Annotated in this window: 55 protein-coding genes, 4 tRNA genes and 2 rRNA genes (2 of these 61 cut by a window edge); 1 reads left to right on the top strand and 60 read right to left on the bottom strand. The window is 36.6% G+C overall.

Annotated elements, in window-relative coordinates; all coding sequences use genetic code 11:
* The 45 genes from HWV59_RS01930 to metG all read right to left on the bottom strand — a co-directional run.
* Positions 1-184, bottom strand: the 5' portion of a protein-coding gene (locus HWV59_RS01930) for a helix-turn-helix domain-containing protein (RefSeq protein WP_102232856.1). Its footprint begins 32 nt before the window's first position; 184 of the gene's 216 nt are visible here — the first part of the coding sequence; the start codon lies at positions 182-184; its stop codon lies beyond the left edge, outside the window.
* Positions 136-663: a 2-amino-4-hydroxy-6-hydroxymethyldihydropteridine diphosphokinase gene (gene folK, locus HWV59_RS01925; RefSeq protein ID WP_175637987.1), complete on the bottom strand. Its 528-nt coding sequence runs from the start codon at positions 661-663 to the stop codon at positions 136-138. The genes HWV59_RS01930 and folK overlap by 49 nt, the downstream gene beginning before the upstream one ends.
* Positions 660-1022 (bottom strand): dihydroneopterin aldolase, encoded by a 363-nt coding sequence (folB, locus tag HWV59_RS01920; RefSeq protein WP_175639961.1) that lies wholly within the window; start codon positions 1020-1022, stop codon positions 660-662. Before folB ends, folK begins: the two co-directional genes overlap by 4 nt.
* Positions 1015-1869 (bottom strand): dihydropteroate synthase, encoded by an 855-nt coding sequence (gene folP, locus HWV59_RS01915; protein ID WP_175637986.1) that lies wholly within the window; start codon positions 1867-1869, stop codon positions 1015-1017. Before folP ends, folB begins: the two co-directional genes overlap by 8 nt.
* 13 nt (positions 1870-1882) lie before the next feature.
* On the bottom strand, positions 1883-2743 hold the full coding sequence (pabC, locus tag HWV59_RS01910) for an aminodeoxychorismate lyase (protein ID WP_175637985.1): 861 nt from the start codon (positions 2741-2743) through the stop codon (positions 1883-1885).
* Positions 2744-2747: 4 nt separating this feature from the next.
* Positions 2748-3332, bottom strand: a complete 585-nt coding sequence (gene pabA / locus HWV59_RS01905; protein ID WP_102232852.1) for an aminodeoxychorismate/anthranilate synthase component II — start codon at positions 3330-3332, stop codon at positions 2748-2750.
* A gap of 10 nt (positions 3333-3342) precedes the next feature.
* Positions 3343-4755: an anthranilate synthase component I family protein gene (locus tag HWV59_RS01900; protein WP_175637984.1), complete on the bottom strand. Its 1413-nt coding sequence runs from the start codon at positions 4753-4755 to the stop codon at positions 3343-3345.
* 211 nt (positions 4756-4966) lie between these two features.
* The gene (gene cysK, locus HWV59_RS01895) at positions 4967-5890 is read right to left on the bottom strand and encodes a cysteine synthase A (protein ID WP_102232850.1); all 924 of its coding nucleotides are present in this window, start codon (positions 5888-5890) and stop codon (positions 4967-4969) included.
* Positions 5891-5995: 105 nt separating this feature from the next.
* Positions 5996-6892, bottom strand: a complete 897-nt coding sequence (locus HWV59_RS01890) for a peptidyl-prolyl cis-trans isomerase (RefSeq protein ID WP_175637983.1) — start codon at positions 6890-6892, stop codon at positions 5996-5998.
* A 200-nt stretch (positions 6893-7092) separates the two neighbouring features.
* Positions 7093-7974 carry an Hsp33 family molecular chaperone HslO gene (gene hslO / locus HWV59_RS01885; protein ID WP_102232848.1) on the bottom strand — a complete coding sequence of 294 codons (882 nt, stop codon included), beginning with the start codon at positions 7972-7974 and terminating at the stop codon, positions 7093-7095.
* 43 nt (positions 7975-8017) lie between these two features.
* Entirely contained in the window at positions 8018-8788 is a 771-nt protein-coding gene (locus HWV59_RS01880) for a type III pantothenate kinase (RefSeq protein WP_175637982.1), read from the bottom strand.
* Positions 8789-8974: 186 nt separating this feature from the next.
* Positions 8975-10906 (bottom strand): ATP-dependent zinc metalloprotease FtsH, encoded by a 1932-nt coding sequence (ftsH, locus tag HWV59_RS01875; RefSeq protein ID WP_175637981.1) that lies wholly within the window; start codon positions 10904-10906, stop codon positions 8975-8977.
* An 84-nt stretch (positions 10907-10990) separates the two neighbouring features.
* On the bottom strand, positions 10991-11530 hold the full coding sequence (hpt, locus tag HWV59_RS01870) for a hypoxanthine phosphoribosyltransferase (RefSeq protein WP_175637980.1): 540 nt from the start codon (positions 11528-11530) through the stop codon (positions 10991-10993).
* 21 nt (positions 11531-11551) lie between these two features.
* Positions 11552-12934: a tRNA lysidine(34) synthetase TilS gene (tilS, locus tag HWV59_RS01865; protein ID WP_175637979.1), complete on the bottom strand. Its 1383-nt coding sequence runs from the start codon at positions 12932-12934 to the stop codon at positions 11552-11554.
* A gap of 140 nt (positions 12935-13074) precedes the next feature.
* Entirely contained in the window at positions 13075-14085 is a 1011-nt protein-coding gene (locus tag HWV59_RS01860; protein ID WP_235991649.1) for a serine/threonine-protein kinase, read from the bottom strand.
* Complete coding sequence (locus tag HWV59_RS01855; protein ID WP_175637977.1) at positions 14069-14833, bottom strand: VWA domain-containing protein; 765 nt, start codon at positions 14831-14833, stop codon at positions 14069-14071. Before HWV59_RS01855 ends, HWV59_RS01860 begins: the two co-directional genes overlap by 17 nt.
* Before the next feature lie 100 nt (positions 14834-14933).
* Positions 14934-17384, bottom strand: a complete 2451-nt coding sequence (gene spoIIE / locus HWV59_RS01850) for a stage II sporulation protein E (RefSeq protein ID WP_407941609.1) — start codon at positions 17382-17384, stop codon at positions 14934-14936.
* 507 nt (positions 17385-17891) lie between these two features.
* Positions 17892-17963, bottom strand: a tRNA-Glu gene (locus tag HWV59_RS01845).
* A gap of 18 nt (positions 17964-17981) precedes the next feature.
* A tRNA-Met gene (locus tag HWV59_RS01840) sits at positions 17982-18058 on the bottom strand.
* Positions 18059-18357: 299 nt separating this feature from the next.
* Positions 18358-18807: a S1 domain-containing RNA-binding protein gene (locus HWV59_RS01835; RefSeq protein WP_175637975.1), complete on the bottom strand. Its 450-nt coding sequence runs from the start codon at positions 18805-18807 to the stop codon at positions 18358-18360.
* Between the two features lie 87 nt (positions 18808-18894).
* Positions 18895-19263, bottom strand: coding sequence for an FtsB family cell division protein (locus HWV59_RS01830; RefSeq protein WP_175637974.1), 369 nt, complete (start codon positions 19261-19263; stop codon positions 18895-18897).
* An 11-nt stretch (positions 19264-19274) separates the two neighbouring features.
* The gene (gene yabQ / locus HWV59_RS01825) at positions 19275-19910 is read right to left on the bottom strand and encodes a spore cortex biosynthesis protein YabQ (protein WP_175637973.1); all 636 of its coding nucleotides are present in this window, start codon (positions 19908-19910) and stop codon (positions 19275-19277) included.
* Complete coding sequence (yabP, locus tag HWV59_RS01820; protein ID WP_102232837.1) at positions 19907-20218, bottom strand: sporulation protein YabP; 312 nt, start codon at positions 20216-20218, stop codon at positions 19907-19909. The genes yabQ and yabP overlap by 4 nt, the downstream gene beginning before the upstream one ends.
* Positions 20219-20502: 284 nt before the next feature.
* Positions 20503-20772, bottom strand: coding sequence for an RNA-binding S4 domain-containing protein (locus HWV59_RS01815; protein WP_102232836.1), 270 nt, complete (start codon positions 20770-20772; stop codon positions 20503-20505).
* A 10-nt stretch (positions 20773-20782) separates the two neighbouring features.
* Positions 20783-22249 (bottom strand): bifunctional methyltransferase/pyrophosphohydrolase YabN, encoded by a 1467-nt coding sequence (yabN, locus tag HWV59_RS01810; RefSeq protein ID WP_175637972.1) that lies wholly within the window; start codon positions 22247-22249, stop codon positions 20783-20785.
* Positions 22250-23833 carry a putative polysaccharide biosynthesis protein gene (locus HWV59_RS01805; protein ID WP_175637971.1) on the bottom strand — a complete coding sequence of 528 codons (1584 nt, stop codon included), beginning with the start codon at positions 23831-23833 and terminating at the stop codon, positions 22250-22252.
* Positions 23834-23988: 155 nt separating this feature from the next.
* Positions 23989-24525, bottom strand: a complete 537-nt coding sequence (gene spoVT / locus HWV59_RS01800) for a stage V sporulation protein T (RefSeq protein ID WP_175637970.1) — start codon at positions 24523-24525, stop codon at positions 23989-23991.
* Between the two features lie 237 nt (positions 24526-24762).
* Positions 24763-28293 (bottom strand): transcription-repair coupling factor, encoded by a 3531-nt coding sequence (mfd, locus tag HWV59_RS01795; RefSeq protein WP_175637969.1) that lies wholly within the window; start codon positions 28291-28293, stop codon positions 24763-24765.
* Positions 28294-28463: 170 nt separating this feature from the next.
* Complete coding sequence (locus tag HWV59_RS01790) at positions 28464-28694, bottom strand: anti-sigma-F factor Fin family protein (protein ID WP_102232831.1); 231 nt, start codon at positions 28692-28694, stop codon at positions 28464-28466.
* Between the two features lie 103 nt (positions 28695-28797).
* Positions 28798-29355, bottom strand: coding sequence for an aminoacyl-tRNA hydrolase (gene pth / locus HWV59_RS01785; RefSeq protein ID WP_175637968.1), 558 nt, complete (start codon positions 29353-29355; stop codon positions 28798-28800).
* A 199-nt stretch (positions 29356-29554) separates the two neighbouring features.
* A complete protein-coding gene (locus HWV59_RS01780; RefSeq protein WP_175637967.1) occupies positions 29555-30181 on the bottom strand; it encodes a 50S ribosomal protein L25/general stress protein Ctc in 627 nt (208 codons plus the stop codon).
* A 196-nt stretch (positions 30182-30377) separates the two neighbouring features.
* Positions 30378-31331, bottom strand: coding sequence for a ribose-phosphate diphosphokinase (locus HWV59_RS01775; protein WP_102232828.1), 954 nt, complete (start codon positions 31329-31331; stop codon positions 30378-30380).
* Between the two features lie 18 nt (positions 31332-31349).
* Positions 31350-32726 (bottom strand): bifunctional UDP-N-acetylglucosamine diphosphorylase/glucosamine-1-phosphate N-acetyltransferase GlmU, encoded by a 1377-nt coding sequence (glmU, locus tag HWV59_RS01770; protein WP_175637966.1) that lies wholly within the window; start codon positions 32724-32726, stop codon positions 31350-31352.
* A 322-nt stretch (positions 32727-33048) separates the two neighbouring features.
* A complete protein-coding gene (gene spoVG / locus HWV59_RS01765; RefSeq protein WP_026562422.1) occupies positions 33049-33339 on the bottom strand; it encodes a septation regulator SpoVG in 291 nt (96 codons plus the stop codon).
* Positions 33340-33515: 176 nt separating this feature from the next.
* Entirely contained in the window at positions 33516-33890 is a 375-nt protein-coding gene (gene ridA, locus HWV59_RS01760) for a 2-iminobutanoate/2-iminopropanoate deaminase (protein WP_175637965.1), read from the bottom strand.
* Positions 33887-34738: a pur operon repressor gene (gene purR, locus HWV59_RS01755; RefSeq protein ID WP_175637964.1), complete on the bottom strand. Its 852-nt coding sequence runs from the start codon at positions 34736-34738 to the stop codon at positions 33887-33889. The genes ridA and purR overlap by 4 nt, the downstream gene beginning before the upstream one ends.
* Positions 34739-34797: 59 nt before the next feature.
* Positions 34798-35667 carry a 4-(cytidine 5'-diphospho)-2-C-methyl-D-erythritol kinase gene (gene ispE / locus HWV59_RS01750; protein ID WP_175637963.1) on the bottom strand — a complete coding sequence of 290 codons (870 nt, stop codon included), beginning with the start codon at positions 35665-35667 and terminating at the stop codon, positions 34798-34800.
* 344 nt (positions 35668-36011) lie between these two features.
* Complete coding sequence (locus tag HWV59_RS01745) at positions 36012-36191, bottom strand: small, acid-soluble spore protein, alpha/beta type (protein WP_175637962.1); 180 nt, start codon at positions 36189-36191, stop codon at positions 36012-36014.
* A gap of 150 nt (positions 36192-36341) precedes the next feature.
* On the bottom strand, positions 36342-36611 hold the full coding sequence (veg, locus tag HWV59_RS01740) for a biofilm formation stimulator Veg (protein ID WP_026562427.1): 270 nt from the start codon (positions 36609-36611) through the stop codon (positions 36342-36344).
* Positions 36612-37018: 407 nt separating this feature from the next.
* Positions 37019-37900, bottom strand: a complete 882-nt coding sequence (gene yabG, locus HWV59_RS01735) for a sporulation peptidase YabG (protein ID WP_175637961.1) — start codon at positions 37898-37900, stop codon at positions 37019-37021.
* A 255-nt stretch (positions 37901-38155) separates the two neighbouring features.
* Entirely contained in the window at positions 38156-39037 is an 882-nt protein-coding gene (rsmA, locus tag HWV59_RS01730; protein ID WP_175639960.1) for a 16S rRNA (adenine(1518)-N(6)/adenine(1519)-N(6))-dimethyltransferase RsmA, read from the bottom strand.
* Positions 39037-39594: a ribonuclease M5 gene (gene rnmV, locus HWV59_RS01725; RefSeq protein ID WP_175637960.1), complete on the bottom strand. Its 558-nt coding sequence runs from the start codon at positions 39592-39594 to the stop codon at positions 39037-39039. The genes rsmA and rnmV overlap by 1 nt, the downstream gene beginning before the upstream one ends.
* A 176-nt stretch (positions 39595-39770) precedes the next feature.
* The gene (locus HWV59_RS01720; RefSeq protein ID WP_175637959.1) at positions 39771-40964 is read right to left on the bottom strand and encodes a G5 and 3D domain-containing protein; all 1194 of its coding nucleotides are present in this window, start codon (positions 40962-40964) and stop codon (positions 39771-39773) included.
* Positions 40965-41206: 242 nt separating this feature from the next.
* Entirely contained in the window at positions 41207-41977 is a 771-nt protein-coding gene (locus HWV59_RS01715) for a TatD family hydrolase (RefSeq protein WP_175637958.1), read from the bottom strand.
* A 164-nt stretch (positions 41978-42141) separates the two neighbouring features.
* Complete coding sequence (metG, locus tag HWV59_RS01710) at positions 42142-44130, bottom strand: methionine--tRNA ligase (RefSeq protein WP_175637957.1); 1989 nt, start codon at positions 44128-44130, stop codon at positions 42142-42144.
* Positions 44131-44719: 589 nt separating this feature from the next.
* Between metG and HWV59_RS01705 the strand changes: the two genes are divergently transcribed.
* On the top strand, positions 44720-45001 hold the full coding sequence (locus HWV59_RS01705; RefSeq protein WP_102232816.1) for an AbrB/MazE/SpoVT family DNA-binding domain-containing protein: 282 nt from the start codon (positions 44720-44722) through the stop codon (positions 44999-45001).
* Positions 45002-45039: 38 nt separating this feature from the next.
* Here the strand turns inward: HWV59_RS01705 and rsmI are convergent, their stop codons facing one another.
* The 15 genes from rsmI to HWV59_RS01630 form a co-directional block, all read right to left on the bottom strand.
* Positions 45040-45918: a 16S rRNA (cytidine(1402)-2'-O)-methyltransferase gene (gene rsmI / locus HWV59_RS01700; protein WP_175637956.1), complete on the bottom strand. Its 879-nt coding sequence runs from the start codon at positions 45916-45918 to the stop codon at positions 45040-45042.
* A 7-nt stretch (positions 45919-45925) separates the two neighbouring features.
* Positions 45926-46180 carry a GIY-YIG nuclease family protein gene (locus tag HWV59_RS01695; protein ID WP_175637955.1) on the bottom strand — a complete coding sequence of 85 codons (255 nt, stop codon included), beginning with the start codon at positions 46178-46180 and terminating at the stop codon, positions 45926-45928.
* 27 nt (positions 46181-46207) lie between these two features.
* Positions 46208-46963: a tRNA1(Val) (adenine(37)-N6)-methyltransferase gene (locus tag HWV59_RS01690; protein WP_175637954.1), complete on the bottom strand. Its 756-nt coding sequence runs from the start codon at positions 46961-46963 to the stop codon at positions 46208-46210.
* Positions 46964-47115: 152 nt separating this feature from the next.
* Complete coding sequence (gene yabA, locus HWV59_RS01685) at positions 47116-47493, bottom strand: DNA replication initiation control protein YabA (RefSeq protein ID WP_175637953.1); 378 nt, start codon at positions 47491-47493, stop codon at positions 47116-47118.
* A 13-nt stretch (positions 47494-47506) separates the two neighbouring features.
* Positions 47507-48334 carry a PSP1 domain-containing protein gene (locus HWV59_RS01680; protein WP_102232811.1) on the bottom strand — a complete coding sequence of 276 codons (828 nt, stop codon included), beginning with the start codon at positions 48332-48334 and terminating at the stop codon, positions 47507-47509.
* Positions 48335-48336: 2 nt separating this feature from the next.
* On the bottom strand, positions 48337-49329 hold the full coding sequence (gene holB / locus HWV59_RS01675; RefSeq protein ID WP_175637952.1) for a DNA polymerase III subunit delta': 993 nt from the start codon (positions 49327-49329) through the stop codon (positions 48337-48339).
* 12 nt (positions 49330-49341) lie between these two features.
* Positions 49342-49782, bottom strand: coding sequence for a YaaR family protein (locus HWV59_RS01670; RefSeq protein WP_175637951.1), 441 nt, complete (start codon positions 49780-49782; stop codon positions 49342-49344).
* A 40-nt stretch (positions 49783-49822) separates the two neighbouring features.
* Positions 49823-50152, bottom strand: a complete 330-nt coding sequence (locus tag HWV59_RS01665; protein WP_175637950.1) for a cyclic-di-AMP receptor — start codon at positions 50150-50152, stop codon at positions 49823-49825.
* Between the two features lie 135 nt (positions 50153-50287).
* Positions 50288-50920, bottom strand: a complete 633-nt coding sequence (gene tmk / locus HWV59_RS01660; protein ID WP_175637949.1) for a dTMP kinase — start codon at positions 50918-50920, stop codon at positions 50288-50290.
* Positions 50921-50931: 11 nt separating this feature from the next.
* Positions 50932-52362 carry an aminotransferase class I/II-fold pyridoxal phosphate-dependent enzyme gene (locus HWV59_RS01655; protein WP_175637948.1) on the bottom strand — a complete coding sequence of 477 codons (1431 nt, stop codon included), beginning with the start codon at positions 52360-52362 and terminating at the stop codon, positions 50932-50934.
* 287 nt (positions 52363-52649) lie between these two features.
* The gene (locus tag HWV59_RS01650) at positions 52650-52862 is read right to left on the bottom strand and encodes a sigma factor G inhibitor Gin (RefSeq protein WP_407941608.1); all 213 of its coding nucleotides are present in this window, start codon (positions 52860-52862) and stop codon (positions 52650-52652) included.
* A 1313-nt stretch (positions 52863-54175) separates the two neighbouring features.
* Positions 54176-54291, bottom strand: a 5S ribosomal RNA gene (gene rrf, locus HWV59_RS01645).
* A gap of 78 nt (positions 54292-54369) precedes the next feature.
* Positions 54370-57298, bottom strand: a 23S ribosomal RNA gene (locus tag HWV59_RS01640).
* A 245-nt stretch (positions 57299-57543) separates the two neighbouring features.
* A tRNA-Ala gene (locus tag HWV59_RS01635) sits at positions 57544-57619 on the bottom strand.
* 16 nt (positions 57620-57635) lie between these two features.
* Positions 57636-57671 (bottom strand) — tRNA-Ile (locus HWV59_RS01630); it runs 41 nt beyond the window's last position.

Genomic DNA, 57671 nt, shown 5'->3' with positions numbered 1-57671 from the left:
CAATTGTTACATTAAGAGATTTAGCCACATCCTCTAAAAATTCCTTGCTGGGTTCACGATTGCCTCTTTCTATTTCCCCTAATACAGAAACAGAAACTCCAAGATCTTTCGCAAAGCTTTCTTGGGTATATCCTTTTAACTTTCTAAAAGCGCGAATACGTCTACCCCATTTTTCTGCTTCCATATTCGTACTCCTTCTTTATCGTGTAATTGATCTATGATAGTCGAGATTGGCTCATCTATACTTGGTATTCTTACATCTTGATTTAACTCAAATAATGGAATAAGAACAAAAGCTCGTTCATGCATTCTAGGATGAGGAACAATTAATTGTTCTGCTTCAATATTTTCATAATTAAATAACAAAATGTCAAGGTCTAAAGTTCGTGGCCCCCACCTAATATCTCGTTTTCGATTTAGGTGTTCCTCAATTTCCTGTAAAGCTGATAATAGTTGAAATGCTGTTAAATCAGTATTAATGGATATAACCATATTTAAAAATTCATCTTGATCTGTATAACCAACTGGATCAGTTTCATAAATGGAGGATATATTTACCACCTTAATATTTGGGTAATTATGAATCTTCTTTATCGCATCTATGAGATATTGTTCTCGGTCTCCTATATTTGAACCAAGAGCTATATAGGCATGATTTTTCATGATCTTCCCCTTTTAATTTCCACCGCTACCTCTTTATAATGTCCTGGAATAGGAGGATCCGGTTTTATAACCTTTACGGTACAATAGGATATCAAGGGAAAATCGACTAAGATTTTAGCAGCAATTTGCTCTGCAAGAGACTCAACAAGCTTTACCGGCTGACCTTCAACAATCTCCTGACAAACTTTATATAGCGAGGCATAGTTCACACTATATTCTAATTCATCCGTTTCTCCCGCTCTCTTCAAATCTAATTCTACCACTAAATCAACTCTAAATCGTTGTCCAAGTTTATTTTCCTCTGCAAACACACCATGGTATCCGTAAAACTCCATACCATTTACATAGATCTTATCGATTATGCTCCCCTCCCTTTCCAAGCATTGCATCCATCATCTTAGCCATTCTTGCTATTTCTAACACATCATGGACTCTAACCATATGACATCCCTTTTGAATACCAAGACAAACAGTTGCACCCGTACCTTCCATTCGTTCTGTAGGAGGTAAATCAAGAACGTGCCCTATAAACCTTTTACGAGAAGTCGCTAGTAATAGAGGATAACCTAATTGAACAAATGCTTCCAAGTTTCTCATAACCACTAAATTATCATCCATCGTTTTGGCAAAACCAATACCAGGATCCAGGATTATGTTTTCATCCTTAACTCCGGCATTCTTGGCTATCGTAACAGATTCCATCAAATCTGCAATCATATCTGGAATTAATTCATCATAATTTTGATTGTCTCGATTATGCATAAGAATAATTGGTACGTCATATGCAGCTGCTACATTCGCCATTTGTGGATCCGCTTTAGCTCCCCATACATCATTTATAATCGTTGCCCCTGCCTCAACGGCCTGCTTGGCTACTTCTGCTTTATACGTATCAATTGAAATAGGGACATCAATCTCTCTGGATAACCTTTCTATGACCGGTATGACACGTTTCACTTCTTCTTCAACTGTAACAATTGTTGACCCTGGTCTGGTTGACTCTCCGCCAATATCAATAATATCTGCACCTTGTTTAATCATTTCTTTTGCATGTTCTATAGCTTTTTCAATGTCAATATAACGTCCGCCATCTGAAAATGAATCAGGAGTTATATTTAAAATCCCCATGATCATTGTCTTATCCTGAATATTTAGTGTGTATTTCCCGCATTTAACTTGCCGATGTTTCTTCGTTATTTGTTCCATCATCTTCAATCCTTTACAACTCATCTATACTTAATAGTTTCGTCCTATTACTCTTATATAAGTCATATAACTTCTGAATAATTATTCCATTTTTTCCTCTAAATTCATATCCGTCAATATCTTTTATAGCTAAAAGTTCTTGCGATGAGTTCGTCATAATCACTTCTTCAGATTCGAACATTTGTTCTTTTCTGAAAAATCCTTCTCTTACTGGTATTTGAAGCTTCTGTAAACATCTGATAACAAATTTCCTCGTAATTCCATTTAATATACCTGTATCTAGTGATGGGGTATATACTTCATTCTCATCTCCCCAAAAAATGTTTGATACAATCCCTTCAGCTACAAAACCTTGCTCAGTTAAAAAAATGCCATCTATAGTAGGTGTATGGATAAGCTCCCTTTTTCCAAGAATATTATTTAAATAATGGTGGGACTTAAGACGATAATTACCTTCAGGTGTATTTCGCCTCAAATTTAAGATTGTAGCACTTTTTTCAGTCATGTTTAATGGTGGTGCTTTTCTTAAAAAACAGAGTACTGTTGGATAATCATATACTTGAAGAAGGTGACCGACTTCCCCATTCCCTGCAGAAATATTTAAGCGGACTGTAACATCTTCTGACTCATACTGATTGATCGTAATCAACTCTTGAATGATTTCAAAGATTTCGTGGCGATTTATTTTATACGATATTCCTACCTCGTCTATGGCTACTTGAAGGCGGTCCAAATGATCGTGCAATAGAAATGGGAAACCCTTATATACTCGAAACGTTTCAAATACACCTAAACCATAAAGAAAGCCATGATCAAATGGAGAAATCGTGGCTTCAGAATCTTTTATAAACTTTGAATTATGATATATATACACTTGTTTAACTCTTTTCTACAGGTTTATATTGAGAAATAAAGTTTTTTAATAAATCTTTTCCAAACGAGGTCATGATTGATTCCGGATGGAATTGAACACCTTCTATTGGTAATGTTTTATGTCTGATAGCCATAATTTCATCTTCTTCTGTCCAAGCTGTTACTTCAAGGCAATCAGGCAATGTCTCATTCTTCACAATTAATGAATGATAACGTGTAGCTGTAAAAGGATTTTCCATCCCTTTAAAGATAGTTTCTCCGTTATGGTGCATTTCAGATGTTTTCCCGTGCATTAATCGTTCTGCCCGAACAACATCACCACCGAAAACTTGTGCAATTGATTGATGTCCTAAACACACACCGAATATTGGAATTTTACCAGCAAAATGTTCGATAGCCTCCATGCTTATTCCAGCTTCATTTGGACTACATGGCCCTGGAGAAATCATTAAAAATTGTGGATTTAACTCTTCAATTTCAGAAATGGTGATTTCATCATTTCGTTTAACAACTAATTCCTCACCAAGCTCACCTAAATACTGCACAAGATTAAAAGTAAATGAATCATAATTATCGATCATTAAAATCACTATACTCACCTCAGCCTAATATTTTCTCTTCTTTGCTCAACTCTATTGCTTTTACTAAAGCTTTTGCTTTCTTTAAAGCTTCTTTATATTCATAATCCGGATTCGAATCAATGACAATTCCTGCTCCAGATTGAACATACCCATATCCGTCCTTCGCAACCATCGTACGAATAACAATATTAAGTTCCATATCTTCATCAAAACCTATCCAACCTATCGAGCCTGTATAAATTCCTCTTCTAGTCGGTTCAAGTTCTTCAATGATTTCCATAGTTCGAACCTTAGGTGCTCCTGTTATTGTACCACCCGGGAAGGTCGCTTTGATAATATCTGCATAATTTGCATCTTTTTTTAATGTTCCTTGTACATTTGAGACGATGTGCATGACATGTGAATATTTTTCAATCACCATAAATTCATTTACATGCACAGATCCATATTCGCACACACGACCTAGATCATTTCTCTCCAAATCAACAAGCATAACATGCTCAGCTCTTTCCTTTTCATTCTGAATGAGCTCGTTAGCGAGTCTCATATCTTCTTGTTCATTTTCCCCCCTGGACCGTGTTCCTGCAATCGGTCTTGTACTCACGAGGTTTTCTTTCTTTTTAACAAGTAATTCAGGCGAGCCGCTCACAATTTGCAGATCAGGAAAGTGCAAGTAAGCCATATAAGGTGAAGGGTTTACTTTACGTAATGTCTCATAAATTTTTAGAGGATGGTTTTCTAATAAAAAATGCTGTCTTAAAGACAAATTGACCTGAAATACATCACCTTGTCCGATATAATCTTTTATTGATTCCACCGCTCTTTTAAATGCGTCTTCTGAGAAAATGATAGGATCAGAAGGCGTCACTTGGTTCATGTCCTTTTTCACTGCTTCCTTCGGGACACTTGTCCAATTCCCCTTCATTTCCTCTAATTTTTTATGAGCTTGTTGGACTTGATCCTCCTGATAATAATGGGTCATTAACCATAATTTTGACGTCTGATGATCATACACAGCAATATCATCAAACAACAAAAAATACAAATCAGGAGTTTCTAAATCATCTACAGCAATTTCAGGCAATGTTTCAAAATGACGAACACAGTCATAACTAATAAAGCCAATAGCCCCTCCTTGAAAATCAGGGAGATTCGGATCAGAGCTTGTATTATATTGCTTAAACCACTCTCTAAATAGGTCAAGGGGTTTCCCATTCAAAACAACACTCTCATTATCTTTTGTAATAAATAGCTGTTCACCTTTTCCTTTTACTGTAGCAAATGGCTTAAATCCAGCAATGCTATACCTTCCACCTCTTCCGCTCTCTAAAAACGCATGTTTTTCTTCATCTTTTGAAAGGTATTGGTACTGACTGAAAAAATCGTGTGTATAGTCAAATTGTACACTTAACGTTGTCCTTCTTTGCTGCATATTTAAATCGCTCCTTTAAACTCTTACTTACCATTTTACATAATTCTAATTAAGAAATCATAATATTTTATTTTTTTCTAAAAAATATAAAGATAATTTTACATTATCTTTAGTATATGGCAGTCTCATTTATAATATAAAAATGCTGGGTAAAACCATTGAAAAAAGAGGCTGACTATATAGTCAACCTCTAAGCTTATATTCTAATGGATTAATCAAACTGATATAAAGGTGTGCTTAGGTAACGCTCACCGTTACTTGGAAGTACAGCTAATACTTTTTTACCTTTACCTAATTCTTTCGCAACTTTTAGCGCTGCAAAAATAGCTGCACCTGATGAAATACCACCTAGAATTCCCTCTTGACTTGCTACTTTTCTTGCAGTTTCAAATGCTTCTTCGTTTTTAACGGTGATAACTTCATCATACACATTTGTGTTAAGGATATCAGGAACAAATCCTGCTCCAATACCTTGAATTTTATGTGGACCCGGCTTTCCACCAGAAAGAACTGGTGAATCTGTTGGCTCAACAGCGTAAATTTTGATTGATGGATAGTTTTCTTTTAAAACTGATCCTGCACCGGTAATTGTTCCGCCAGTACCGATCCCTGATATAAACGCATCAAGTTGATCACCCATTTGCTCAACAATCTCTTTTCCTGTTGTTAAACGGTGAACTTCTGGATTTGCTTCGTTTTTAAATTGCTGTGGCATGAAGTAACCATGTTCCTTTGAAAGCTCTTCCGCTTTACGGATAGCTCCTCCCATACCTTCAGAACCTGGCGTTAATACTAGTTCAGCACCATAAGCACGAAGTAGGTTTCTACGTTCCATACTCATTGTTTCAGGCATTACTAAAATTGCTTTAAGACCTTTTGCGGCAGCTACCATCGCTAAACCAATTCCAGTGTTACCACTTGTAGGCTCAATGATTGTATCACCTGCTTTTAAATCGCCTTTCTTCTCAGCAGCTTCAATCATAGCAAGACCGATACGATCTTTTACACTACTGCCAGGGTTCATAAATTCTAATTTTAAATATACATCTGCACTATTATCATCAACAAGTCTATTTAACTTTACAATAGGTGTTTCACCAATTAATTCATGAATTGAATTTGCAACACGCGCCATTCTTATTCTCCCCTATCCCGAGTAAATTTATTGGATTTATAAGTAATATAGCAATTTAATTCAAAATTGTCAAAACCTTTTGTGCTATTTGTCCTATATTTTTCCTTATTGCTCACCATAAAACCATTTAACACCAATTTCTTCCCATAAAGGGTTCACTGAGACTGTACCCTCCATCTGTTCTAATGCAATTTGTCTTCGGATTTGATCTTTTACATCATCAAAACTAAAAGTTTGTCCTTTCATCTTTTCATGTAAAAGAAGGATTGCATACCCTGTATCTACTTCGACAGGTTCACTCCAATCTCCTTCCTTTAATTGTGAAGCAACTTTAAGATAAGACTGTGGTACATACGTATCATTTGTTGAAACAAACCCTAAATTGCCTCCGGAATTAGCTGTAAATTCATCAATTGAAGCCTCTAATGCAAGGGCTTCAAAACTTGAACCACCTTCTAATTCCTCAATAATGGCTTTGGCTTCTTTACTTGTTTTTACAACTATATGTGATAGATGATAAGATTCATCAATGTTATATAAATCCTTATTATCTTCATAAAACTTCTGGATATCTTCCTCTGCAACAGAAACATCACGTGTTAATAGTTCTTCTAATAAGATGCTGTAGCGAATTTGCATTTCCCAGTTTTCTTCGTTACCAAACTGTTCTTCATCCAATGAGTTATACATTGATTTATAAACAGCAAGTTCTCTATTAATTACTTCATCAGATACTGTAATGTCATATTTTTCAGCTAACTCTTCCACTACTTGAATATTAATCAACTCTTTTAATGTATCTTTACCATAACGGCTTTCCAACTCAGCCATCCATTGTTCTCTTGTAATTTTCTTATCACCGATAGTAGCAATTGTTTCATCAGTCATTTCATTACTAGCCACCGGGATTGCTTCGGTTTTCCCAGACACAAAGTAGGCTATGGTTAAGCAATTAATGATCACTAAGCCAAAAATAATGCTCCACAACACTTTACCACTCAAATTCTCAACTCCCGGTATATCTCAGTCTCTTTTTATAAAATCAGAATTTATATTTTTTCTTAACCTATCTTGCGTTTCTGAATCTAGCTCCAGGCGCCATCGGCTCGAGTCATAAGTCAAACAGGAATTGAAGGTAAAGAACACCTTCTATTCCTGTTCGCCTTATGCTTGTCGCCGATAGGCAGGCGCCTTGCGCTTTTTTATTTACTTGCTTCTTTTTTTAATTCTTCTAAGTCCTCTTTTGTTAATAAATATAATTCATTACAAAAATGACATTGTGCCTCAGCTTGTCCATCTTCGTCAATCATTGCTTGTATTTCATCAGCACCTAAACTAACAATGGCATTTTCAATACGTTCCTTTGAACATTGGCACTTAAATGCAACTGGTTGTTTTTCTAAAACCTTCACGTTTCCTCTTCCAAGAACTTCCTCAAGTATTTCTTCAGGTGTTAACCCTTTTTGAATTAATTTTGAGATCGGCTCAACCTCGCCTAGTCTCTTTTCGATTTCTGTAATGGTTTCATCATTTGTTCCCGGAAGTAACTGAATAATAAAACCACCTGAGGCTAGGATTGTATTATCCGGATTCACAAGAACGCCTACACCTACTGATGAAGGAACTTGTTCAGATGTAACTAGATAATATGTAAAATCTTCGCCTAATTCACCTGAAACAATTGGTACTTGTCCTGAAAAATGATCTTTTAATCCCAGATCCTTTACAATTGTTAAATTCCCTTGTGTTCCTACTGCTCTTGCTACATCTAATTTCCCTTTTTCATTAAGGTCAAAATGTGTTTGAGGATTTGTTACATAACCTCTTACTTCTCCTTTTGAATTGCTATCAACAATAATAACGCCGATTGGACCGCCACCTTCAACCTTTATTGTCAGCTTTGCATTTCCCTTTAGCATAGAACCAAGCATAACTCCGGCGGTCATAGACCGACCTAATGCGGCAGAAGCAGTTGGCCATGTTTGATGTCTTCTTTGAGCTTCAGATATAGTCTCCGTTGTTCTAGCAGCATAAGCTCTTACCTGGTTATTAAAAGCTATGGCTTTAATTAAATAATCTGTCATATAATTTAACTCTCCTTCAAAAAGTAATATGATTAATTACTTTCTATTCATTCACATTACGTTTGTAAATAAGTTGAAGACCTCTTAGTGTTAAAAATGGATCAACAATATCAATGCAGTCAGATTCTTTGGCAATAAGGGTTGCAAGACCACCAGTTGCAATAACTTTTGGTACCTTCTTAGATTGTTCCTTCATTCGCTTAACAATACCTTCTACTTGCCCCACATAGCCATATAATATCCCCGACTGCATAGCACTGACTGTATTTTTCCCAATAATATTTTCAGGGCGTGTGATTTCAATTCTTGGTAATTTTGCAGCTCTTGAATATAGAGCTTCCGTTGATATGTTGATACCCGGAGCAATAGCTCCACCCATATATTGCTTATGCTCATCGATATAGCAGTATGTAGTTGCTGTGCCAAAATCAACAATGATAAGCGGACTACCATAGTCCTGAATACCTGCAACTGCATTTACAATTCTGTCTGCTCCAACCTCTCTCGGGTTTTCGTATTTAATGTTGAGTCCTGTTTTTATACCAGGTCCAACAACTAATGGCTTTATCCCAAAATATTTATCGCACATTCTTTCGAGTGCAAACATGATAGGAGGGACAACAGATGAAATAATAATACCCTCAATTTCATGAAATGAGATTTCTTCATGCACAAAAAGGTTTTTAATTAGCATACCGAATTCATCTTCTGTTTTATTACGACTCGTCTCAATTCTCCAATGATGTTTTAATGTATCTTGACCATATACCCCTAAAACGGTATTTGTATTTCCTACATCCAATACTAAAATCAAAAGGATCACCACTTTGCCTTGTTCTATTTTTTTATTCCGTATTATTTTATCATAAAGTACCTTGACTTCCATATTCCGAGATACAGGCAGATATAAACAAAGACTGTAATTTTAATTTTTCAAAATCCTTTCTATACAAATAAAAGACCGATGACAAATGTCACCGATCTTTTATGCTTAAGAAAGTTATTTATCAGAAGTGTTATCTTCTTCTTTTTTTGTATGAATATTGACCTTTACATCCTCTGACTTCTCTACTTTGTCGTTATTAACGGCGACTGGGCGATCAGGGAGTTTCCCAGTTTCAACAAGGCTTGAAATTTGAGCAGCATCTAATGTTTCAACTTCTAACAATGTTTGGGCAACAAGCTCTAGCTTTTCACGGTTTTCTGTTAGAATCTGACGTGCTCTTTCATATGATTCCTTAATGAAACGTTGAATTTCCAAATCAATTTCATGAGCAATTGCATCACTGTAGTTTTGTTCATTATGAAGATCTCTTCCTAAGAACACTTGACCACCTTGTGATTGACCGAATTGTAATGGTCCGAGTTTATCACTCATTCCGTATTCTGTAACCATTTTTCTCGCGATATTTGTTGCTCTTTGGAAGTCATTATGAGCACCTGTACTAACTTCGCCAAAGATAATTTCTTCAGCAACACGGCCACCAAGTAGACCTGTGATTTTATCCAATAATTCAGGTTTTGTCATAAAGTAACGATCTTCTTTAGGAAGCATAACAGCGTATCCGCCGGCTTGACCACGAGGAACGATGGTAACTTTGTGGACCATATCGGCTTCATCTAAAACAACACCAATAATTGTGTGTCCTGCTTCATGATATGCAACAATGTTTCGTTCTTTCTTGGAAATTACGCGACTCTTCTTCGAAGGACCGGCAATAACACGATCTGTTGCTTCATCAAGGTCCGTATTATCGATTTTCTTCTTATCTTGTCTAGCTGCTACCAGAGCTGCTTCATTTAATAAGTTTTCTAAATCTGCACCTGAGAATCCTGGTGTACGGGCTGCTATCGCCTTAAGATCAACAGATTCATCTAGCGGTTTATTTCGAGCATGTACTTTAAGTACTGCTTCACGACCATTTACATCTGGACGGTCAACTGTAATTTGACGGTCAAAACGTCCCGGACGAAGTAATGCAGGGTCTAAAATGTCTGGTCTATTTGTTGCAGCAATGATAATAATTCCTTCATTTGCTCCAAAACCATCCATTTCAACAAGTAATTGGTTTAAGGTTTGTTCACGTTCATCATGACCGCCACCTAAACCAGCACCACGTTGACGTCCAACAGCATCAATTTCATCGATAAAAATAATACATGGTGCGTTCTTTTTCGCATTTTCAAATAAGTCACGAACACGTGAAGCCCCGACACCGACAAACATTTCCACGAAATCTGATCCACTGATTGAGAAGAATGGTACGCCAGCTTCACCAGCAACCGCTCTTGCAAGTAACGTTTTACCTGTTCCCGGTGGTCCATTTAATAGAACACCTTTTGGAATTCTTGCACCTAATTCTGCAAATTTACGAGGATCTTTTAAGAATTCAACAACTTCTACAAGTTCCTGCTTCTCTTCATCAGCACCTGCTACATCTTTAAACTTAACCTTTTTCTTTTCCTCACTATAAAGCTTGGCTTTGCTTTTCCCAAAGTTCATAACACGGCCGCCACCGCCCTGAGCTTGGTTCAACAAGAAGAAGAAAAGGATAAAGATAATAACGAATGGAATGATGGATGTGAAGAATGTTACCCATCCACTTGTTTCTTCTGCTGGAGCAATATTTAATTTCTGAACATTGTTTGCATCAGCAGCCTTGTCAACTCGATCTAGCCCTTGTTCTGTTGGTATATATGTTAAAAAGGTTTCGTCTTCATCATAACCTTTCATTTTACCTCTAACCTCAAATACACCTCGAACCGGCTGTACAGTCATTTCTGTAACATTTCCTTCGTTTAGATCAGAAATGAAATCATTATACGTTACTTGCTCTGTTTTAGGATTAGCACCTGTAAAGAAGCTAACAACTCCAATGATGACTAAAAATATAAGTAAATAAAATATGGTATTACGGAAGATCCGATTCATTCCTTACCTCCTCCCACAGTCAACACAACTATTTTAAATAGTATCATAGAAAATCATGGTAATACAACAAATTAGAAACATTGATTATTTCTGATAAATCTCTGGCTTTAATACACCGATATATGGAAGGTTACGATATTTTTCAATATAATCCAAACCATATCCAACAACAAATGCATCCGGTACTTCAAAACCAACATAATCTGCATTAATATCAGCTTTTCTACCAGTAGGTTTATCAAGCAAAGTAACAATCTTTATTGATTTTGCTTTACGATAACGGAACAGTTTAACTAAATAACTTAATGTTAACCCACTATCAATTATATCCTCAATAATCAGAATATCTCGTCCTTCTACAGAAGTATCTAAATCCTTAATAATCTTTACTTCACCAGAAGAAACCGTGGATGTACCATAACTTGAAACATCCATAAAGTCCATTTCCAAGTATGTATCAATGTTCTTTAAAAGATCACCCATAAAAGGCATAGCACCTTTTAAAACACCGATTGCAAGCGGGAAGCTGTCTTTGTATTCCTCTGTTAGAGCCTTCCCTAATTCTTTTACCTTTTCCTGAATTTGCTCTGATGTTACTAAAATTTCTTGAATATCTTGTCTCATTAATGTGTGCCCCCTAGAAGATTAGCTTCTAAATTCTAATACGATCCATCCATCCTCATTGACATTCTCTGTCTCTAAACTGGATTTTTTGAGACCTGGGATCCAGAGGATGTTCCCTTTCCCGTCTTCTACGATTGGCCAAGAATTTCGGCTATATAATGGAATTTTTTCGTCAATAAATATATCTTTGACTTTTTTCCTGCCGTTCATGCCTTTCAATTTAATTTTATCTCCCTGTTTTCTCGTGCGAACGATTAAGGGTTCAGATAAATCTTTTTTGCTCAGCAGGAAAAAATCGTTTCCCTTTTTCACGTTTTGAATGTTCTGAGCAGCATGACAAGATATACTATACCCGTTTGGGAGAGTAACCACAGAGGGGATTTCTAGTACATAGCAGTATTCTTTAAATTCATCATGCTCAAAAGTAAACAAACATGTCTGATAGGATTTAATCACTTTAAGACCGCCTGGATAATCAAGTGAACCTGAAGGATGATCCTGTGAGAGCAATGACTGCAAACTCTCGATATGTATTGAAGAAAGGGAAGATGGAATATTTACATATAGATAGTTTAATATTAGTTTAATCCCTCTTCTTTGTAAAGGCAAAGGTAGACTTAGAAATGCTTTGATATCTATTTCAACAGCGAATTTTTCCTTTCTTTTGATTACTGTATTCATGTGTTTTTCAGTTAATGCATGTAAATACGTTTCATCCTCTAATAAGGTTTCACTAAAATACTGAAATTTTTCATGAACTAACGGATTTTCTTGTTTTATAAAAGGAAGTACATACTTTCTAAATCTATTTCTTGTGTAGTCTGTACTTTCGTTGCTGGGATCAAATCTCGGCATTAAGTTATTCTTATCACAATAGTGAAGAATTTGATTCTTTGAAAAATCTAGCATAGGCCTAATGATATGTCCATGATGAAATGGTCGAATACGTTTTATTCCAGCCAATGCTTCACCTATATTACCTCTAACCAATCTCATAAGAATTGTTTCAATCTGATCATCACCATGGTGACCTAATGCTAAGTATGTGGATTGGTATTTATCAAGAACTTCTTTAAAGAATTCATACCTGCATTCCCTTGCTGCTACCTGTGAGCTCAACTGATTCGCTTTTGCATAAGCTTTTACATCAATTTGTCTTGCTTCACAAGTGATCTCCCGCTCATTACAAAATGATATGACAAAATCCATTTCTGCTTGGGACTGTTCACCTCTAAACATATGATCAACATGAGCAGCCACAACATTCAAATGCAATTTCTTTTTTTGCTTATAGAGCATATGGAGTAAAGCCAAAGAATCAGGTCCACCTGACACCCCAACAACAATTGTTGATCCTTTTTTAATTAGTTGTTGTTGTCGAATCAGGACATCTAAATTTTCCACCTTTTTCCCCTCTTTATACGGTTTTCCTTAATGAATTTTCATATATTTATCCTACCACTATTTTATATGAAATAACAAAGAAGAAGGCACCTTTTCACATATTCAACATATTTTGATGGCTAATTAACAAATTTTAGGTGTTATAAGAGAACATGATATACATATAAAGAATATATTACACAAACTCCTATTAAAATGACGACTGTTTCAATAAAATAGTTTGCTTTCTTTTTCTTCTTTTTCACTTGCTGTCTAGTCTGATTTGTATGTGCCTTCGGCTGATTTGTTTTAGGGGCACCTTGTTTTGGGATCGTTGACTTGTATGTGTGAGAAGATGGTCTTCCTGTACTCGTTTTCGTTGATAGCAACTGGATAAAGTCCGCCTTCATTTCCCTAGCACTACGGTAATTTCCCATTAATGCCTTTTGTAAAACATCCTCATGTTTAAGTAGAAAAGGATGTTGCTTAATCTTTTCTATTATCTGACCTTTGCCATCACGGTCATTGACTTTCTTAAAACGTTTTGGGTATGCAGCATTTATCATAATCATCGCCACTGAAAACAGATCATATGGTGGATCCGCCTTTCGATCTCCCATTCCCCAAAACCCGCGATCAAAAAACTCCGTGAATTCTTTTATAGACCTGCCTTGTTGTGTTGTCCCACCTACATCAATACATCTTATTCTCGGCGGCGGACCTGAAACAATTAAATTTTCCGGCTTTAAATCACCAAAAATCCATCCCTCTTGATGAAGCCTCTCTAAGTTTGTTAAAAGTTGTAGAGTTAATACACCTGCCCACTCTATACCTCTTTGTTCCGTAAACTCAAGAAAGTTATTACCTTGTACATATTCCATCACATAAAATGAAACTAACTTCTGTGAATTAGCAATCCAATCATCCACATCAAGTAAAGAAGGTCCAAGTAAAGTACCTTGGACCTTGGAGAAATGTTTTAGTACATTTACCTCAGATGTAATTGACATGCTGTTTTCACTAAGTTTAATTGCTACGTTCCCTCTTCTGCTATCAGCCAAGTAAACATTCCCTGTTGCACCTTGTCCTAAGGCCTTAATGATCGTATAACGCCCCTGATTCCATTTACCTGTAATAACGGAACCAGGAGCGAGGTTACATACTTGATTCATCGTAATACTCTTCTTCATTTCTTAATAGATTTCTAAGGGAACGCTTCTTTTTAAACTGCCCTATAGCCTCTCTAATCGCGGGACCAGTTGGTGTAATACCTCCTGTAGATAATTTAGGGAAGATAGATGATAAGGATTCAAGCCTTGGTGTCCAATCAAGCACCTGCTCAACATCATCCTTTTTCCCAGGAAATACTGAGACTGAGAAACGATTATCTCCTATCCTTGAATTTAAGCTAATTGATAAATCTAGCAAAGCTTCTTTCACTGTTGGAAGTTTCGGCTTCATACTAGCACTTGTATCAACTAAAATAAGGATTTCAAGGCTTGTTGTTTCACCTAATTCATCCACTACTTCCATCACTTCTCCTCTTTTTTCAGGAGGCAGTTCTTCCATAGATGTATGTTTACCTAATATTTGTTGGAGTTCCTTATTTACTACACCTTGAAGAGTCTGTGTCATCGCTTTTCTTGTCACATGTTGAACAGTTTGTGAAAGTTGGTGAGCATAGACAATTTGATGGACGCCTCCACCTGACATGGCAATTCCTTCAACCTCTTGCAGGGATTCCTGATCTATCACATTTTCTTCTAGAACACCAATTACATTTACGGTAATACCCTGTTCTTGCGCTAAAGCTGCCATTGCAATTGGATCTTCCCCATGATTTGAACAACCATCTGTAATTAATAAGATTTGTTTTAAATGACCCTTTTCCATACTTACCCTCCTAGAGAGATATTGCATACTCCTTAAATTTTCCCTTTGTATATTGCTACCGTATCGACATAAACTTTAAAAATATTATTATCATACTCGCCAGGAGGGTTTTATTTTATACTTCTTATTATCCTATTTTCTTAGATACAACCGGAATACTCGCCCACTTTGGTGTATTATGTTCAATCGCTGACACCACTACAGTCATATCATCTTCTATTTTTCCTGATCTCGTTCTAATCACCTCTTCCATAATGAGATCTGCAATTTCTTGCGGATCAGTTGTTTTCATTTCACTTATTTTCCGTTTCATCCATAAATCATGATTTTCAACATGCTTTGGTCCTTCAAAAATTCCATCGCTCATCATAATAAGTAAATCTCCTGCCTTTAGCTTTTCACCTACAACATCAACATCAAATTCATCAATGATTCCCATAGGTAAATTGCTTGCCTGGATTTTAATGATTTTATCTCCTCTCTTTACAAAGCTTGGTGTTGAGCCTATTTTTAAAAATTTACTATTGCCATCCTGTAGATCAACAATGGCTAAATCAAGAGTTGAAAAGATTTCGTCTGTTGTTCTTAATGATAAAATTGAGTTAATTGTTTTTATTGCTACCTTTTCTTCAATGCCCGATTGCAGAATCTTTTGTAAAAGTTTAATGGTTTCATTGCTCTCAAAATGAGCCCTTACTCCATTTCCCATTCCATCACTTATTGCGACAGCAAATTTTCCAACACCTAAATCGATCATTGAATAACTATCTCCTGAAACCAAGCCGCCGCCTTTCGCAGCATGTGCAACCCCAGTTTCAATCCTATATTTTTTAGCTGAACCAAATGAAACATGACAGTATCCATTTGGATAATTTGCACATTCCTCTTTTTTAACGATAATGGACTCTTCTAGAATATCCGAAAGCATTGGAGCGATAATTTTTTCACATTCCCCATGTCCATTGCAAAATGGAATACTCATTTCAATATCTACATTTCCTTGTTCCAAACTGAAAATATCAACATTCACAATCTCAATTCCAAAGTTTTGTAACGCATCTAAAATTTGTTCTTCTTGTACAAAATGATTTTCCCGTTCTCTTCTAATCTCTTTTGATAAATCTCCCATGACATTTGAAACACCTAATAATTGTTCAGCAACTAATCTTCTACTTTCTTGCACTTCTTTCTTTAATTTAAGGTTTGCTTGGAAATAATTGATCTCCTGCTCAATTGTTTCTTCCACTTTACTTGCCTTTGAACAATGTCGATCAAAGTCCTTTCTCAATTTCATATTTGACTGATACGTATTTTTTTTATTCTCATGCATAATCTTTTGCATCAAATCATAGGTTTTATCAAAGTTCTCAACCCAGCACTTTTCCTTTTTAAAACAATGCTGACATGTACTTTCTGTAATACTGCTTAAAAATAAATCAGTTTCCCGCTGCTCACTATCATCATGTTCATCCTTATCGTAGAATGTAGCAAAGCTTTCTGATAATGCATGAAACACTTGAGAAAATTGATCTACTCTATGAGCCGTAACATCACGAATTTTTCGGACATACTGCTGTTGTTCCTGTGCATGTTCATTTGTCCCAGGAATATGCTTAGCTAATCTCGCAGTAACTGCCTTTGGAGTTAGTAAAAACAGCAAGATAGCAATCATTGATTCCGATAATGTTGTCATCAAATCTGCAGATCCTTGTCCATACAAGGAAATTAATACTGAACCAACTAATAGTCCTATGGCCGTTCCAAGCTTTTGTCCTTCCCGCAAAAGCCCACCTAATAATCCTGAAAATGCTAATAAACTCATATGATATAAATTTCCGACATTTGCCAGGCTTAGAATTAACCCCGTTACAACACCAACTGTACAACCAATACTTGACCCACCAATAAACGCAAACAAGAGAACAATATAACGAGAAAAAATATGCTCTGCCTGAAGGTTTTGAAATGATACCCCAACAAGTCCAGTCATAACTGAAGCAAGAAGGATCATAATACATATAATTTCTTCAATCTTTAACGATTGTTTATATTTCCGCGCCGATATCAATGGAATACTTTGAAGAAAAATTAACGTTAAAATAAAGGAAAGACCTGATTCCACCCCTGCCATCATATAGTCATACAGCATTAACTCTGTTTTAATTGCAAAGGAATAAGCAAGTCTTGTTATAGCAACCGTTCCAAAAATAACAAAAGGAAGTACCTTTAATTGATCCTTAGATACATAAGAGACGAGTCGATTCAAGATCAGGAAGCCAATAATCGAAATCAGAATCACTGAGGCTACTTGAAAAGAAATTGTTAGACCCCCAAGCATAAGTGATAATCCCACTAACAAGGCCTTGTCCCTTTTCATAAGTAAGATTGCTCCGAAGAATGGGAGAGCAAACGGCAAAACTTCTGACAGAATGATAGCCCGTCCTAATAAGAATCCGATCAATCCATAAATAATTCCTTTATGTAAGAGGAAAAGCTGAATTTTAGATGAAATTCGATGAAAGAATCGATTGACCACTTGTTGGGTTTTATCTAATCCCAAATTCGATACCGGCTCCATTAACCTTCTTTCTACTTTTTCCATTTTTCATTCCCCCACTTATTCATGTTGCTTGTAATTATAGCTAAGCTTCTGGCAGGAATTTGTCAAAAGAAGGTAGGGTATCTAAAGAACTGTTCGACTGTTTTTGAAAAAAGCGACAAATATCTAATTGATTAGTATTCTTTTCATCAAGTCTTTCGTCAAATTTGTGTGAAACCTGTAGTGTCAAGTCAGGAATAGTCAAAATAAAGTTGGAATCGGATGAACATTAATAGGGAAGGTGAATTTTTATTCTCTGATTAAACTATGAGGTTGGTTGAATTCTGTGGAATGATGGTTGAATTGTTATAGGCTGTGGTTGATATCATTCTAATAGTGGTCGAATACTTATTAACTTTGATCGAATTAATTATTTCATCTAGTTCAATCTTCCAAAACGGATTCTAATTGAACGAAAAAATGTACTAATACAATTTCTAAAACAAAAAAACTAGCTGCATGACGCAACTAGTTTTTTCGTAATGATGACCCGTACGGGATTCGAACCCGTGTTACCGCCGTGAAAGGGCGGTGTCTTAACCGCTTGACCAACGGGCCATATGTATATCTTATCTATGGTAGCGGCGGAGGGAATCGAACCCACGACCTCACGGGTATGAACCGTACGCTCTAGCCAGCTGAGCTACACCGCCATAGTTTTAAAACGCTCTTTGTTAAAAACATGTTCGTCTTGTCTCTTCCAGACACATTCCTCACAAGCCTACAAAGAAGAAGATCATTCAGGATGTTTACGGCTCGCTCTAGTCAACTGAGCTACACCGCCATAGTATTTTAGCCTATTTTTATGTGCCCTGTTCTGAGGCACAAGATATATAATACAATTGAAAAATACTTTCGTCAATAAAAATTTTATATAAAATAAGCATATAAAAAAGGAAAACATAATTAATTATGTTTTCCTTTCGCACAAAATGTATATGAAAGCAGCAAGCTATCCTCTTCTAGCTCCACGACCACCACGTTTTGATTCAGTATTACGTTTTAATGAAGCTAGACGATCTTCACTATCTTTTAAGAAACGATTCATCTTTTGTTCAAAGTTCTCTTTGTTATTATTATTATTGCGGAAATCATTCCCTCTTGATCTTGGGCGATCTGAATTTCTTGGGCGTTCAGGACGTTGTGGACGTTCTGGACGTTCTGGACGGTCAATTGCCTTTTTAATAGATAAACCAATTTTACCATCGTTTTCAACATTAATAACCTTTACTGTAACTTCATCTCCGACTTTTAAGTGATCATTAATATCCTTCACATAATTATCGGCTACTTCACTAATGTGAACAAGACCTGTGGATCCGCCTGGTAACTCCACAAACGCCCCAAAATTAGTAATGCCCGTCACTTTACCCTGTAACTTGCTGCCAACTTCAATCGACATAAAAATAATGCTCCTCCTTAAACAGATAAAAAATCATTCGAACCTTTATTATATTATACATAAATAAAAAATCTAGTGTCAACAAGGCTAATCTTTTATGTTAAAGATGATTTCATTATCATCTGATAAGAAATAGTCTCGTCTTGCAATCTTCGCAATATACTCATCATCATTAAGTTTTACTATTTCTTCCCTTAATAAATCTTCATTCTTTTCTAAACCTGCTAATTCATCTTCCAGCTTTTCTTTTTGCTCGATTTTTTCATTTATTGCAGAAGATTGACTAAATAAAGTGGTCAATATAACAGAAGAAGTAATGATGACTAAGATTCCAAGTACTAGTAGCCGCCGAAATAAGCCTCTTTTGCGCCTTTTGGAAATTTGCTGTTGTCTTTCCTGCTCCATTGCATACTGTGATTGTAATTCTGTAATTTTCTTCGATCTTTCGAGACTCATGTTTATCCTCCTTACTTCTTTGTTAAACGCTGCCACCACAATTTTAGCTTATTCAAAGTATTCTTGATTTTTTTTAGATATCCTGCTAACTTGTAAAGAATTCTTGTGAAAAACTGCCTGATCTGTAATGGTACTAATTTCCACAAAAGCCTTCCTGTCCATCTTAAAGGGGCTAATAAAATTTTAACCAATGTATAGAGAAATTGAAAAGCCCATTTTAATAATTTCCATATAACGTTTAAAATTCCAAGTACAATCACAATGAAAAATTGGATTAACGCCCGTATTGGGCGAACAAGCATAACCTGTCCGATTTTAATGATAATGTTATATAATCGAATACTTGTCTGTATTAAATACTCTAATAACTTCAAATAAACCTGTTTGAAGAGTCCTTGGTACGCAGCATATCCGCATAGTAAGGCAAGGAAGATGTAAATCCTTAGTTCCCCTTCATTTACAAGTAACAGCAGATAGAATAAAATTAGGCCTTGAACAACCCAAAACATAAAGTCATTGATAAAAATTACCCATCTAGCCCTCAATGGCCGCTTCAAAAAGCGACCATATGTGTCAAGAGCTACTCCTATCCAGCTACCCATTCCTACCATCGCAAGCATAGTATAAAACTGTGTCGTTAAACTCATTTAAATAACTTGCTAAAGAGTCCTTTAGCTTTCTCCGAATGCTGTTCATCCAAATAGATAAGGTCAAAAATTCTACTGCCTTTTATTGATACGATTCCTTTATCCACATCTAAATTTTTCATTTGAAGGTTTTGACCACGTATCGCTAAAGCCCCCATAACGGTATCTAATAAGAATTCCTCACTATCAAAGCTTTCAACTTGCTTTACCCCAGTGATTTCTATTAACTTTCTGCCTCGCATGATCACATCATGCTCTTGAACTGTACCTTTATGAACAGATGCATGATTTTCATAGTATTGGCTCATATTCTACCTCCGAATTCTAATAAAGGATTTTCTTTTACATGTGTATGATCCCAGAATTCGGTTTAGAACAAGCTATAAATGAAATGCGGAAGGTGCCCGCTAATCGGCGACAAGCATAAGACGAGTAGGAATAGAAGGTGTTCTTTACCTTCAATTCCTACTTGACTTATGGCCTCGAGCCGATGGCGCCTGGAGCTGGACACCAATACTAAGTAAGATATTTTACATTTCTATCGCACAATTACGGAAACGCCTTGGTCAGACTGGGCATCCAAGGAACACTCTTACAAAGACTCTTGCTCGATCTTCTCTTCCTTTACCACCCTATAAAGGTTTGTCGCTTCTTCTTTTCTTGTCGTTTCCTTCAAATCTTCAATAACTACCGTCACAAGCTTTTGTCCAAATCGGATAACCAGCTCATCACCAACTTTCACATTCGAGCTTGCTTTACCTGGTGTCCCATTAATTGAAATCCTTCCTTGATCTGCTACTTCCTTAGCTAATGTTCTTCGTTTAATTATTCTTGAAACCTTTAAGAATTTATCTAATCTCACCTTACATCCCTCATTCTTTATCTAATTTCTTTGCTTCGTTCCAATAAAGATCCATTTCTTCTAAAGACATGTTTTGAAGTTCCTGCTTATGTTCAAGTGCCCTCTTTTCTATATATCTAAACCGATCATAGAACTTTACGTTTGTTGAAGATAATGCTTCTTCCGGTTCAATTTTATAATGTCTTCCAACATTCACGAATGCAAATAAAAGGTCACCAAACTCTTTCATGATGAAAGAATGATCTTTATTTGCAGCAATTTCATCCTCAAATTCTTTTAATTCTTCTTTTACCTTATCCCAGGCGCCTTCTACTGATGGCCAATCAAAGCCAACCTTTGCTGCCTTCTTTTGCAAATGAAAGGCTTTAGATAGTGCTGGTAGTGAAGATGCAACAGTATCCAATACAGATTTCTCTTCTGTTGTCCCTTTCTCTTTCCGCTTTATTTCCTCCCAGTTTATCAGAACTTCATCCGAATCTTGAACAGATTGATTCCCAAAAACATGAGGATGACGCCGAACCATTTTTTCTGCTACACCTTTAATCACATCATCAATGGAAAACATTCCTTCATCATCACCAATTTGAGCATGAAGAACAACCTGTAATAATACATCTCCCAGCTCTTCAATGATATGATCAATATCATCCTTATCGATTGCCTCTAATAGTTCATAGCATTCTTCTATAAGATATTTCTTTAATGATTGATGTGTTTGTTCTTTATCCCATGGACATCCGTTCGGTCCCCTTAACTCGGCAATAATTTGACGGAAGGAGGAAAATTGGTGATAAAGAATGGTTTCATCCTTCACAGGCGGAATATAGACACTTGTCAAATTATTAATAGTTGTTTCCCGATCTAATTCATAGAGCTCGATTTCTTTTATTTCCTGAAGACTACTGCCTGCAGCTGTGACAATTTTTACTTTATAAGTATCCGGTAATTGCTCCATTAATGTTAGCTTAACTTCTGAGGCAACCATTTGATCATAAACTTGAGTGATAATGACATGTCCTTTAAGCTGCAGGATCTCACCTTTCAAATCAAATGCATCAACAAGCTGGAATCCTTCAACAGGATCTATTTCTAATGCTTGAAAGGTAGAATCCAGAAAGCTCTGTCCACCCTCAATTTTAATATTAAATCCTTTTTCTCTACCTTCTTTTAATAAAAGCTGAACTGTTTTTTCGGCAACAAGCGGATGACCTGGCACAGCATAGATTATATCCATGTCATTTGCTTTCGCAAAAAGAGCATCGACAATTGTTGTATATACCTGATCAAAATCATCATATTGCTCATAAATACCATCAAAGGACTCAAATTGTATTTGATCACCTAATTCACTTATTACAGGATGTTCCTTTGTTCGTAAGTATAGGTGTTTTGATTGAGTCAATAATCGGTAAACACCATAAGGCAGCTGATTTAGATCTCCTGCTCCCAGCCCTACAATTGTAATTGTTTTTGTCATCTATGTACCTCGTTTCAATTTGAAAAGTTTCTTTACTACAGGAATATATTGAACCTCTGAATATGAGAATACTTTCATTTTTAAAATGACCATGATATAAAGAATGCCACCTATCATTACTCCTATTAAAGAAATGATTGTTGAGTGTATACGATTTTCTGATCCAACAAAATTTAGACCAAATTTGAGAATAGCAACCATAACAATAATGGAAATTCCAATTTGGCCAATTGTTTTTAAATAAGGGAAAGAAAAACCCTTGGCTTTTATGAATACCATCATGACCAAAGCCACAATGAAATATGCTCCTAAACTTGATATAGCTGCTCCCATCACATCAAACTCGGGAATAAGTATCAAATTTCCAAGGTATTTAAAAACCACACCGATCACAACAGCTACTGCAGGTACAAATGTATACCCTAAACCTTGTAATACAGCAAACATTGTTAGACAAATTGAGGTAAATAAAATAGATCCGCTTAAGACCATCAGTACATTTGTGCCTGTTGCATCTTTAAAAAGCATGATATTAACAGGTTCTATTAAAGCTATTAATCCAGCAGCAGCTCCAGCTCCAATCACTAAACATAATTTTAATGAAATATATAGCTTTTCCTTTATAAACCTCTCATTTTGTTGCATTTTTGCTTGAGCTATAGCTGGCACAAGTGATAAAGCAAAAGAGGTAGCTACTACAGTACCTAATTGTATTAGTGGTTGTCCTCTGTCATACACGCCTTTCGCAACTTTAGCCAGCTCCTCAGCCATTCCATTATGAAGTAATAACGCATATAAATTCAGGGCGTCCACCAATTGAATAAAAATTAACAATAAGCTGCTTATTCCAAAGCTAAAACTGTATTTAATTAAAGTTGCTACAATTTGTCTAGTTTTAATAGATGCAGATTTATTCCAATGCAAGATTTGATTTTTTTTATTTCGTTTCCAGATAAAAAGAAGAACGAAAAAACCTGCTATACTTCCAATGACAGATGATAACAAGGCTCCCCATCCAGCAGTATAAAGATCATACCCCAGCTGAATGAAAAGATAAGAACTTATTAAAATAAATGAGACCCGAAATCCCTGTTCAACTACCTGAGATATAGCAGTCGGTTGCATATTCTGCTCGTATTGAAAATACCCTCTTAGTAATGAAACAAAAGGAGCCACTATAAATGATAAAGAAGCTATTTTAATAAGAGGGGCTAATTTTGTATCACCCATTACGTCTGAGATAGGATTTGAAAATATGTATAGAAGTAAAAACAATGCTATCCCAAATACTGTTAGATAGATCATAGTAATGGATAAAATCTTTGAACGAACCTCTTCGGATTTTCCATGTCCTAAATCACTCATCACCTTCGATATCATAACAGGAAAGCCGGAAGTTGCTAAAACAACGCTCATTCCGTAAAAAGGATAAACTTGCTGATATATATAAAATCCAATATCCCCTACAATATTCTGATAGGGAACACGGTAAGCTGCACTTAAAATTTTTGTTACCAATCCTGCAATCGTCAGGATGAATACACCGCGCAAGGCTATATTCATATGATTTTTTTCGGTGTTCATTCTATCTCCTCTCAACCATCCTCTATACACAATTATAGCATATAACAAAAACGCAAGCGCCTTGGTCAGCCCTCACGTATCAAGATTAAACTAGTTAATTTTATTTAAAGCCATAAAAAGAGGTAGCGTAAACCCGCTACCTCTACCTCTTTACCTTATTGCTCCATTTGACGAGCTAAAAATCCTGCAGCTGTTTCCACTGCCTTATGTTCAACCTCTCCAATAGACTGCTCCTTGGAAAGAATGATGACTGCTCCAATTGGGTCCCCATTAGCAACAATTGGCCCAATTGTATATGACTTAATTTCTTCACTTAAGCCTTCAACGATTTGGATGTCTCCTGCATCAGCTTTTAATACTGAACTTCTTTCTTCCATAACCTGCTCGACAACTTCACTAATATTCTTGTTTAAGTATTCCTTTTTAGACCCGCCAGATACTGCAATGAATGAGTCTCTATCACAGATTAAAACAGGATGTCCTAAACTATCGTATAAGGCATCAGCATATTCTTTGGAAAAATCGCTTAGCTCGCTAATCGGTGAGTATTTCTTTAGAATGACTTCACCGTCGCGATCCACAAAAATTTCTAAAGGATCTCCCTCACGAATTCGTAGAGTTCTACGTATTTCCTTCGGGATCACTACGCGACCTAAATCATCAATGCGACGAACAATACCAGTTGCTTTCATCTTATGTTGCCTCACTTTCATCGGATGATAGGATAGTGATGATTGTTGTTTTTATCCTGCTGTAAGTATAAAAATAATGATTATTTATGACAGGAGCTTCTTTCTATGTAACAATCATCGTTTGTTGAAATTAGTATCCTTCACCATTCGTGTAATATACATCCTGAATCGGATTTTTTAGGAGAAAGTGTAGAAAAAAGCAACTACTATTATTAACCTATAAAAACATTTTCTAAACTATTTTGTTGAAATTTCCTCTTTTTTCACCTGTGAAAGCCCATTTAAAAGGTCTGTAATGATCGCCAACCATTTTTCAACTTCCTGACCCTTTGAATTGACTGTTAGCTTCAATCTGCTACCTTCCATTCCTAAACCGACAATACGAGGATACTTATTACTTAATTCAAACAGTTTTTGTCCATCGATTTGATTACTAGCTTCATCTTCTATAAGAATCATAATGGTTTCTTTCTCCTGCTTAATGAGTTCAACCCGTTCTTGTATAGCAAAAACTTTAATTTTGGCAATATGGAAGAGATACTCAACTTCAACAGGATATTCTCCAAACCGATCAATCATTTCTTCTTGTAATTCTTCAAGTTCCAGTAACTCAGTTATTGACCTAAAACGTTTGTACATATCAATTTTTTGACGTCCATCAGTAATGTATGTCTGTGGAAGATAAGCATCAACCTGAAGATCGATCTCGACATCAATCGCCTTTTGTTTCGGCTTATCTACTTGTCTTTCCTCAATAGCTTCTTTTAACATTTGAGAGTATAAATCAAATCCTACAGAATCAATAAACCCGTGCTGTTGAGCACCTAATAGGTTACCGGCCCCTCTAATGGAAAGATCTCTCATCGCAATTTTGAAGCCTGAACCAAGCTCAGTGAATTCCTTAATTGCCTGTAGTCGCTTTTCAGCAACTTCTGTTAAGACTTTATCTTTTCTATACGTAAAATACGCATATGCAACACGGTTAGATCGACCAACCCTTCCACGAAGCTGATAAAGCTGTGATAATCCCATTTTATCAGCATCATTCACAATTAAAGTATTAACATTAGGAATATCAACACCTGTTTCAATAATTGTTGTACTTACTAAAACATCGAACTCTCCCTCAAGGAAGCTAAGCATCACTGATTCAAGTTCATTTTCAGTCATTTTCCCGTGTGCAGAGGTAACCCTTGCATCAGGAACAAGCATTGAAATCTCTTCTGCTTTACGATCTATATCCTCAACACGGTTATACAGGAAGAATACTTGGCCACCACGAGCCATCTCTCTTTCAATCGCTTCTCTTACTAGGGCTCCATTGTACTCAACCACATATGTTTGAACTGGAAAACGATTTTCGGGTGGAGTTTCGATTACTGATAAGTCTCTTACTCCAAGCATTGACATATGCAAGGTTCTCGGGATTGGAGTTGCTGTTAAGGTGAGCACATCTACATTTGCTTTTAATTGCTTTATTTTTTCTTTATGTGTGACACCAAATCGCTGCTCTTCATCAATAATAAGCAGTCCTAAATCCTTGTATTTAATATCTTTAGAAAGCAGACGGTGAGTTCCTATTACCATATCAACAGAACCATTACCTAATCCCTTTGTTGTCTCATTAATTTCTTTTCTCGATCTAAAGCGACTTAAGAGGCCTACATTAATAGGATAATCCTGGAATCTTTCTCGAACGGTTTCATAATGTTGTTGAGCTAATATTGTAGTTGGTACAAGCAAGGCCACTTGCTTTCCATCTGCAATTGCTTTAAACGCAGCTCGAATGGCTACTTCTGTTTTTCCATATCCAACATCTCCACATAGTAAGCGGTCCATAGGACGAAGTCTTTCCATATCCTTCTTAATTTCTATAATAGAGCGAATTTGATCCTCTGTTTCTTGATAAGGAAAAGCCAGCTCGAATTCTTTTTGCATTTCACCATCCGGCGAAAAGGCATAACCTTCACTAGCTTCTCGCTCAGCATACAATTTGATTAAATCATCTGCAATATCTTGTACAGAAGACTCAACCTTTTTCTTTACTCGACGCCAGTCATTTCCGCCTAATTTATATATTTTTGGCTCTTTTCCTTCAGAGCCTACATATTTTTGAACTTGGTCAATTTGATCAACTGGAACATAAAGCTGATCACTACCTTGATAGCGTATATTTAAATAATCTTTATGAATCCCATTAATCTCAAGTGTTTCAATTCCAAGATATTTACCTATCCCATGATTAACATGAACAACATAGTCACCAATTTCCAATTCAGAGTAGCTCTTAATCCGCTCTGCATTTGAAAGTTTTTGTCTTCTGACCTGTTTTTTGGCTCTTTTCTTAAAAAGCTCTTCTTCTGTAATTAGAGCTAATTTTTGCATTGGGAGCTCAAAACCTGTTTGTAAATCTCCTTCAACAATGGAAATTTTTCCATTGTGTAAAAATTCACCTTCACCTAATATCTTAGCTTCAATATCATAGTCTTCTAACACATCCTGAAGCTTCTTCGTTCTTTCCTCATTTACACCAAGAAATGCAACAGCATACTGTGCCTTTTGCCAACGTTCAATTTCATTTTTCAACACATTCATTTGGCCATGAAAGCTTTGCATTTGTTTACATGATAGATTTAATATATTTTGAGGACTGGTGTGTGGCACATGTCTTAAGAATAAGGAAAGATAGATGGACGGATGCTTGCTTTTTGACATAACATCCATATATGAATGAGACATTGTCACATCTTGAAAAATCTTTCCTTCTTCAAGCAAACCTGTGAACCACTCAGCTTCTTCACGTTCTAACTGTTCATAAGTTTCATGAATTCTGCTTATTTCATCTAGGATCACGATGGCATCTTTAGAGAAATAATCTAGTAAACTAGTAGGCTGCTCATAGAAGAGTGATGAAAACTTAAACATATCCTGATTTAGCTGATTGTTGCGCAATCGTTCTATATCGTATTGAACATTCTCAATAAGCAATTCCTTTTGCTGTTCATTCTTCATTTTTTTGAGACTTTTCGCTAAACCTTCTTCTACTTTTTGAATACATCTTTCTCTTGATTCATCAGTAATAATCATTTCGACTGCCGGACCAATCATAACGTGTTTTAACATCTTTATTGATCGTTGGTCCTCTATATTAAACGATCTGATAGAGTCAATCTCAGTATCAAACAACTCAATTCTAATTGCATTGTCTTCAGTAAGAGGATATATATCGACAATTCCTCCACGAACACTAAATTCACCTGGTGAACTGACCATATCAACTCTTTCATAGCCTAGAGAGATAAAATGCTGAATGTATTCATCCAAGTCTATATCTTGTCCTAATGATAATTTATATTGTTTTTGTTTCCAAAGCGATTTTGGTGGCAATAATCTCCTTATCCCTGCAACTGGCGCCACAACTATTGAGTTTTTATCTTCAGATAATTGATTTAATACTTCAATTCTTTGTGCTTTTAACTCAGGACTTGCTACGGCAACCTCAGATGCAATTAAATCATTAACAGGATAAAGATAAACATCTTCTTTAATTAGGTTTAACAAATCCTCATAAATTTTTTGAGCTTGGAAGAGGTTATGTGTCACAATTAATATTGATTTATTCAATTCCTGATAGAGTGAAGCTGTAAAAACTGTTCTAGCTGAACCAGAAAGACCTGAGACAAGTTGTTCTTTTAGACCTTCTTCAATGCCGGAAACAATTGTTTTAAAATCATCATTTTCATAAAAAAACTGCTGTAAACTTTTCAAGCTCAGCCCCCCTCTCAATAATTCCATTTCTTACTTCACCCGGACAAGCAAAGTCTTTATTTTCTTTACTAAAGTATTTTTTAAACCAATTAATTGGAATTTTCCAGACCACTTTCTACAAACAAGCAGAAAGGTAAACAGAAAAACGCTTTGGGGGTCACCCAAAGCTTTTACTGAATGAAGTGTTCCACTTGATGAAAATCAGGGTTTCTATGTAATGCATCCTGACAGTCCTCACAAATCGTTTTGATGTGCATATCACCATTTTGCTCGTATGTAATCATCTCTTGACGTTCATCATGTGTTAAATGCTGAAAACCAAGCTGTTCACTGGAAGCAGTTATATTTTCAAGGCTTCCTACCTTTACACCACAGTGTCTACAATAATAATGCAAAGCCATCATTAGCCTCCCAAAAAAAAGGAATGTTTTACGTCTAGTATGGTCCTTTTTTAGTGAGACTATACATACTGTGAATTACGGCAAAATGTTAACACGCTTGTATTTAGTTATATTCATTCATAACTTGTACGAAACTCTTTTGAATCCAATCTTCACAAGCCTTCGCACTATAATCTATCGCTTGGTTGATACCTTCCATTTCTTCTTGAGTGAATTTTCCTAACACATAGTCTGTAATTTTCATTCCGTTTACTGGACGATCTATCCCCACTCGTAAACGGTTAAACTCCTGTGTACCTAAGTGGAGAATCATTGACTTAATCCCATTGTGTCCACCGGCACTTCCTTTAGATCTTAATCGGATTTTACCAACTGGCAGATCTAAATCATCATAAATGACAACGATTTCTTCTGTGCTTATACCATAGTAATCCATTAAAGGGCGAATGCATTCACCAGATAAATTCATATATGTAAGTGGTTTTAATAATATGACTTTCTCTCCTGAAATATGCCCCATACCATATAACCCGTTAAATTTCTGGCGATCGAGAGGAATTGCTAACTCCTCAGAAAGCTTATCAATTACGTTAAACCCCACATTATGTCTTGTATTTTCATATTGTCTTCCAGGGTTTCCCAGACCAATGATGAGCTTCATAAACCCACCCTCCTCTCTAAACAAAATCATCTATTCGGGAACCTTTAAGATCTTTATCATATTATCTCTATTTTATCCTATTTAGCATATAAATTCCTACCATAAAAGTAAAGTGTCAGCCTTCATTTCCTTAAAATATGGATAAAAACATCCATATGAAGGTTTATGAAGAACTGACACTTTTATTGTTCTAGTTTATTTACTCTTGATTATTCTCTCTACCTTCTTGGTTCTCAGGTTGTCCAGGCTCTTGCTCTTCACCACTATCAATTTCTTCTTCCTGCTGTGGTGGTAGTATAGAAGCTACTACCTGTTCTTCATCTTGAACAAATTGGTAATCTGGACTTGTTGAGAGATCTTTAATATAAATTGTCTCATTTACACCTAAATTTGATATGTCTACATCTATTGATTGAGGGATCTTACCCGGCTTTGCCGTAATCGTTACTTCATGTAATGACTGTTGTAATACACCACCGTCTTTAACACCTTGTGCTTCTCCAGTTAGATGTACCGGCACTTCTACCTGAACATCTGCCTGCATATCCACAATATGAAAATCAGCATGAATGATCTCATTCTTTAGTGGATCTGTCTGCATATCATACAACATAACCGCATGTGATGAACCATCAACATCTAAATGAAGAACGGTATTCTTACCTTCATCTCTTAGAGTCTTAATTAGTTCTATACTATCTAATGCTACTGGTTGGCTTTCTTTAGCTTTACCATAAATAATTGCTGGAATCTTACCCGATTCACGAACTTTTCTTTTTGCCGAATTAGTGAACTCTGTTCTTTTCATTGCTTGTAATGTTGTCATATTTACACCTTCCTAACGAAATTCGTCCATATATATTGTTTGCCCATAACTAGAAAGGTATAAACATTTTTCTTACATTTTAGCTCAGATAGCTCCTATTCGGTGAATGTATCAATCAGCTTCCTTATAACATCAAATAGAAAAAGCCTATTCAACACCTTAAAACTACTGGGTATGAATAGACTTTCTTATCATATTAATTAAAAAGTACACTTACTGATTGTTTTTCATGTACTCTAATAATTGCTTCCCCAATAAGTGGAGCAACTGAAAGTTCTACTAGTTTATCAATTCTTTTTTCTTCAGGAAGTTGAATTGAATTTGTTATAACTAATTCTTTAATCTTTGAATTAGCAATACGTTCAATTGCAGGTCCTGATAGGACAGGGTGTGTACAGCAAGCATAAACTGCTTTCGCCCCATTTTCTTCTAAAGCATTTGCAGCTAATGTAATTGTACCTGCTGTATCAATGATATCATCGATTAAAATCGCTGTTTTACCTTCAATATGACCAACTATATTCATTACCTCAGCCACATTTGGTCTTGGACGTCTTTTGTCAATAATCGCAATAGGAGCTTTTAACTTATCAGCTAGTTTACGAGCTCTTGTTACACCACCATGGTCAGGAGAAACAATGACAATATCCTCTAGATCCTTACCTAAGAAATACTCACCTAAAATCGGTACTCCCATTAAGTGATCTATTGGAATATCAAAGAATCCTTGAATTTGTGGAGCATGAAGGTCTAATGTAATAACCCTTGTTGAACCTGCTGTTTCTAATAAATTTGCAAAAAGCTTCGCTGTTATCGGCTCTCTAGCTCTCGCTTTTCGATCTTGTCTAGCATAGCCGTAATATGGAATAACAATATTGATTGTTTTTGCTGAAGCACGCTTTAGTGCGTCAATCATAATTAAAAGTTCCATGATATGTTCATTCACAGGGTTACTAGTTGATTGAATAATGTAAACATCACAACCGCGAATACTTTCTTCAATGTTAATTTGAATTTCTCCATCACTAAATCGTGTAACAGAACTTTTCCCTAAATCAACGCCAACAATTTCAGCAATTTCTTTTGCCAATGCAGGATTAGAGTTAAGTGTAAATATTTTTAAATTTGAATCTCCATAGCGATTAGACATGTAAAGTGAAAACCTCCATTAGGAATTTTTAAGATTTAAACGGTCGACATAATTCTCTTTATTTACTTGTCGAGCACGTGCAACTGATAATGCTTTATCTGGTACATCATTCGTGACAGTAGAACCGGCCGCAACATATGCACCTTTTCCAACTGTAACTGGTGCAACTAAATTTGAGTTACAGCCTATGAATGCACCATCTTCAATTTTTGTTAAGAATTTATTTTTACCGTCATAATTAACTGTAATGGATCCACATCCAAGGTTTACTTCAGATCCAACCTCAGCATCTCCGATATAACTTAGGTGAGAGGCCTTACTACCTTTGCCCATTGATGATTTTTTCACTTCAACAAAATTGCCGATCTTTACTTCATCAGAAATGTGTGAAGAAGGACGAATGTGTGCAAATGGACCTACTTGTACTTCACTGCCAATCTCACTATCATGTGCGACAGATTGTCTAACCGTCGTTTTATGATCAATTTTACAGTTCTTAATTTCTGTATTTGGCCCAATAATACATTCTTCGCCAATTACAGTTTCTCCGATAATCATTGTGCCTGGATAAATTGTTGTATCACGACCAATTTTGGCATCAACAGAAATATACGTATTATCAGGATCTATGATTGTCACACCATTTCGCATATGCTCTTTATTAATACGTTGTTTCATAAATTTCTCTGCTTGTGATAAAGCAATTCGATCATTGACTCCTAATGTTTCTTCAAAAGATTCCGTTTGGTAAGCTGAAATGATTTTCCCCTCTTTTTGAAGAATCTCAATAACATCCGGTAAATAATATTCTCCTTGAACATTATCATTAGAAACATTTTTTAATGCCCCAAACAATTCTTGATTGTCAAAGCAATATGTACCTGTATTAATTTCTGTAATCATACGTTCAGCGTCAGTCGCATCTTTATGTTCAACAATTTTTTCTACTGATCCCTCTTGATTACGAACAATACGGCCATAACCAGTTGGGTCTTCTGCATTTGCTGTAAGAATTGTTGCTTTCGCCTTTGTTTCTTGATGGTGTGCTAACAAAGCAGACATTGTTTCTGCAGGAATTAATGGTGTATCACCACAGATGACAATTGTTGTACCTTCTTCATTTTCAAGAAATGATGCAGCTTGCATAACTGCATGGGCAGTTCCTAATTGTTCGCTTTGCAATGCATACTCTGTTCGATCTCCAAGTTCAGACTTAACTTTTTCTGCTCCATGGCCGACAATTGTGACAACTTTCGACAATGTTAATTTTGTTACTTGATCAAGTACATGCTGAACCATTGGTTTCCCACAAACAGGGTGCAATACTTTATATAGTGAGGATTTCATTCTTGTACCTTGTCCAGCAGCCAATATAACTGCATACCGATTATCCATTTCATAAGCCTCCAATTAGCAATAATCATGAAAAAAACTTGGCTTGTCGCCAAGTCCTAATGGCGAAAGCCTTGGTTTATATCGTCGAAAAAAACAGAACCTTTTTATCCATAAAGAAATATATCTTAAAATAACATGTATTTCAAGACAACAAACAAAAGTACATGATATTTCTAATTTTATCATAAGTTTCATTTTCTGATTAAGCTTGCTTGAAAATATTGTCGAATCTCTAGGATAATGACTAATCAATAGAATCTTATTATTCCCTATATCAAAAAAAAAGAACCTTGTACATCTGTACAAAGTTCTTTTTATTATTTTATGAAGCACCTGCTTCTTCAAATTCTACTTCTAATTCACCTAAACGATGATATTCAGCTAGTACAGCATCTTGAATTTTTCCGCGTGTACTAGAATTGATAGGGTGTGCAATATCTCTGAATTCACCATCAGGAGTACGTTTACTTGGCATTGCAACAAAGAGACCATTATTACCATCAATTACGCGAATATCATGAACAACAAACTCATGATCTAACGTAATAGATGCAATTGCTCTCATACGTCCTTCGGTATTTACGCGGCGTAATCTTACGTCTGTAACTTCCATTCTGTTCACCACCTTTTCCCCCATATGAAAAACTTTAGTTACTAAATTCAACGTTATTTCTGTTATTCCTCCCTTAATTTGAAAATTTTTTTAATTTTAGGCAAATTAATTGACAAAAAGTTTAACACCCAGAGAAATTAAAAAAAGTCAACCACATCAGTGATTGACTTTTTTTATTATTTAACTAGAGCGATAACCTCAATTTCAACTAAAGCATCCTTTGGCAGTCTTGCTACTTCCACACATGAACGTGCAGGCTTATGAGTAGAGAAATATTGCCCATACACCCCGTTAAAAGAGGCAAAATCATTCATATCTTGAAGAAATACAGTTGCTTTAACAACGCTTTCTAAAGACGCGCCTGCTTCTTCTAATACAGCTTTTAAATTTTTAAATACTTGATGTGTCTGTACTTCAATATCTCCTGTAATCATATCCCCTTCAGCTGTTAAAGGAATTTGACCAGAGCTATAAAACAAATTATTAACAATAATTCCTTGTGAATATGGTCCAATTGCTGCTGGTGCTTGACTTGTACTAACGATCTTCATAATTTTTCCTCTCCCATCTCTTTGTTATTTACAATGTGAAAATAGGTACCCTCTGTAACTTGGATATTTCGTTCACGTATATCAACATCAGCAAGTTTTACCAGTGATACATATTGATCAACTAATCTCTCTTCTACACCCTCTGTTTCCACTAGAACACCAATTCCTGCAACTGTTGCTTTAAACTCTTCCAAGAGGCTAATCATGCCGTTGATTGTACCTCCAGCCTTCATGAAGTCATCAATAATCAGCACATTCGATCCTTCTTTTAAGCTGCGTTTAGCAAGTAACATTGTTTGTATACGCTTTGATGATCCGGAAACATAGTTTATGCTCACTGTTGAACCTTCTGTTACTTTACTGTCTTTTCTAACAATAACGACAGGTACATCTAACTGTGCCGCGACAGCATATGCCAATGGGATCCCCTTCGTTGCCACCGTCATGACCACATCAATTTTTCGGTTACTAAAAACTGTTGCAAAGAGACGGCCAATTTTATTAACAATAGATGGGGTACCTAGAAGATCTGTTAAATATAAATAACCTCCAGGAAGTAATCTCTCTGGCTTTGCAATAAGCTCACATAGTTCATCAATAAACTGCTTCGCTTCATTTGCTTCTACTTTAGGAATAAATTTCACTCCACCCGCAGCACCTGGTACAGTTAATAAGGTCCCAATTCCTTGTTGTTCAAACGTTTCCTTAATAATCGTTAAGTCTTCACTAATTGATGATTTAGCAGACTGATATTTCTCTGAAAAAAATGTTAATGGTACTAAAGAATGTGGATGATGAAGCAAGTAGTTTGTCATATCAACAAGTCGACCACTACGACGAAATTTCATGAACTGGTAACCCCCAAAATCCGAATATTATTATAGTAAATATAACTTAATATCCGTATTTAATCAAGGATGTTTCGTTCCCCAAGCATCCTAACAGCAAATACCTGATCACAAAAACCTCTCAAACCATTATATACACGTGGCAAACGTGACTCATATTGCACCAATCCAAATACTGTCGGGCCGCTTCCACTCATTAATACAGCATCAGCACCAAACCTTTTCATTTGTTCTTTTATATTTGCTACCTCTGGATGCATACGTAATGTAACATCTTCTAGGACATTTCCCATTAACGAACAAATTTTTTCATAATTATTGCTATGTAAGGCGTTTACCATTCCATCTACATCAGGATGTTGAACAGCTTGCAAATTTAAATTTCGATAAACATCTGCTGTGGAAACCCCTATAGTTGGTTTTGCAAGTACTACCCAGCAATGTGGTGGAGGGGCAATTTGTTGAATGATTTCCCCACGACCAGTTGCTAAGGCCGTTCCTCCATATACACAAAAGGATACATCTGATCCAATCTCTGCTCCAAGCTTAGCTAAATCATCAAGGGTAAGCCCAAGTTTCCATAGCTTATTTAAGCCTCTTAATGTTGCGGCGGCATCACTACTTCCTCCTGCCAGCCCTGCAGCTACCGGAATCGTTTTTGTGATCGATATAGATACACCCTTTTCAATATTAAAATGTTCCTTTAATAGCTTTGCTGCTTGATATGCTAAATTCCTCTGATCATCCGGAACAAAGCGATTATGTGATACTATACGAATTTCATTTGAAGGAATATCTACTAATTCAACGCGATCAGCAAGATCAATAGTCGTCATAATCATCCTTACTTCATGAAAACCGTCTTCCCGCTTTCGAAGGACATCTAACGATAAATTTATTTTGGCTGGTGCCTTTTCTAAAACACGCATCTTTGTCACCTACTTAAACGATCTAAAATTGTATCAACATTGTACCACAAAAGCAGGTATCGTATTTCTTTTTTCGACAATTCCATCGTATTATCAGCAGATTCTCTGAAGGGATGTAAGACGATGAATCAGTATATGATACAAGTTCTTCTTTTCATTTCTTATCATATTGACGTTATTTTATTCTTTAAAAGGATAAATAGTAAATAAAACAAACATGCAAATGTTGCTGAGTATTTATTTAACAATTTATATATAAACTCAATGATTATAAAAAGGGTCGGTATAAATGTTCATTCAAAAATGAACATTTATAACCAACCCTATAACTGTTAATCTATGCTTTACTTTTGCTGTTTCGCCAATTGTGCCTCAGCCAACTCAATTGCCCGTTTAACCATATTTCCTGCATCACGTGAGCGAATTGCTCCCCAGCCTTCTTCTTTTACGATATCGTAAAACCCTAAGTCCTTTGCTAATTCATACTTAAAGCTCTCAGACATTATTCCACGACGTCTCGCCATCTGTAAACCCACTTCCCTTCAAAAGTAAAAGCTAAAGTTCCCAAATAAGAAAAAGTACTGTGGCTACTTTATTATTTGAATAAAGACAAAAAGATATGTATTGTACAAGTTAATTTTTAAAACAAAGAAAAAACAGTAAACATATGATGTCTACTGTCCACTAACTGCAAAAGAACCTGTTGTATCTTCAAAAAATGTGAGTTGTACTGTTTCAGTCAAAACATCGGCATAGCTGTAAGATACACGTTCAAACGAATTTTCATCTTGATCAAGCTCAATAACAAAGACAGATGGATAGGTTTCTGCTAGTACACCACAGCGTTCTATCGTTTTTCTACGACCACCATTAGCTTTAAGAGTTAGTCGTCTGCCAAGATTACCATCCAAGGATTTTTTAATATCCGTTAGAGTTTTTCCCATTGCATCCACCTCACTAAGATTATTATACAACCTTTCGCCTATGTAAGTCAAATAAAATTTAAATTATAACAGTATCTTTTAACTACTGTCAATAAATTATTTTCAACAAAATTCTCATTTGTCCCTTATAGTTTGAACAATCATCTTAACTTTTATGTAAAGAAAATGAATGTTTTTTATTTTTATTGGGTTGAATGTTCATTTTTATCACTCAAAGCATAAGTTTAAAGGGGAAAATTGCAGTTGAATCTTTGAAAACAATGAATATTTTCTTTTTATATACAGATTGAAATTTCACCACATTATTTTAAAATTTCGTCGAAAATAGCGGATAAAACCTTTGTATCTAAACAATGAGTTTGCATTAAAATAGCCACTTACATAATGAAAACGTAAGCGGCCAGAAATCATTGACTTGAGGGTCTTCTATAAGGCATACCTGTTCTAAGTACTCCTCTTGTTTCAACACCACCAAGACCTTTCTCTCTAGTAAGAGTATTTCTTAAAACATCCCATACATTAATTCTCTCTACAAAAGGTGTGAAGCTAATCTTAGCAACGATATAAACAGGATCCAGTGCATGAATATTTACTCTAGATGGAGAACTTGCAAAATTAGCACCTGCACGTATAAGTGATTCAAAATGTGATTGACATGCACCCGCAAAGATGACAAGTTGATCAAGGTGGGGAACTTTGTTACGTGCTTGTCGTACGGTTTGAACAAAGTGCTTAGAATGCCTATAAGCATTAATATCATCAATGCTTCCTTTATGCTTTGAATACGCATCATGTCCTGTAACTACTAATATATCCGGTCGATACTTCGTTAATAGATCTGTAATTTTTTCAGGCATTTCTTTTTCATTTACATGAACACCATTTACAGGTACCCCAATCTTTTCATACAATGTAAGGCATTTTTTTAAGTAAAGAGGATCTCCATCAACATGAAGAACTCTCCCCGGAATATGGAAAAACTCCTCATTATGACTGTAGCTTGACGTTGCATAATATTCTTGCTTTTCTCTAAGTAACTGATAGTCCTGCCGAAATAAAAAATACGACTGATCAATTCGTTCTTTTTCTTTTTGTTTTCTCGTACTTTTTTCAGTCTCATCCACTATGACCAAATCATTGCAATCTGCATCTGCAATCAATCTTACTTCATCACCATATAATACCGCTACCTGCTCTCCAGTAGCCGTTGTTTTTACATCTATAACGCGAAATAATAAATCCAGGTTATATGATTTTCTTGCTACAACATCTCCAATTTTCACATGCATTCTCTATCACTCCAATGAATGATTCACCTGTTGTCTTCACAATTTTACGTACACGTCAGGTCCTTTTGGCTAAGGATCAGTTAAAATAGATCCTTTTCTAGCCTATGTAGGTTTTTAAATTTGGTGATATTCTAAAAAAGAAAAGAACGAAAATACAGATGCCCTGTCAGCCCAGGCAAATAAGCGCATATCTACAGTTTATGAATTTTATTATTTATAAATAAAAAAATCCAGAGGATTAACCCCTGAATTTTATCATTTGTTTACTATTTCGGCTAAGGTATCACTTAGTTTAGCAAACTCTTCAATTGAAAGTGATTCTCCTCTTCTCTTCCCATCAATTCCAATTCCATGAAGTGCTTCTTCAATCTTTATTTTCTGTTCTTTTCCGTTTGGGAGATAATGAACAAGATTGTTTAATAACGTTTTTCTCCTTTGAGCAAAGCTTGCACGGACAATTTGAAAGAAGAAATCTTCGTCCTCTAGTTCAACAATTGGTTCATATCTCACCAATAAGCGGATAATGGCAGAATCTACATTTGGCTGCGGTACAAACACTGTTTTTGGTACAGTCATAACTGTTTTTGCTTCTGTATAATATTGAACGGCAATTGAAAGCGAGCCATACTCCTTCGTGGAAGGGGACGCTGATATTCGATCAGCAACTTCTTTTTGAAGCATAACGACAATACCCTTTAATGGTAGTTTATCTTCTAGAAGCTTCATAATAATTGGTGTGGTCACATAATAAGGTAAATTCGCAACAACCATAATTTCTTCACAATCATGGAATGAGTCTTCAATTGCTTTAGTTAAATTTGCTTCTAAAACATCTTGATGGATAACTTTTACATTCTTATACGGCTCTAACGTTTCATTAAGTATAGGTAGTAAACGTTGATCAATTTCAAATGCAATAACACGTTTTGCTCTTCTTGCCAGCTGTTCAGTAAGTGCACCAATACCAGGTCCAATTTCAATTACACCTGTTTTATCAGTTACCTCAGCATGGTCAACTATTCTAGAAAGAACATTTGGCTCAATCAAGAAATTTTGTCCTAAGCTTTTTTTGAACGAAAATCCATACTTCTCTAAAATAGCTTTCGTTCGAACTGGGGTTGCTATATCCTTCATCATCACTCGTTTTCCTCCTGCAGGATTTTGTTGATAGCTCTTAAATAGTCTTCTCTGGATATTTGAAACATTTGCAACCTTTTATGTAGTTGCTTTCCATTTGTATAACCTATTTTTAAAAGTAATCCTAATTTTTCCCGTCTATCCTTAGCCTTATTTCCACCTATTAAACCGGCGTCAAGTAAATCATCCATAGCAATCTCACTTGTAAATTCCTGCATTTCTTCCTTAACTGCATGTAGAGCATGACGGATAGACTCAATCGACGCATGCTCAACCCCTATTCCTTTGCCTCTTTTAGGCCTTGCTTCATCTTTTGGCAAAAATGCATGCTTACAGCCGGGTACTAGGTCTGCAATGGTCCTTCGAATTTTTTCACCAGGAAAATCCGGATCAGTAAATAAAATGACTCCACGAGTTTGTTGAGCCAATTTAATTTGTTCAATAACACTTTCTCCTATTGAAGATCCGTTTGTTTCAATTGTATCTGCATCAACAGCCCTCTTTATAGCTGTAGTATCGTCTTTTCCTTCTACAACAATAATTTCTTTTATTTTCATATTTCCTCCAAAAAAGTTGAAACTTTTTCCCAAGTAATTACGTCTTATGTATTGAAGAGATATAAATAGTATACATTCCTTTTAAAAGGAACAAAAGTGTGAGCCTGAAAAAGAACCTGAGTACCGAGAGGATTGAATAAAAATAAAAAACAGAGGAATAAAGATCCTCTGTCAATCTATTCTAAAATTTTAATTTTTACTTTTTTCGAACCCCATCGATAGGCAGCTGATTTTGATGATAAAAACACATCAATTTTGTTCCCTTTAATAGCAGAACCAGTATCAGCAGCAACTGCATATCCATAGCCCTCGACATATACTTTTGTTCCCAAAGGAATAACATTAGGATCAACAGCAATAACTTTTGCATTTGGATTCGCTCGTAAATTCATTCCTGTGGCAGTGGTTCCGGAACATCCATTACAATTTGCAGTATAGGCCGTTGAATTCACATAAAACTCTTTTGAAACAGAATCATCTCCGCGGGAGGCTAAAACAGTACTTACTTGGACAGGTTTTGTTCCCAGAGCAACCACACGGTCTTCACTCTTTTGAACTGTTTCAGTTTTTAATAGTTTTCTTTCTTTTTCTTGACCGTTTTCAATTGTTACCTCGTAATGCTTTTCTTGCTTACCTTCTTTTCCTGAGTTGATAACTTTTTGTACACCTTTCTCAATGTTGTCATCCTTCTTTTCTACAACATTAAAGGCGATCGGTTCTTCCACTACATCGGTGACTTTTTCTATCCGGGTTACTATGACATTACTCTTTTCAGTTAATTCATCTGTTAGAGCAGGTTCAACTTTGTCTAATTCATTTAATTGAACATCTTGATTCTTTAAAAAGTCAGCGACAGTAGTCGAAGTAGTCCAAACTTGTTGCTTTTCTTCTTCGCCAACATTTAGTGTAATTTGAAATGCTTTATCAATTGTTAGTGACAAGTCGTTCTTAATTACTGTATCTAAAGCTGGTTCAATTCGATCATGCTCAGTGACGTCAATATTCTCTTGTTGTATCAGTTCTTTAACTGTATCCGCTGTTGTCCAAATTGTCCTTCGTTCATCACCCATTGCAACTTTAATCGGTTTTGCTGCTTTATAGGCAATCTTCATATCATCTTTAATTTCTTGATTAGTAGCTGGTGATATTTCATCTTCTTGTCTTATATCTATTTCATTCTCTTTTAGTAAATCGCTAACTGTGTTTGCATGGGTACGGACTATTTCTTCTTTACCGTTAATCGTTAATGAGACAGAGTCTTTTGTTAACTCATATGTACCGTACGCAGATCCAGATCCTAAAACTATTAAACTAGCAGCAGAAAGGACAAATTTGTTTCTTATTACTTTTTCGGAAAACAGCTTTTTCATATTTCCAGTAAAAATGAAAACCGCCTCCTTCTTCCTCGTGGATTATATAGAGTATCTTTCGTCTTGTCAACCCTTTGGGCGTTGTCTCATTTTTCCAACGTACTCATAATTATGCTTAAAAAGTCAGGAAAAGTGAAGTAAGAGTTATCGACAAAGTTATACTATGAGGAAGTTAAGACATGTAGAACAGAATGATTTTCTTGAAAAAGTGGACAAGCTCCTGCATAACTCGACAACTTTCGTTATCGAGTTATGCCGAATACTTTCATTGCATTGTCGGATGTTTTTTGAGCAATTTCTTCAAAATCCACTTCTCTTAGCTCAGCAATTTGCTCAGCCACATACTTCACATAACTTGGTTCATTTCGTTTCCCTCTAAATGGGTGTGGAGTTAAATAAGGGCAATCGGTTTCAATTAGTAATCGATCCATTGGAATTTCTTTTGCAACTTCCTTCGGTTTCTTTGCATTTTTAAAGGTAACAGGGCCACCAAATGAAATAAAGAAGTTCATATCCATGCATTGCTTCGCAACCTCTAAACTACCTGTAAAGCAATGCATGATTCCTCCTACTTCACTAGCTTTCTCTTCTTGTAGTATTTTCACCACATCTTCTGTTGCATCACGGTTATGAATAATAATTGGCAGTTGTACCTCTTTAGCTAATTGGATTTGTTTCCGGAAAACTTCCTTTTGTATATCCCTTGGTGATTTATCCCAATAATAATCTAGTCCCATCTCACCTATAGCGACTACTTTTGGATGTGAAGCCAACTCTTTAATCCATTGTAAATCCTTATCTGTCATATCTATTGCATCTACAGGATGCCAACCTACAGCAGCATATATCATGTCATATTTGTCTGTAAGCTCCATTGCTTTTGTAATAGTTTCTTTATCAAATCCAACAACAACAATGTGTGTAACTTTTTCCATTTTTGCTCTTTCTATTACTTCCTCTAAATCCTCATCGAATTGAATTGCGTTTAAATGAGCATGTGTATCAAAAAGCATCTTTATTACTCCCTTCTTTTACTTTATTCGACAAATCTAATTTGTGTTTTACAAAATGTTACACGTGAAACATTTTATGTTTCGGCAGTTTTCTCCAAGAATTTCACATTTGAAAGGTTAAAAAAATTGAGCGTCTCATTATAAATAAGACGCTCAGATTAAGATTATTTTACTCTTGAACCATTTGGAAGGTCAGAATCGACCGTTGCAATTGAAAGTAAATCACCTTGTGAACCGGCTAAAATCATCCCTTGAGATAATTCACCGCGTAGCTTTACAGGCTTTAAATTAACAACGCAGATAACTTTTTTACCTACTAGCTCTTCTGGTTTGTAATGTTTTGCTATACCAGAAACAACTTGTCTTTTTTCATAACCTAAATCTAACTGAATTTTCAACAGACGGTCTGCTTTTTTTACAGGTTCGACATGAAGAACCTCTGCCACCCTTAAGTCAACTTTCATAAAGTCATCAATTGTAATCTCTTCTTCTTGAGGAGCAGCAGGTTCCTGTTTCTCTTCAGCTTCCACAACAGGAGTAGAGCCTTTCATTTGTTCTTTAATATAATTTACTTCCTCTTCCACTTCTAATCGAGGGAAGATTGGTGCCTGTTTGTTTACTTTTGTTTGATTAATCTGTCCAAATGTTTGAAGGCTATCCCAATTCAGTAATTCCTCTGTTTGAATACCTAGCTGGCTGAATATTTTATTTGGAGTCTCAGTTAAGAACGGTTTTAATAAAACAGCTGTGATTCGTAAAGACTCAGCTAGATGAACCATAACCGAAGCCAGTTTATCACGATCTTCTTCGTTTTTCGCTAATACCCAAGGTTGTGTTTCATCAATGTACTTATTCGTTCTGCTAATAAATTGCCAGAGAGATGAAAGAGCAATTGAGAATTCCATATTTTCCATAGCATCTTCATATTTCTTTATTGTTTCTTGTGAAGACTTAACAAGTTGATCATCAAATTCTGTCTGACTTCCATTAAATGTAGGAATTTCCCCTTCGAAATATTTATCTATCATAGCTACAGTACGGTTTAACAAATTACCTAAGTCATTTGCTAAGTCATAATTAACACGATCAATAAACCCTTCCGGAGTAAAGACTCCATCAGATCCGAAAGGAACTTCCCTTAATAAATAATATCTAAGAGCATCTAAACCATATTTATCAATTAATGTAACAGGATCTACTACATTTCCTTTAGATTTTGACATCTTACCATCTTTCATCAAAAGCCAGCCATGAGCAAATACTTTCTTTGGAAGTGGTAAATCTAAAGCCATTAACATGATTGGCCAATAGATGGTATGGAAACGCACAATTTCCTTCCCTACAATATGGACATTTGCTGGCCAGTATTTTTTATATTTTTCATCTTGCTCTGTTCCATATCCAAGTGCAGTAATATAGTTCGAAAGAGCATCAATCCAGACATAAATAACATGCTTAGGATCTCCAGGTACTTTTACTCCCCAATCAAAGGTTGTTCTTGATACCGCTAAATCCTCAAGACCAGGTTTAATGAAGTTATTTATCATTTCATTCTTTCTTGATTCGGGTTGAATGAATTCGGGATTTTCTTCATAGAACGCTAACAGTCGATCTGCATATTTACTCATCTTAAAGAAATATGATTCTTCCTTTACTAATTCTACCGGATGACCACTGTCAGGACTTTTTCCTCCAACGATTTTTCCGTTTTCCTTGATTGGGTCGATGAGCTGAAGCTCAGTATAAAATGTTTCATCTGGTACAGAATACCAACCTTCATATTCATCTAAGTAGATATCACCTTGCTCAACAAGCTTGGCAAAGATTTTTTCCACTACTACTTTATGTCGATCTTCAGTAGTTCGAATGAAATCATCATAAGAAATGTCCATTTTCCCCCAAAGCTCTTTTATCCCTGACACAATTCCATCAACATACTGCTGTGGAGTAATATTACTTTCTTCTGCTTTTCTTTGAATCTTTTGACCGTGCTCATCTGTACCTGTTAAATACATTACATCAAAGCCGCGCATACGTTTATAGCGTGCCATTGCATCACCTGCTACGGTCGTATAAGCATGTCCAATATGTAACTTTCCACTCGGATAATAGATCGGAGTTGTAATATAAAATGTGTTTTGATTATTTTCCATTGTATAACCTCCTTATGCTAACTAGTAAATTAAGTACCTTGCAGTCATCAAAAAGGCCCTCGCCCAAAGGACGAGAGCGATAAGAAACCATTTAACCTTAATGCTATTCAAATACCCTAATCCAAAAGGTACTACTGGTACTCTTATATATCTAAAGATTATTGATCAATAAAGTAGCCCTTACTAACCTAACCATCTCAGACTTTTTCATACTCTTTATGATACCATCTTAACCTCTAATATCAAGGATATATACCTAAAGTTTTAACATTTCTCCAATTCGACATTTTGTTTTTGTTTTTGTCGAAATTTTAGTATTAATAATTGGGGAAATAAGGACATATTTCATAAACCCAAACTTCCAAAAATAGGTTTTAAATACATAATTTGTGGGTATATAGTGGATAAAACCCCTCTAGATTAAGGTTATTTAGTATCACCTATTTTTTTACATGGAAATATAATAAAAATGATTGACGTTTATTGGAAACACTGATATGCTTAAAAAGCAAATCAGTTTTTGTCGAATATTGACGAAGTATAGCAAAAAAACATAAATAGATATAAATTGAGAGGAGATTACTAAATTATGAAATCTACTGGAATTGTACGTAAAGTTGATGAGTTAGGTCGCGTAGTTATCCCTATTGAATTACGCCGTACTCTAGGTATTGCTGAAAAGGATGCATTAGAAATTTACGTTGATGATGATAAAATTATTCTTAAAAAATATAAACCAAATATGACTTGTCAAATTACTGGAGAAGTTTCTGACGATAACTTAGCGTTAGCTAATGGCAAGCTAGTTTTAAGCCGTGAGGGCGCAGAGCAAATTTTAACTGAAATTAAAAATCAATTAGTAAATAAATAATGATAAAAAGGGATCAATTCTGATCCCTTTTTTTAAAACTATTCTATATGATATGCCTGATACACATCTCTTTTTTGAACACTTCGGTCAAGTGCTACCTTTTTAATAGCATCCTTTGACGATAATCCTTCTTTTATGTAGTGCTCAACATGTTCTTTTACATTAAGAGAATCCCACCAAATATCTTTGTCATCAATTACTTCTTCATTAGAACCTTCGACAATAATACAAAATTCTCCACGTATTTCATTTTCCTCAGACCAAGCTATAACATCTTTTATATTACCTCTTATGAATTCTTCAAACTTCTTTGTTAATTCTCTTGATAAACAAATAGATCTATTCCCTAAGCATTCAAGCATTAATTGTAGTGTTTCTTTTAGGCGATGAGGTGACTCATATAAAATAAAAGTTTCTTTTCGAGTACTTAATGAAGTTAATTGATTTTTTTTCTCTTTCTTTTGTCGATCTAAAAAGCCAAAAAAGTAAAATGGCTGTGGTGTAATTCCTGAAGCAATAAGTGCTGTTAACGCTGCATTAGCACCTGGTAGTGGAATTACCTTCGCACCTGATTCTAAAACTTGTTGCACCAGTTCACTGCCCGGGTCTGATATTGTCGGCATTCCAGCATCGCTAATTAATGCAACACTCTTATTTTCATGTAAATACTCAATGATCTTTTGTCCACTGCTTCCTTTATTATGTTCATGATAGCTAAAGATTGGCGTATCAATTTCAAAATGGTTACATAATTTTTTTGACTGACGTGTATCTTCTGCTGCGATAAGGTCCACTTCTTTCAAAACCTTTATAGCCCGAAAGGTCATATCTTCCAAGTTACCAATCGGTGTTGGCACTAAAAATAAATCACCTATTTCATTTTCATTATGAATAAAACTTTTTTGGGTATGTAGCATATTCCCTTCACCTGCCTTCTATATATGATTGTTTCTTTTTCTTAGAAAACTTTTTAAATTTGATTTCCATTTTCAATGCTTCACTTTTTGAATCGAACTCTTCTGAGTATAAAAGTTTTACAGGAGTTCTCCCTCTTGTATATTTTGCACCTTTACCGGTGTTATGATTGTGTAAACGCCTTTCAATATCTACTGTATAACCTGCATAATAGCTTCCATCACTACATTCTAACACATAAAAATAGTGAGCTTCCTTTTCCATTTATTCTACTCCTATATATAGTGTTGCCTATTCTTTATCCGCTTCTTTTCCATATAAAATTTCTTTAATAACCGGTGTATACTCATGATGTTCATCATATACAAATATCGGAGGTAGCAACTTTAGATCAGCTTGACCACCCTTAATGCCTTCAATTAAGACAGTGTTTGCTTCTTTCCCTTGCTTAGGATAGACAAATTGTAGCCTTTTTGGCTCAATGCCATATTTCCTCATTGATTCAACAAGGTCCACTAACCTCCCAGGTCTATGCACAATGGCAACCTTACCGCCTTGTTTAACAAGCTGACTGCTCACCTTAATTACATCATCTAATGTACATAAAATTTCATGTCTGGCGATAGCCAAATGTTCATTTAAATTTTGTTTATCCTTCTGTGGCGTTTTAAAATAAGGCGGATTACATGTAACAACATCAAACTTTCCATGTCCAAGTTCCTCTGGCATATTCTTAAGATCTCCATGGATAAGCATAATTTGTTGATCCAGCTTGTTATATTGTACACTTCTTACTGCCATATCATAGAGTCTTTCTTGTATTTCTACCCCAGTAATTTGACCTTTTGTTCTTGTACTAAGAATAAGAGGAACAATACCGTTTCCTGTACAAAGATCAATAATATTCCCTTTTTGTATAGGCATATAAGCGAACCTGGATAATAACACCGCATCCAATGAAAATGAAAAGACGGATGGACTTTGGATGATCCGTAAATTCTCGGCTAATAAATAATCTAACCTCTCATCTCCTATTAACTTAACCATAAATTTATTTCTCCTTTAAATCAAACGAATTAGCTATCTTACCATTTCGAAAAAATGTCATTTAGTGAAAGACTCGTTTCTTTAGCATAAAAAAAGACTGACACATATCAGTGAATTGGTCTTTTGGACACAATCAGTATGAGTCAGTTCTATTATTTCTTATTTAGGAATGATAAGCAAAATAAACAATCTCCATCTTTACGAATACTTCCATAATGTAGGTTGCAAATATGGAAACCTTCTTGATAAAGTCTTGCTAAATTGTCGTAGCCTTCTCCTATATCAACCTGCTGATTTTGTTTCTTTCGCTGATGATCCTTTGCTTTTGTCTTTTTTGTTTTAGTTGAGCTCTTTGTATCAGTCATTGTTGAATCTAATCGTCGGCGTAGGTTCTCATTTTCAATTTGTAAATGATGATTTTCTTCGATAAGTTCTCCTAAATGTTGCTTAAGCTCACCTAATTGAGTATATAAAGACCCTATTTGTTCCTCCATACTACTGACAGATTCAAATATTTCTTTCTTATCCACTTGTTCCACCTCATCAATCTGTGGATTGCATTGGAACTACGCCTTCTTTCTGCAATTCATCCCAAGTGTATTCAACCACGCGTTCTTGTTCCACAAGGTTTACCTGTAGAATCTTCTCTAATATATTTAAACCAACTACTTTCCCTAATCCATTTGGAGTCCCAATCATTTCTCCTAAATCAGGAAGTTGTTCCTTGGCAGATTCATACTCATCATTTTCATATTTAAGACAACACATTAATCTTCCACATAAGCCGGAAATTTTCGTTGGATTCAGTGACAAATTTTGGTCCTTTGCCATCTTAATAGATACAGGCTCAAAATCCCCGAGGAATGTGGAGCAACATAACATCCGACCACAAGGTCCGATTCCACCCAGCATTTTTGCCTCATCACGAACACCAATTTGGCGCAGCTCTATTCTTGTTTTGAAAATAGCAGCCAAATCTTTAACAAGCTCTCTAAAATCAACACGTCCATCTGCTGTAAAATAGAAGATCACTTTATTTCGGTCAAATGTATATTCCACATCAACCAACTTCATGTCTAAACCATGATCTGAAACCTTCTTCTGACAAACATGGTATGCTTCAGATGCAGCCTCCTGATTTTCCTGTACCATTAACCGATCCTTTTCATCAGCAAGGCGAATAACTTTTTTCAAAGGCAAAACAACATCGTTTTCCTCTACTTGTTTATTGTTTAAGACGACTTTGCCATATTCAACCCCTCTTATTGTTTCCACAATGACAAAATCATCATCCTCTATTTGAAGACCATTAGGGTCGAAATAATAAATTTTGCCCGCTTTTTTAAAGCGAACTCCTACAACATTATACAAACTTATCCCTCCTGCAATGTTAAAACCAATTGTTCCAATAATAATTGCGGATTTACATTGGCATGAAGCCGTTTCTTAGCTTCTAATATAGAAGTTACCTTCTCAGTCACACTTCTTTGAGTTATCTGAAGGGCATGCTGTTTAATTTGTTGAATGATGTCCTGGTAGATCACATGTTCATCATTTCCTAATTGAACAGATAAGACATCTTTATATATATATAATAACAAGTCTAACCCTGTTTCCTGCTTTTCCTTTTCATTAAAAAAGTTCATCCACTCTGTGTGTATATACAAAGGTGCCTGTCCTTTTCGAGTGGTGAGGATTTCATATAATTTTATCACTTTCAATCTAGCCTGCGCAAACCAATCATCTTTTGACAGACTAAAAGCTGCGTCTGTATCATTGGTTAACTGAGCAACTAATGAAGCTATATGTGTAGCTATACCTGAATCTTTCAACCTCATTTCAATCGCTTTTGGTTGCAATGGTTGAAAAGGTAACAATTGACACCGTGATAAAATCGTATTCAACATTTTATGATACTGCTCTGTTATGAGAATTGCAATTGTATTAGCATTAGGTTCTTCTAAAAACTTTAGTAAACTGTTTGCTGCATTAACTGTCATCTTATCTGCATGAACAATCATATAAAGTTTTTTATTTGATTCAACTCCTGATTTTGAAAATTCCTCCTGCAGTGCCTGAATTTGTCCTTTTTTAATCGAAAGTCCATCCGGTTCAACAAGATGTACATCAGGATGATTGCCCGATTCTACTCTTTTGCAATTCCTACAAATTTCACATGGTTCATAGTTTTGAAGATTTTCACAGAAAAAGCTTTTTGCTAAAAGAATCCCTACTTCTCTTTTTCCAGTACCTTTTTTTCCTTCAAAAAGATATGCATGTGCCAGCCTGTCTTTCATTATACTATTTGTTAACAGTTTCATAACCCTCGGCTGATATGAACTTAATTCACTCCAATTTTTCGTCATACTCATCACTCTCTACGTATAAAGGTTAATAAGTAATCCCTTAACCTCGCCTATTTTTGCAAGAATATCTATTGTAGAGCCTTCCTTACTTATCATCTCGTCTGCTAATTGAACTAATGATTCATCGACTTGCTCAACTATTTTTAATGCGCGACTATTTCCATTATAATCCCAACTTCTGGATTGCTTCATATTCATGCCGAACTCAACAGCTTCATGAATAAATTTTTTCACTAAAAGTTTATATTTGGAAAGGTCACTAAAGTTGCGGGATTTTGCTAATCTACGTCCGGCACTATCTATATCAACCAATAACTTATTCAGTTGTTCATTTTGAAGCTTACTTCCTTGTTTAACAATTAAATCATGGAATCCCTTGGTGGATGTTTGAGCAACCTTTTGCTCTATCCCCCTCTTGTCCATCGATGACCTAATATCTTGACTAATTTTCATCCTTTACCTCCATGGCATTGTTGCCATTAAGATGATTTTATTAAAATTGATGAAACTGCTCGACAGGAAGAACAAATACAGTTGCACCGCCTACTTCTACTTCAACTGGATATGGAATAAACGAATCCGCATTTCCGCCCATCGGCGATACTGGAGCGACTAGTTGATCTCTTGACTTACAATTATCCTTTATTATTTGCAAAGCCTTATCCACTCGTATATCTTCTGTCCCTATCATAAATGTTGTATTGCCCGATTTTAGAAATCCACCTGAACTAGATAATTTAGTAACTCGGAAATTATAGTCAGTAAGCACATTCAATAACTTGTTACTATCTTGATCCTGTACAACCACAATAATTAACTTCATTTTAGAGAAGCCTCCTTTTATTGTAACATGTTCATTTAAGTGAATCATTGCTCGTTTAATGGTAATTTTATGTTAACTAAGAAAAGCGAGCTAGATACCTACACTAAGTCCCAAATTTAAACCTTTCTTGCCTTATTAAAAAGAAATTACCTTTTTTAATTCTTTCTTCACTTCTTCGACAACTTCTTCAAGTGATTTTTCAGCATCAATAACAACAATTCTTTCTGGAAACATGTTAATGACTTTTTCATATCCTTCTTGGACTTTTTGGTGAAAAGTTAAGTCCTCTAAATCAAGGCGATTTTTCTCTCTTACTGAACTTTTTGATATCCTTTGTAAACCTACCTTTGGGTCTATTTTAAAATAAAATGTAAGATCAGGCATTAATCCATTAATAGCAAATTCATTTATTGATAATACTTCATTTATTCCCAATCCCCTAGCATAGCCTTGATATGCTAGAGAACTATCAATAAAGCGGTCACAGAATACAATTTGTCCAGTTTCTATTGCCGGGATAACTCTTTCCACAAGATGTTGTCTTCTTGCTGCAGCATATAATAAAGCCTCTGTTCGTGAATCCATCTCAGTATGCTCTTTATTCAAAATAACCTCACGTATTTTTTCCGATATACGAATACCACCCGGTTCTCTAGTGAAAACAGCATCCATATTATTATTATTATTTACTTCTTTCATTAATACTTCAAGAACAGAGGTTTTTCCTGCTCCCTCAGGTCCTTCGAATGTAATAAATTTACCCTTCAAACACTTCACCTTCATTTCATATAAATACTTATTTTTCCTTTTTTTATATGATGATCTCCTTGAATGTTTACTCCCAGTTCAAGCAGTTCTTTAATCTTTTCTATTAACTCTGTTGTTATTTTTTCTCCAACAATAATAAGTGGAATACCAGGAGGATAAGGAATAATTGCTTCTGCAGAGTAATATCCAACTGCTTTTTCCATCTCTACTATCCTTTTTTTATATTTTTTTAGATGTGAGTAAGGAATATCTAAAGATTGTATCCTTTTTCCTTTTTGTTCTTGTGACTTTGCTTTTATTTTATATGGTCGTTCTGTTTTCTTTAAACTTAAGTTCAGATGTTTTAATTTATTGATAATAAAGGAACTATCGGCAAGTGGTAAGATACATAAACAATGATAATAATTAGCTAATTCCACATTGATATTATTTGCCTCAAAGAGTTCCTGCAATTGATAGCCAGATAGTTTGTTTGTCGATCTTATTGTTACTTTTAATGGATCATTATGTACAACTGGATCAATTGATTCGACTACTTCTATTCCGCTAATTGAGTTAATGTATGTTTTGACATCCTTGACTGATTTGATAATATCCCCCTGCTTTTTATCGTCTATTATTCCTTTTAAGTACGCACGAGCTATATCAAGAGATGCCATAATTGGATAAGAAGGACTGCTACTTTGAAGCATAGATAGATAGGTCTCTATTGTTTCTTGATTAATATAGTTACTATTAAAATGGAGGTATGAACCCATTGTCATGGCTGGTAAAGTTTTATGTGCTGAATGAATGACAATGTCAGCTCCAGCCTCTATAGCAGATGGAGGAAATCCATTTCCTATTATAAAGTGGGCACCATGTGCTTCATCAACAAGTACTGGTATTCCATGTCCATGTGCTAATGTAACGATCTCTTTAAGGTCAATAGATAGACCATAATAGTTTGGACTTGTTAAGATTAGTGCTTTGGCATTTGGAAAGAGATCTAGTGCTTCTCTTACCGTTTCGATCTCAATATAACTAGGAACATGGTACTCTTCATCCATTTTTGGTGATAAAAAGATTGGTTTTACTCCAGCAAGCTGTAATCCATACATAATTGATTTATGGGAGTTTCTCTGTACAAGGACCTCATCACCCTCCTCGCATGTTGACAAAATCATTGCTAAATTTCCCACCGTTGAACCATTTACTAAAAAATAGGAGTTTTTCACCCCATATACATTTGCTGTAAGCTGCTGTGCTGCTAGAATAACATCCTGTGGATCATGTAAGTCATCCAGTCCTGTTAATTCAGTTACATCTATATGTAAGATATCTCTATAGAGATGGTTTGCTTCTTTTAAAAAAACTGCTCCGTTTTTATGGCCGGGGACATGCAAAGACAAAGGTTTAGCATTAGCATGGTTTAATAGAGCAGAATAAAGAGGCGTTTCCATTATTAATCAACGTCCTTTTTTATAGATAAAATCATTATAACAATACTAACTTACCTGAGTATATACAGATTCATCATATAGCACAAACAAATACGAAAAGTGCAAGGCGCCCGCTTATCGGCGACAAGCATAAGTCAAATAGGAATTGAAGGCGTTCTTTGCATTCAATTCCTATTTGACTTATGACCTCGAGCCGATGGCACCTGGAGCTAGACACCTACACTAAGTTCGAAATTTTCAACTTTCTTACCTATAAAAAAAGACTGATTTCAATCAGCCTTAGGATTCTATGAATATAGTGGTGAGTTTTTTACTCTTCTTAACTTTTCTAAATAATATTTATACTTAGGGTCAGATGTTTGAGTGCTTGTCATTTCTTTTTCACATTCTACACATATAAAACTTGTATAAAGGTAAATTCCTAACTCCTTTTTCTCATCACATATAATACATGTTTCCCCAAGAGACTTTTGTAAACTATTTGAATTCAAAATCTCCACCTCCATACTTTTATTTTTACCAAAAAGTATCATTGTATACACAATTTTGAATTTAAATATTGATGTTAATCATAGTATGATTTTGGGCTTAATACGTGACTGTTTTATCCAGCGCAAGTTATGGCCCTTCATCTTTTTTTTACCTATATCATACTTAGTACTTTGTCTCTGCTTCTTTACAGACTAGACCTGGTTTTCACTTTAATTATTTAATTCATACAAAAAAAGACCAGTATCTGTACTGATCTTTTTAATTAACTATGGGCTTTAGTTTCGGATTTCAGCTTGCGATAAGCGGAATCTCCGTGTCAGCTTGTTCGTTCAGATCCTCATGTGCCATCTGCGCACACATTAGTAGGGTGTTAAGTTAATTTATCTTCGATTATGAAGATTTATCAACGATTATTTCATTTTATCTTCGATTTTCAGCAACTTATCTTCGATTATTTTAATTTATCTACTATTCTACAAAATTCACAAAAAATCTACATACACGTAAACTCCATATCAAACAAAAAAAGACCAGTATCTCTACTGATCTTTTCCCTCTTCTTACTTGGCGACGTCCTACTCTCACAGGGGGAAACCCCCAACTACCATCGGCGCTGGAGCTTAACTTCCGTGTTCGGATTTCGGCTTGCGATAAGCGGCGAATCTCCGCGTCAGCTTGTTCGTTCAGATCCTTATGTGCCAACTGCGCACATTCCGGTCTTCTCTCTCGGCGCTTCCTTACTTGCACAGGAAGTGCTGACTTCTACGTTGCCACAGGACGTGGCGCTCTTAGTAGAAGTTCCTTAATATGCTTCTCCCAAGCCTCAGGCTAGTAAGGTTACTTTGTCTCTACCTCTTTACAGACTAAACCTTCGGTTTATTTTATTTTTTAAATCCATACAAAAAAAGACCAGTATCTCTACTGATCTTTTTTCCTCTTCTTACTTGGCAACGTCCTACTCTCACAGGGGGAAACCCCCAACTACCATCGGCGCTGGAGCTTAACTTCCGTGTTCGGATTTCGGCTTGCGATAAGCGGCGAATCTCCGCGTCAGCTTGTTCGTTCAGATCCTCATGTGCCAACTGCGCACATTCCGGTCTTCTCTCTCGGCGCTTCCTTACTTGCACAGGATGTGCTGACTTCTACGTTGCCACAGGACGTGGCGCTCTTAGTAGAAGTTCCTTAATATGCTTCTCCCAAGCCTCAGGCTAGTAAGGTTACTTTGTCTCTACCTCTTTACAGACTAAACCTTCGGTTTATTTTATTTTTTAAATCCATACAAAAAAAGACCAGTATCTCTACTGATCTTTTTCCTCTTCTTACTTGGCGACGTCCTACTCTCACAGGGGGAAACCCCCAACTACCATCGGCGCTGAAGAGCTTAACTTCCGTGTTCGGCATGGGAACGGGTGTGACCTCTTCGCCATCATCACCAAATAATATAAAGTTTGAAGGCATGTTCCTTCAAAACTAGATAACGATTCACAATTCAATTCACTAAGCTTACGCTTTTATTAGGTTAAGTCCTCGATCGATTAGTATCAGTCAGCTCCACACGTCACCGCGCTTCCACCTCTGACCTATCAACCTGATCATCTTTCAGGGATCTTACTCACTAATGTGATGGGAAATCTCATCTTGAGGGGGGCTTCATGCTTAGATGCTTTCAGCACTTATCCCTTCCGCACATAGCTACCCAGCTATGCCTTTGGCAAGACAACTGGTACACCAGCGGTGCGTCCATCCCGGTCCTCTCGTACTAAGGACAGCTCCTCTCAAATTTCCTACGCCCACGACGGATAGGGACCGAACTGTCTCACGACGTTCTGAACCCAGCTCGCGTACCGCTTTAATGGGCGAACAGCCCAACCCTTGGGACCGACTACAGCCCCAGGATGCGATGAGCCGACATCGAGGTGCCAAACCTCCCCGTCGATGTGGACTCTTGGGGGAGATAAGCCTGTTATCCCCGGGGTAGCTTTTATCCGTTGAGCGATGGCCCTTCCATGCGGAACCACCGGATCACTAAGCCCGACTTTCGTCCCTGCTCGACTTGTAGGTCTCGCAGTCAAGCTCCCTTGTGCCTTTACACTCTACGAATGATTTCCAACCATTCTGAGGGAACCTTTGGGCGCCTCCGTTACATTTTAGGAGGCGACCGCCCCAGTCAAACTGCCCACCTGACACTGTCTCCCAGCCCGATCAGGGCTGTGGGTTAGAATTTCAATACAGCCAGGGTAGTATCCCACCGACGCCTCCACCGAAGCTAGCGCTCCGGCTTCTCAGGCTCCTACCTATCCTGTACAAGCTGTACCAAAATTCAATATCAGGCTACAGTAAAGCTCCACGGGGTCTTTCCGTCCTGTCGCGGGTAACCTGCATCTTCACAGGTACTATAATTTCACCGAGTCTCTCGTTGAGACAGTGCCCAGATCGTTACGCCTTTCGTGCGGGTCGGAACTTACCCGACAAGGAATTTCGCTACCTTAGGACCGTTATAGTTACGGCCGCCGTTTACTGGGGCTTCGGTTCAAAGCTTCGCTTGCGCTAACCTCTCCCCTTAACCTTCCAGCACCGGGCAGGCGTCAGCCCCTATACTTCGCCTTGCGGCTTCGCAGAGACCTGTGTTTTTGCTAAACAGTCGCCTGGGCCTATTCACTGCGGCTTTTCCGGGCTATTCACCCTAAAAAGCACCCCTTCTCCCGAAGTTACGGGGTCATTTTGCCGAGTTCCTTAACGAGAGTTCTCTCGCTCACCTTAGGATTCTCTCCTCGCCTACCTGTGTCGGTTTGCGGTACGGGCACCTCTCACCTCGCTAGAGGCTTTTCTTGGCAGTGTGGAATCAGGAACTTCGGTACTATAGTTCCCTCGCCATCACAGCTCAGCTTATGTGACAACGGGATTTGCCTCGTTGTCAGCCTAACTGCTTGGACGCGCTAATCCAACAGCGCGCTTACCCTATCCTTCTGCGTCCCCCCATTGCTCAAACGGTGAGGAGGTGGTACAGGAATTTCAACCTGTTGGCCATCGCCTACGCCTTTCGGCCTCGGCTTAGGTCCCGACTAACCCTGAGCGGACGAGCCTTCCTCAGGAAACCTTAGGCATTCGGTGGAGGGGATTCTCACCCCTCTTTCGCTACTCATACCGGCATTCTCACTTCTAAGCGCTCCACGAGTCCTTCCGGTCTCGCTTCACAGCCCTTAGAACGCTCTCCTACCATTGTTCGTAAGAACAATCCACAGCTTCGGTGATACGTTTAGCCCCGGTACATTTTCGGCGCAGAGTCACTCGACCAGTGAGCTATTACGCACTCTTTAAATGGTGGCTGCTTCTAAGCCAACATCCTGGTTGTCTAAGCAACTCCACATCCTTTTCCACTTAACGTATACTTTGGGACCTTAGCTGGTGGTCTGGGCTGTTTCCCTCTTGACTACGGATCTTATCACTCGCAGTCTGACTCCTGAACATAAGTCTTTGGCATTCGGAGTTTGACTGAATTCGGTAACCCGATGGGGGCCCCTAGTCCAATCAGTGCTCTACCTCCAAGACTCTCATTTCAAGGCTAGCCCTAAAGCTATTTCGGAGAGAACCAGCTATCTCCAAGTTCGATTGGAATTTCTCCGCTACCCACACCTCATCCCCGCACTTTTCAACGTGCGTGGGTTCGGGCCTCCATTCAGTGTTACCTGAACTTCACCCTGGACATGGGTAGATCACCTGGTTTCGGGTCTACGACCACGTACTCTTTCGCCCTATTCAGACTCGCTTTCGCTGCGGCTCCGTCTTATCAACTTAACCTTGCACGGGATCGTAACTCGCCGGTTCATTCTACAAAAGGCACGCCATTACCCATTAACGGGCTTTGACTACTTGTAGGCACACGGTTTCAGGATCTCTTTCACTCCCCTTCCGGGGTGCTTTTCACCTTTCCCTCACGGTACTGGTTCACTATCGGTCACTAGGGAGTATTTAGCCTTGGGAGATGGTCCTCCCTGCTTCCGACGGGATTTCACGTGTCCCGCCGTACTCAGGATCCACTCTGGAGGGAACGAAGTTTCAACTACAGGGTTGTTACCTTCTTTGACGGGCCTTTCCAGACCTCTTCATTTACTCCGTTCCTTTGTAACTCCGTATAGAGTGTCCTACAACCCCAAGAGGCAAGCCTCTTGGTTTGGGCTAATTCCGTTTCGCTCGCCGCTACTCAGGAAATCGCGTTTGCTTTCTCTTCCTCCGGGTACTTAGATGTTTCAGTTCCCCGGGTCTGCCTTTATTACCCTATGTATTCAGGTAAAAATACTACTCCATTACGAGCAGTGGGTTCCCCCATTCGGAAATCTCCGGATCAAAGCTTACTTACAGCTCCCCGAAGCATATCGGTGTTAGTACCGTCCTTCATCGGCTCCTAGTGCCAAGGCATCCACCGTGCGCCCTTAACAACTTAACCTTCGACAAATGATAAGCTTCAGATTACTTCGTTGGCTTCATGTTCTGCGGTGCTCATGGACAAATTACGTCCATTCCGCTCCTCAACCATTTCGCCGCCTCGTACTCTTCGCTTCTCCTTTGTCTCAAGACATAAGTACTTACTTAATGTCCTGATTCAAATATTATTAAGAGAATCACTAAACTAAGCGTTTAAACTCAGTGAATTACTTGAATTGTTTTCGTTATCTAGTTTTCAAAGAACATTGGTGGAGCCTAGCGGGATCGAACCGCTGACCTCCTGCGTGCAAAGCAGGCGCTCTCCCAGCTGAGCTAAGGCCCCATATTTTTATTTGAGATGGTGGGCCTAAATGGACTCGAACCATCGACCTCAC

This window comes from Metabacillus schmidteae (assembly GCF_903166545.1).
In the GTDB taxonomy this organism is placed as follows: domain Bacteria; phylum Bacillota; class Bacilli; order Bacillales; family Bacillaceae; genus Metabacillus; species Metabacillus schmidteae.
This window is presented reverse-complemented; position numbering and strand designations above follow the sequence as displayed.

What these genes read in the sequence shown, in the direction of transcription:
- folK (WP_175637987.1), bottom strand. Translation starts at nt 663, where the DNA reads ATGAAAAATCATGCCTATATAGCTCTTGGTTCAAATATAGGAGACCGA.
- folP (WP_175637986.1), bottom strand. Translation starts at nt 1,869, where the DNA reads ATGGAACAAATAACGAAGAAACATCGGCAAGTTAAATGCGGGAAATAC.
- HWV59_RS01900 (WP_175637984.1), bottom strand. Translation starts at nt 4,755, where the DNA reads ATGCAGCAAAGAAGGACAACGTTAAGTGTACAATTTGACTATACACAC.
- cysK (WP_102232850.1), bottom strand. Translation starts at nt 5,890, where the DNA reads ATGGCGCGTGTTGCAAATTCAATTCATGAATTAATTGGTGAAACACCT.
- hslO (WP_102232848.1), bottom strand. Translation starts at nt 7,974, where the DNA reads ATGACAGATTATTTAATTAAAGCCATAGCTTTTAATAACCAGGTAAGA.
- ftsH (WP_175637981.1), bottom strand. Translation starts at nt 10,906, where the DNA reads ATGAATCGGATCTTCCGTAATACCATATTTTATTTACTTATATTTTTA.
- hpt (WP_175637980.1), bottom strand. Translation starts at nt 11,530, where the DNA reads ATGAGACAAGATATTCAAGAAATTTTAGTAACATCAGAGCAAATTCAG.
- HWV59_RS01860 (WP_235991649.1), bottom strand. Translation starts at nt 14,085, where the DNA reads ATGAATCAAGTATGTAACCTCGCTCCTGGTTCCGTTATTACAGGTAAA.
- HWV59_RS01855 (WP_175637977.1), bottom strand. Translation starts at nt 14,833, where the DNA reads ATGCAATATCTCTCTAGGAGGGTAAGTATGGAAAAGGGTCATTTAAAA.
- spoIIE (WP_407941609.1), bottom strand. Translation starts at nt 17,384, where the DNA reads ATGGAGCCGGTATCGAATTTGGGATTAGATAAAACCCAACAAGTGGTC.
- HWV59_RS01835 (WP_175637975.1), bottom strand. Translation starts at nt 18,807, where the DNA reads ATGTCGATTGAAGTTGGCAGCAAGTTACAGGGTAAAGTGACGGGCATT.
- HWV59_RS01830 (WP_175637974.1), bottom strand. Translation starts at nt 19,263, where the DNA reads ATGAGTCTCGAAAGATCGAAGAAAATTACAGAATTACAATCACAGTAT.
- yabQ (WP_175637973.1), bottom strand. Translation starts at nt 19,910, where the DNA reads ATGAGTTTAACGACACAGTTTTATACTATGCTTGCGATGGTAGGAATG.
- yabP (WP_102232837.1), bottom strand. Translation starts at nt 20,218, where the DNA reads ATGAGCCAATACTATGAAAATCATGCATCTGTTCATAAAGGTACAGTT.
- yabN (WP_175637972.1), bottom strand. Translation starts at nt 22,249, where the DNA reads ATGACAAAAACAATTACAATTGTAGGGCTGGGAGCAGGAGATCTAAAT.
- HWV59_RS01805 (WP_175637971.1), bottom strand. Translation starts at nt 23,833, where the DNA reads ATGAACACCGAAAAAAATCATATGAATATAGCCTTGCGCGGTGTATTC.
- spoVT (WP_175637970.1), bottom strand. Translation starts at nt 24,525, where the DNA reads ATGAAAGCAACTGGTATTGTTCGTCGCATTGATGATTTAGGTCGCGTA.
- HWV59_RS01790 (WP_102232831.1), bottom strand. Translation starts at nt 28,694, where the DNA reads ATGGCTTTGCATTATTATTGTAGACACTGTGGTGTAAAGGTAGGAAGC.
- pth (WP_175637968.1), bottom strand. Translation starts at nt 29,355, where the DNA reads ATGAAGCTCATCATTGGTCTGGGAAACCCTGGAAGACAATATGAAAAT.
- HWV59_RS01780 (WP_175637967.1), bottom strand. Translation starts at nt 30,181, where the DNA reads ATGACAACATTACAAGCAATGAAAAGAACAGAGTTCACTAATTCGGCA.
- HWV59_RS01775 (WP_102232828.1), bottom strand. Translation starts at nt 31,331, where the DNA reads ATGTCTAATCGCTATGGAGATTCAAATTTAAAAATATTTACACTTAAC.
- glmU (WP_175637966.1), bottom strand. Translation starts at nt 32,726, where the DNA reads ATGGATAATCGGTATGCAGTTATATTGGCTGCTGGACAAGGTACAAGA.
- spoVG (WP_026562422.1), bottom strand. Translation starts at nt 33,339, where the DNA reads ATGGAAGTTACAGACGTAAGATTACGCCGCGTAAATACCGAAGGACGT.
- ridA (WP_175637965.1), bottom strand. Translation starts at nt 33,890, where the DNA reads ATGAAGATCGTTAGTACAAGTCAAGCACCAGCAGCAATTGGACCATAT.
- purR (WP_175637964.1), bottom strand. Translation starts at nt 34,738, where the DNA reads ATGAAATTTCGTCGTAGTGGTCGACTTGTTGATATGACAAACTACTTG.
- ispE (WP_175637963.1), bottom strand. Translation starts at nt 35,667, where the DNA reads ATGCGTGTTTTAGAAAAGGCACCAGCCAAAATAAATTTATCGTTAGAT.
- HWV59_RS01745 (WP_175637962.1), bottom strand. Translation starts at nt 36,191, where the DNA reads ATGGCGAGACGTCGTGGAATAATGTCTGAGAGCTTTAAGTATGAATTA.
- veg (WP_026562427.1), bottom strand. Translation starts at nt 36,611, where the DNA reads ATGGGAAAAACTCTAACGGATATTAAAAAATCCTTGGATGGTAATCTT.
- yabG (WP_175637961.1), bottom strand. Translation starts at nt 37,900, where the DNA reads ATGCATGTGAAAATTGGAGATGTTGTAGCAAGAAAATCATATAACCTG.
- rsmA (WP_175639960.1), bottom strand. Translation starts at nt 39,037, where the DNA reads ATGATGAAGGATATAGCAACCCCAGTTCGAACGAAAGCTATTTTAGAG.
- rnmV (WP_175637960.1), bottom strand. Translation starts at nt 39,594, where the DNA reads ATGAAAATAAAAGAAATTATTGTTGTAGAAGGAAAAGACGATACTACA.
- HWV59_RS01720 (WP_175637959.1), bottom strand. Translation starts at nt 40,964, where the DNA reads ATGAAAAAGCTGTTTTCCGAAAAAGTAATAAGAAACAAATTTGTCCTT.
- HWV59_RS01715 (WP_175637958.1), bottom strand. Translation starts at nt 41,977, where the DNA reads ATGCTTTTTGATACACATGCTCATTTAAACGCAATTCAATTCGATGAG.
- metG (WP_175637957.1), bottom strand. Translation starts at nt 44,130, where the DNA reads ATGGAAAATAATCAAAACACATTTTATATTACAACTCCGATCTATTAT.
- HWV59_RS01705 (WP_102232816.1), top strand. Translation starts at nt 44,720, where the DNA reads ATGAAATCTACTGGAATTGTACGTAAAGTTGATGAGTTAGGTCGCGTA.
- rsmI (WP_175637956.1), bottom strand. Translation starts at nt 45,918, where the DNA reads ATGCTACATACCCAAAAAAGTTTTATTCATAATGAAAATGAAATAGGT.
- HWV59_RS01695 (WP_175637955.1), bottom strand. Translation starts at nt 46,180, where the DNA reads ATGGAAAAGGAAGCTCACTATTTTTATGTGTTAGAATGTAGTGATGGA.
- HWV59_RS01690 (WP_175637954.1), bottom strand. Translation starts at nt 46,963, where the DNA reads ATGGTTAAGTTAATAGGAGATGAGAGGTTAGATTATTTATTAGCCGAG.
- holB (WP_175637952.1), bottom strand. Translation starts at nt 49,329, where the DNA reads ATGACGAAAAATTGGAGTGAATTAAGTTCATATCAGCCGAGGGTTATG.
- HWV59_RS01670 (WP_175637951.1), bottom strand. Translation starts at nt 49,782, where the DNA reads ATGAAAATTAGTCAAGATATTAGGTCATCGATGGACAAGAGGGGGATA.
- HWV59_RS01665 (WP_175637950.1), bottom strand. Translation starts at nt 50,152, where the DNA reads ATGAAGTTAATTATTGTGGTTGTACAGGATCAAGATAGTAACAAGTTA.
- HWV59_RS01655 (WP_175637948.1), bottom strand. Translation starts at nt 52,362, where the DNA reads ATGGAAACGCCTCTTTATTCTGCTCTATTAAACCATGCTAATGCTAAA.